The organism is Bradyrhizobium sp. SRL28 (genome assembly GCF_018596315.1).
Lineage (GTDB): Bacteria > Pseudomonadota > Alphaproteobacteria > Rhizobiales > Xanthobacteraceae > Bradyrhizobium.
The window spans coordinates 394,973-440,820 of record NZ_JAHEAG010000004.1; the positions used below are offsets into that span (position 1 = coordinate 394,973).

Here is a 45,848-nt window from a genome sequence, read left to right on the forward strand (position 1 = left end):
GCATTCCGAGCTGACGCCGCGCACGCGGCAGCGCAATTGGGCGGCGATATCAGCCGGCGAAGCTCCGGTCGTGGTCGGCGCGCGCTCGGCGCTGTTTCTGCCTTATGCGGATCTGGGCCTGATCATCGTCGATGAGGAGCACGATCAGGCCTACAAGCAGGACGATGGCGCGCATTACCACGCCCGCGACATGGCGGTGGTGCGCGCGCATATCGCCAAAATTCCGATCGTGCTGGCGTCCGCGACGCCGTCGGTCGAAACCGAAGTCAACGCGCGCAAGGGCCGTTATCAGCGCGTCGCGCTGCCGTCGCGGTTCGGCGGCCAGCACATGCCGCATATCGAGGCGATCGATCTGCGCCGCGCGCCGCCGCCGCGCGGCCGCTTCATCTCGCCGCCGCTTGCCGAACAGATTCAGTTCGCGATCGAGAAGCGTGAACAGGCGCTGTTGTTTCTCAACCGCCGTGGCTACGCGCCGCTGACTTTGTGCCGGGCCTGCGGCCATCGCTTCGCCTGCACCATCTGCGATGCTTGGCTGGTGGATCATCGTTTTCGTCAGCGTCTGGTCTGTCACCATTGCGGCTTCTCGATGCCGCGCCCGAACATATGCCCGCATTGCCAGGCCGAGGAATCCCTCGTTGCGATCGGTCCGGGCGTCGAGCGCCTGCAGGAAGAGGCGGCCGAGCTGTTCCCGAATGCCCGCACCATGGTGCTGTCGAGCGATCTCATCACCTCGATCGAGACCATGCGCAGCGAGCTGAACGAAATCGCCGAAGGCCGCGTCGATATCATCGTCGGCACGCAACTGGTGGCGAAGGGACATAATTTTCCGCGGCTCAATCTGGTCGGCGTCGTCGATGCGGATTTGGGCCTCGGCAATGGCGATCCGCGCGCCGCCGAGCGGACGTTCCAGTTGCTCAACCAGGTGATCGGCCGCGCCGGGCGCGAGCAGGGGCGCGGCGTCGGCTATCTGCAGACCCACCAGCCCGAACATCCCGTGATGAAGGCACTGGTCGCGAGCGACCGCGAGGCGTTCTATGCCAGCGAGATCGAGGCGCGCGAGCGCGCCGGCTATCCGCCGTTCGGCCGGCTCGCCAGCCTGATCATCTCCGCGGGCGATCGGCCGACCGCGGAAGGTTTTGCGCGCAGGCTCGCCGCCACAGCCCCGATAGACGAACGTATTCAGGTGCTGGGGCCTGCCGAAGCGCCGCTTGCGGTCATCAAGGGCCGCTATCGGTTTCGCTTGCTGGTGAAGTCGCTGCGCAATGTCGATCTGTCGGAATATTTGCGCGAATGGCTCGCTGCCGGGCCGAAGACCAAGGGCAATCTCAAGCTCGAGGTCGACGTCGACCCGCAGAGCTTTTTGTAAGCGCCGTATCCTTCAAACGAGAAGGCGCCCGTCAGCCATTCGACCACAAATTGCTCGTGTATCCCCGCTCGACAAAGGCGTCGATTTTCGCCGCCTGATCCTCGTCGCCACCAGTCTGGGCCGCAAAAATCTTTCCGAACGAGATACGCTTGGCTTCCGGCCAGTGCTCCGGTTCCCAGAGGTGCGATCGGATCACCGAACGCGCGCAGTGGAAATAGCACCGCTCGATGTGGATCCGGATCGCAAGCAGCGCCGGGCGGCCTGACTTGCCAAATGCAGCCAACAGTTCGGCATCGTCAAAGATCTCAGCCCGGCCGGACAGCCGCAACGTTTCGCCGGTTCGGGGTCGCAGGAAAATCATGCCGATCCGGCCGGTCTCGATGATGTTCTGCAGGCCGAACGCGAGGTGGTTGCCTGCCCGTTCGGGAAGCAGAACCGTTCGTTCGTTTTCGACGTGGACGAACCCGGGTTCGTCGCCCTTTGGCGACACCTCAATCGGCCCGTCGCGACCGGCCGTGGCCATCAGCCCAAACGGGCAGGTCTGGAGGAAGTCGATCGCCTGTTCGTCGAGGAAGGGAAGTATCTTGGCCTTGGTGGTCTCGCGGGGTTCGGGGAGAACTTGTCTCAGTTGCTCCACGGTTTTGACCTGGCTCATGATTGCGATCTCGCCGGTGAAGGGGCCTGCAGCTGCGGACGGCCGTACGCCCTGTTCCCGCAGAACCTAGCACGGTCCTCCTGACACCGTGGTGGCCAGAGCGGCACGGCAACAAGAATGCCTTTAACAAAAAAAGGCCTGCCGTCATTTGCGACGGCAGGCCTTTGTTGCCGCGGAAAGCTCCGCGACCGTTATGCAACGCAACGCTTACTCGATCTGATGGACCGGAAACGGCGCGTGTGACGCGCGCTTAGGAAATGACCTCGGCGGTGACGTGGCCGACGCCGGCGCCGGTCAGGCCGACGGCGCGGGCAGCCCCCTTGGAGAGGTCGATCACACGGCCCTTGATGAAGGGGCCACGGTCATTGATCGTGACGACGACGCTCTGGCCACGATAGGTCACCCGGACCTTGGTGCCGAACGGCAGCGAGCGGTGAGCTGCGGTCATGGCGTTCTGATTGAAGCGCTGACCGGAAGCAGTCTTGCTGCCGGATTCATTGCCGTAAAAGGAGGCCTTTCCCGAGAAGGAACCGGAAGAGCGGATCGAGGCATTGGCATCGAGCCAGTTGCTCTTGGCTTGATGCGAGTGGCTCGAGTGATGGCGATGATGCCTGGATTTTGCAGAAGCTTCGGTGATGCTGCCACCCACCAGGAGAGTTGCGGCGATCAAGGCGAAGGCCGTACGCGACCGGATTGCACGTTCCGGCGCTACATTATTGGCATTCAACATAAACTAGTCCCTCAGACAGTATTGTCACATGTGTGACAAGTGGAACCCCCGTCCCAGTTTCAGTGGTTGCCGTTTGGTGACGCAATAAGGCATGAATTGGGCAGTAAAGACGGATTTTGGCCGGCTGACATATCTTGTTACTGAGATCAACTAATCAAACGATATTCCGTAATCTTGGGCGTTAACAAAATTTTAACTACTTCATTACTCATTATTACTCACCAATACTGTAATCCTTGTTGGGGCGAAGATTTGTTCAAGTAATGTTCAAATGAAAAGGAGCCGGCGCGGTTCGTTCCGGCCTGCTCCGCTCATGCCCGCCATGCAAATACGGGCGGAACCAATCCGACCGCGGCCGAAGCGCGATGTCGCGGTGGGTGCGTCGAAGGCGGACCTGGGACAGTTTGATCGCCGTCAAAAACGACGTCTGGCCGGCCTGAAAATTGACGTGCGACAAGGCATCGCCCGAGCGCGCGGTCATGTTGCACCTGCGCGCTCGCTATGTTAGCAAAGCCGCGATTTTACCGATCCCGGCACCTCGCGTGCCGGTCGAAAATCGAAGTCCCGCTTGAATTCCAAGGGCTTGGATCGCTAGGCGCCGCTACCCGTGGCGACGGTTTTTCCCTTGCGAGTTTGACAGCTGAAAAGAGCGAGTTGTGGCTGCTGAAGATCCGTCCGTTTCGGGAGTGTCCGGCCGTTATGCTACGGCCTTGTTCGAGTTGGCGCGCGACGAGAAATCCATCGACGCGGTGAAGGCCGATCTCGATAGATTCGAGGCCATGCTGAACGAAAGCGCCGATCTGAGGCGCCTCGTTCGCAGCCCGGTTTTCTCGGCAGATGCGCAGGCCAAGGCGCTCAATGCCATACTCGACAAGGCCGGAATTTCCGGCACTTCCGCCAAATTCCTTAAAGTCCTGACCGCCAACCGCCGGCTGTTCGCAGTCGCCGATGTGATCCGCGCCTTCCGTGCGCTGGTGGCGAAGTACAAGGGCGAGGCGACCGCCGACGTCACCGTCGCCGAACAGCTCAATGAAAAGAATCTCGACGCGCTGAAGACCGCACTGAAATCAGTGACGGGCAAGGACGTCGCGCTCAACGTGAAAGTCGATCCCTCCATCATTGGCGGCCTTGTGGTCAAGCTCGGCAGCCGCATGGTGGATAGTTCGCTTCGCACCAAACTCAATTCGATCAAGCACGCGATGAAAGAGGCAGGCTGATGGACATCCGCGCCGCGGAAATTTCCGCGATCCTCAAGGACCAGATCAAGAATTTCGGCCAGGAGGCTGAGGTTACCGAAGTCGGACAGGTGCTGTCCGTCGGTGACGGTATCGCTCGCGTCTATGGTCTGGACAACGTCCAGGCCGGTGAAATGGTCGAGTTCGAGAACGGCACGCGCGGCATGGCGCTGAACCTCGAAACCGACAACGTCGGTATCGTGATCTTCGGCGCCGACCGCGAGATCAAGGAAGGTCAGACCGTCAAGCGTACCCGCGCCATCGTGGACACGCCGGTCGGCAAGGGTCTGCTCGGCCGCGTCGTCGACGCGCTCGGCAATCCCATCGACGGCAAGGGACCGATCCAGGCCGACAAGCGTATGCGCGTCGACGTCAAGGCGCCCGGCATCATTCCGCGCAAGTCGGTGAACGAGCCGATGGCGACCGGCCTCAAGGCGATCGATGCACTGATCCCGGTCGGCCGCGGCCAGCGCGAACTGATCATCGGCGACCGTCAGACCGGCAAGACCGCGATCGCGCTCGACACCATTCTGAACCAGAAGCCGCTCAACGCGCAGCCGGACGAGAACATCAAGCTGTATTGCGTCTATGTCGCGATCGGCCAGAAGCGTTCGACCGTTGCCCAGTTCGTCAAGGTGCTCGAAGAGCAGGGCGCGCTGGAATATTCGATCATCGTCGCTGCCACCGCGTCCGATCCGGCGCCGATGCAGTACATCGCGCCGTTCACCGGCTGCACCATGGGCGAGTATTTCCGTGACAACGGCATGCACGCCGTCATCATCTATGACGATCTGTCCAAGCAGGCCGTCGCCTACCGCCAGATGTCGCTGCTGCTGCGCCGCCCGCCGGGCCGCGAAGCCTATCCGGGCGACGTGTTCTATCTGCACTCCCGCCTGCTCGAGCGTGCGGCGAAGCTCAGCAAGGATCACGGCTCGGGTTCGCTCACCGCATTGCCTGTCATCGAAACCCAGGCCAACGACGTGTCGGCCTACATCCCGACCAACGTGATTTCGATTACCGACGGTCAGATCTTCCTGGAAACCGATCTGTTCTTCCAGGGCATCCGTCCGGCGGTGAACGTCGGTCTGTCGGTGTCGCGCGTCGGATCGTCGGCGCAGACCAAGGCGATGAAGAAGGTCGCCGGCAAGATCAAGGGTGAGCTGGCGCAGTACCGCGAAATGGCGGCGTTCGCGCAGTTCGGCTCCGACCTCGACGCCTCGACGCAGCGCCTGCTGAACCGCGGCTCGCGCCTGACCGAACTCCTGAAGCAGCCGCAGTTCTCGCCGCTGAAGATGGAAGAACAGGTCTGCGTGATCTGGGCCGGCACCAACGGCTATCTCGACGCGCTGCCGCTCAACAAGATCCGCGCCTTCGAAGACGGCCTGCTGTCGCTGCTGCGCGGCAAGAACGTCGAGATCCTCAACGGCATCCGTGACAGCCGCGATCTCTCCGACGATCTCGCCGGCAAGCTGAAGAGCGCGGTCGAAGGTTTCGCCAAGACGTTTGCTTGATGATTTGCCGTTGAGGCCCGGCGATTGGCCGGGCCTGACGAAAGAGTGGCTTGCGGTCGGGTCTAGACACCGGATCGCCGGGGTGAACTGAGAATGGCTTCACTAAAAGACATGCGGGTCCGCATCGCCTCGACCAAGGCGACGCAGAAGATCACCAAGGCGATGCAGATGGTCGCGGCTTCCAAGCTGCGCCGTGCGCAGACTGCTGCCGAAGCGGCGCGGCCCTACGCCGAGAAGATGGACGCGGTGATTTCCAATATCGCGTCGGCTGCGGCCGGTTCGCCCGGCGCCCCGGCGCTGCTGGCCGGCACCGGCAGGGATCAGGTGCACCTGCTGCTGGTCTGCACCGGCGAACGTGGCCTGTCGGGAGCCTTCAATTCCTCGATCGTGCGTCTGGCCCGTGAGCGGGCGTATTCGCTGCTCAACCAGGGCAAAGAGGTCAAGATTTTCTGCGTCGGCCGCAAGGGCTACGAGCAGCTCCGCCGAACCTTCGAGAAGAACATCGTCGAGCATCTCGACCTGCGCTCGGTTCGCCAGCTCGGCTTCGTCAACGCCGAAGACATTGCCAAAAAGGTTTTGGCGCGCTTCGAGGCCGGCGAGTTCGATGTCTGCACGCTGTTCTATTCGCGCTTCAAGTCGGTGATCTCGCAGATCCCGACCGCCCAGCAGATCATTCCGCTGGTGGTGGAAGCGCCGGCAGCGAATGCCGGGCCGGCCACGTCTTACGAATACGAGCCGGAAGAAGACGAGATCCTGACGCGCCTGCTGCCGCGCAATCTCGCGGTGCAGATCTTCCGTGCGCTCCTGGAAAACAACGCCTCGTTCTACGGCGCGCAGATGAGCGCGATGGACAACGCCACCCGCAACGCCGGCGACATGATCCGCAAGCAGACCCTGATTTACAACCGAACCCGTCAGGCCATGATCACCAAGGAGCTGATTGAAATCATCTCCGGCGCCGAGGCGATGTAACGGCGACAGGCACGATCAAACTGACGGTTTCCAGATACGAATTCGAAGGAGAGAGTTTATGGCCACACAAGCCACCCAGACCGGACGCATCACGCAGGTCATCGGCGCCGTCGTCGACGTGCAGTTCGAGGGACATCTGCCCGCCATTCTGAACGCGATCGAGACCAAGAACGGTGGCAACCGTCTGGTGCTCGAAGTGGCGCAGCATCTCGGCGAATCCACGGTGCGCACCATCGCGATGGACACCACCGAGGGTCTGGTGCGCGGCCAGGAAGTCACCGACACCGGCCAGCCGATCGCGATTCCGGTCGGCGACGGCACGCTCGGTCGCATCATGAACGTCATCGGCGAGCCGATCGACGAAGCAGGTCCCATCAAGTTCGAAGGCAAGCGCGCCATTCATCAGGAAGCGCCGACCTATACCGACCAGTCCACCGAAGCTGAAATTCTCGTCACTGGCATCAAGGTCGTCGATCTGCTCGCACCCTACGCCAAGGGCGGCAAGATCGGCCTGTTCGGCGGCGCCGGCGTCGGCAAGACCGTGCTGATTCAGGAGCTGATCAACAACGTCGCCAAGGCCCACGGTGGTTACTCGGTGTTCGCCGGCGTCGGCGAGCGTACCCGCGAAGGCAACGACCTCTATCACGAGTTCATCGAATCCAAGGTCAACGCCGATCCAAAGAATCCCGATCCGAGCGTGAAGTCGAAATGCGCGCTGGTGTTCGGGCAGATGAACGAACCCCCGGGCGCCCGCGCCCGCGTCGGCCTCACGGGTCTGACCGTCGCCGAGCACTTCCGCGACCAGGGCCAGGACGTGCTGTTCTTCGTCGACAACATCTTCCGCTTCACCCAGGCCGGCTCGGAAGTGTCGGCGCTCCTGGGCCGTATTCCTTCGGCCGTGGGCTATCAGCCGACGCTTGCCACCGACATGGGCGCGCTGCAGGAGCGCATCACCACGACGCACAAGGGCTCGATCACCTCAGTGCAGGCGATCTACGTACCGGCCGACGACTTGACCGACCCGGCGCCCGCGACCTCGTTCGCCCATCTGGACGCGACCACGGTGCTGAACCGCGCGATCTCGGAAAAGGGCATCTATCCGGCGGTGGATCCGCTTGACTCGACATCGCGCATGCTCTCCCCGCTCGTCGTCGGCGAGGATCACTACAACACCGCGCGCATGGTTCAGCAGGTGCTGCAGAAGTACAAGTCGCTGCAGGACATCATCGCCATTCTCGGCATGGACGAACTGTCCGAAGAGGACAAGATCGCCGTGGCGCGCGCCCGCAAGATCGAGCGCTTCCTGTCGCAGCCGTTCCACGTCGCCGAAGTCTTCACCGGCTCGCCCGGCAAGTTCGTCGATCTCGCCGACACCATCAAGGGCTTCCGTGCGATCTGCGAAGGCAAGTACGATCACCTGCCGGAAGCTGCCTTCTACATGGTCGGCACCATCGAAGAAGCCGTCGAGAAGGGCAAGAAGCTGGCGGCTGAAGCAGCTTAAGCTTGATGTCGTCATTGCCGGGCTTGACCCGGCAATCCATCGACTCAAGAGAAGCTTTGCCTGATGGACCCGCGGGTCAAGCCCGCGGGTGACAGCGGAAAGAACGGAAAGACTATGGCTACCTTTCATTTCGATCTCGTCTCTCCCGAAAAGCTCGCCTTCTCCGGCGAAGTCGATCAGGTTGACGTTCCCGGCGTGGAGGGCGATTTCGGCGTGCTGGCCGGACATGCGCCCGTCGTGGCCGCGGTTCGCCCGGGCATCCTGACCATCACCTCGGGCGGTGCGCACCAGAAGGTCATCGTGCTCGGCGGCCTTGCCGAGATGTCGGAGAACGGCCTCACCGTGCTCGCTGATGTCGCTACCTCGTTGGAGGATGTCGATCGGGCGCAGTTCGCCGAGACGATTGCCGAGATGGAGGCGAAGCTCGCCGAGAAGGAAGGCTCCGAACTCGATCGCGCCATCGAGCGGCTGGACCACTACAAGAGCATCCAGCAGGAGCTCACTTCGACGGCTATGCACTAAGCCCCGGGGCACCGCTCCGGGGCTTCCTGAAGGCCCCCCTGATAAACGCCAGCGCTCGTCACACTGTGACGGGCGCTGAGCTTTTTACGGCAGTGTTTCTCTCGCAAAGCCCCCGCCATCGCCCGGAACCGCTATGGTTGCCCCGGGGAACTTCTGGCGGCATTCTCCCGCGCCAGATCGGGGTTCGGGGCTGCTTTTCATGAAGCGCAAGATTGCAGCGATTTTTGCGGCCGATATTGCCGGCTACTCTAGACTGGTTGCCGAGGACGAAGAGGAGACGCTGCGTCGCCTGGCGTCCTACCGTCAGGTGACCGACGATTTCATCGCCAAGGGTGGTGGGCGCATCTTCAATACCGCTGGCGACGCCGTGCTCGCCGAATTTCCGAGTGCCGTCGAAGCCGTACGCTGCGCGATCGACATCCAGGAAAGCCTGCGCACCCGCAACATGGCTTATCCGCCCAGCCGCCATATGTCCTTTCGCATCGGCATCACCATCGGCGATGTGGTCGAGCGCGACGGCGACCTCCTGGGTGATGGCGTCAACATCGCCGCGCGTCTGGAGGGCCTCGCCGAAGTCGGCGGCATCTGTATCTCGCGCGCGGTGCACGAGCAGGTCGCCAACAAACTGTCGGTGCAGTTTGCCGATATCGGCGCGCAGGAGGTGAAGAACATCCCGACACCGGTGCACGCCTACATGGTGGCGATGCGCCGCGAGGACGGCACCTACGCAACGCCGCAGGTCAAGAAGCCAGCGAAGGCGCAAGGCGCGCCGCAGCCGAACTGGATGTGGCCGGTCGCGGTCACGGTGGTCAGCCTGGCCGCGATCGGTGTCGGCGGCTTTCTCTATTTCACCAAGCTCGAGACGTCGGCGTCCCAGGTTGTGGCCTCCAGCAGCACCGCGAGTCCGGCGCCATCAGCCGTGGCGGCGCCTCCGTCAACGCCTGCTCCGGCGGCAACGGCTGCTTCGCCCGCTCCCGCCGCTTCACCGGCGCCCGCTGCAAAGGCTGCAGTGCCTGCGCCGTCTGCATCGCCACCGATGGTCGTATCGTCAGAAAAATTCGCCGCCGCCAACGTTCCCTTCATTAGCGACAAGGCCCGTGCCACGCTTGCTTCGGACTACGCGCCGGCTGCCGATTTCAAGGCGTTCTCGCTCAACATCGGCGGGTTCAACGCTTTCGTCACGGCGCAGCCGAGCGAGGAGGCTGCGAAATCGGCCGCGGTGGAGCAATGCCAGAAGCGCGCCGATGCCGCGCAGTCGCCGCGCAAATGCGAATTATACGCTGTCGGCGATACCGTCGTTTACGCGCACGGCAGGCCGCCAATGCCGCCACTGCCCTGGATCAGGCATGATCCCGTGATCGAGCAATCCTTCGTCGCCAAAAATGTCCCGCTCACCCGCGACGGCGGCAAGGCGCGGCTTGAAGCGGTCTATGCGCCGGCGCGAAAGCACAAGGCGCTCGCGCTTGGCCCTGGCGGCGCGCTTTTCTTTCCCTTTGCGCTGGACAGTGTCGAGGAGGCCGTGCGGCGTGCCCTGGAGTCGTGCGGCGGCATCGCCGGCGTCCCCTGCATGCTCGTCGCGCTCAACGACAATTTCGTGGTTCCGATTCCGGCCTCGCTCAAGATAACCGGGTTCTTCAAGACTGCCGGCAATACGATGATCTCAGCCGGCGCGCGCGACGACGTCGTGCGCCGGCTCGCGGATGCCTCGAGCGGCTGGAACGCCGTTGCGGTCGGTGCGGCCGGCCGGCCCGGGCTGGGATTGAAGGCGGCCGATGAGCAGGCCGCCGTCAATGCTGCGCTCGCCGAATGCGCCAGGCGCGACAGCAATTGTCAGGTCATCGCGATCGGCCCGTTTTCAGTCGGACCTAACTAGACCACGACCTGCTGGCGCCTGAATTCGATTGATCTGTTGTCGATAAAGTCTCGGAAGTTCCAGAGGCGGTGGACCTCCGGCCGATGGCCAACAGCATGAACAGGCCCCGGTAACCATGGTAGCGGGCAGCCGGACGGGTACGTTCGCGCCCGTGCATGATCAGGGCGCCATTCTGGTCGTGCACCCGCCACTCCCAACTCCGGCGGCGCTTGGCAACAGTCACGTCCATCATGAGAGGCAAGACACCGTACGGGGGGTGGTTATTTCAAGGCTGTGCCCGTTAGTCTGCGGTCGGCATAAAAAGGTTCGCTGATACCAAAACACCGACGGCAGGGGACGCCTTCTGCGAGTTCCGACGGCCGAAAAATATTGAGCAACAAAACGCTGTCAAGCGTCCGCGACGAGACCACGTAAATCTACCGGGCGAATTCCGCAAATACCCGCGCTACCATCCGGTACACGTCGCGCCGGAACGGAACCACGAGGTCGGCGACTTGGTCGAGCCGCTCCCAGCGCCACGAATCGAATTCGGCCGGCTGGCCGTTGCGCGGCGTCAGTGGGTCGATCTCGTCGTCGCTGCCGGTGAACCGCAGCGCGAACCATTTTTGCCGCTGGCCGCGGAAATGGGCGAGGCGATGGGTGGACGGACCGTCATAGGCCGGAAAGTCATATTTTATCCAATCGGTCTCGCCGAGATATTCGGCGCTGACCGCTCCGGTCTCTTCCCAGAGTTCCCGCATCATTGCGTCCCGCGGGTTCTCGTCGGCGTCGATGCCGCCCTGTGGCATCTGCCATTCGAGGCCGGGAAGAATGATTTCCGGTCCATCATCCCGGAAGCGGCGGCCGATCAGCACCTGGCCCGAGGTGTTGAACAGCGCGATTCCCACGTTGGGGCGATAGAGTTTGTCGGACATGGCGTTTAAGGGGGTACCGGACAGCGCAACTTGAAAAGAAAACTAGAGCAGGATGAGGCTAGGTTGGGGCGTGATGACGGACCATCTCGTGTCCCGGACGCAAGCGGCGTAAGCGCTGCGAGCTGGGGCCCATTCTACTTTGCATGGGGTTGTTTTCGCGATTTTCCGTCATTCGACCCCAACCGATCCGGCCTAGCCGCCCGCGAGGCTGGAGAATTCCTTGACCACGCGTTCGTAGACCGGCCGCTTGAACGGAACGATCAGGTTCGGGAGATTCTTCATCGGCTCCCAGCGCCAGTTCACGAACTCGGCCTTGTGTCCGCCGCCGCCGGGACTTGAGACGTTGATTTCGGCGTCCTTGCCGGTAAAGCGCACCGCGAACCATTTCTGCCGTTGCCCGCGGTATCGGCCCTTCCAGGCGCGGCCGGCCACCGTGCGTGGAATGTCGTAGATCAACCAATCCGGGACTTCGCCGAGTTTTTCCACCGAGCGGACGCTGGTTTCCTCGTAAAGCTCGCGCTTCGCGGCCTCCCAGGTGTCCTCGCCGGGATCGACGCCGCCCTGCGGCATCTGCCAGACGTGGGTTTCATCGACATGTTCGATGCCGCCGGCGCGGCGGCCAATGAAGACCAGCCCGGCCGCATTGATCAGCATCATGCCGACGCAGGTCCGGTAAGGCAGGTCCTCGTAGCGCGCCATGTCCCTCACGGTTCCTTTGCCTGCATCAAGTCCACTCGCAATCGGTCGGTCCGGCGCAATCCGGGAAAGTCCGGATCGCCGCCATCAGCTTGATCTCTAGCCTGATTTTGATTTCAGCATCGCCGTTGTCAATGGCACAAGCATGATGCCGCGGCTGTCGAGCGTCTTGATCCAGGCGGCAAGCCGCTCGATCGAAATCGGGAGCGCCGAGGCGATGCCGACGGCCAGCCCGCGCTCCTTGGCGAGCGTCTCCAGCTTGACCAGTGTTCGGTCGATCTCGGCCGAGGTCGGCACGGCATCGATGGTGAAATCGGCCTTGGCGAAGGGCATCGATTGGGCCGCGGTCAGGGACAGCGCGGCGCTGCGCGGCGAGGAGCCGTCATCGAGATAGCCGAGGCCGCGCTTGGCCGCCTCGCGGATGATCGGCTGCATCACGGTGTCGGTCGCGGTGAAACGTGCACCCATGAAATTGGCGATCCCCGCATAGCCCTGGAAACGGCTGAGGTGCCAGTACAGCCGGTCGATGTTCTGCTCGGGCGTCAGCGTCGTGAGCAGGGTCTGCGGGCCGGGGTCATTGTCGGGATAGTCGAACGGCTCCATCGGAACCTGAAGCAGGATCTCGTGGCGCTGCGCTCGCGCCCGGTCGGCGAGCTTGGCGGGGTCTGCTCCGTAAGGGGTGAATGCCAGCGTCACGGCCGGCGGCAGCTTCATGATGGCATCGGCCGTCTTGGCGGCACCGACACCGAGCCCGCCGACGACGATGGCAACGACAGGCATCTTGGCGGCCTTGGTGCGGTCGGCGTCGGCCGCATAGACCGTGAAGGGTTTTAGGCCGTCGGCAACCACCGGGATCATGCCGTAGCGCGACTTTTCCAAAAGGCGCGGATCGATGCCGGTCATCGCCGCCGCCGGCGCAGGCTCGGTGCCGGTCTTGTCGGCGGCATCGCTGCCGATCACGACGTCCTGGCGCTTGCCGCTGGAGCCGTCGATGATGGTGACGGTCTTGCTGTCGCCGCTTGGAGCCTGCTGCGCGGATTTCGCGGCCTGTTCGGGATGGCCGGAGGCGGCTGCCGGCTTTTCGTCCGCCGGCTTGCGCAGCGCGATACGGGCGACCGGCTCGCCGCCGAACGGGTTGTCGGTGAAAAGGGCTATGGTGAGGAAAGCGACCAGGAACAGGCCGAGCAGCACAGCCAGCGCCTGCATCGCAGTGAAGGGCAGCCGAAACCGGCGCTTCTGGCGCTCTGTCTTCTGTCCGAGCGGCGTGCTCAGATCGTCGGTCATTTCCGTCATGGACCTCCCCGAATCACCGGGGCCGACGATACCACGGCGGGGCAGGGCCACGGCAGTTCCGCCGCGGTCGTCCTCGTCTTGGTCGGAATCTTTGGCCCGAAGCGCAGGTGCGCCTGGCTATTCCGCCGCCCAGCAAAAAGGGCGACCCGAAGGCCGCCCTTTTTTCGAATACTGTGGCCGGTGGAGCCGATCAGTTCGCGGCCTTGGTGGCCGGCTTGTCGATCGCCGCCTTGTCGCCGGTGGCCGGTGCTGCGGTCGCGGTCGACTTGATGCCGTGCAGCAGGTCGGCCGCGGTCTTCAGCGCCTTGTCGTCCTTGGCGTCCGGCGGCACGTAGGATTGCGAGCCGGTCTTCTCGTCGCCGTCGTTCTTAAGATGACCGCGCAGCGAGGCCTCGCCCTTGGTGTCGGTACGCGACTTCAACTCGTCCGGCACGTCCTGCAGCACCTCGATGTCGGGCACGATGCCCTTGGCCTGGATCGACTTGCCCGACGGCGTGTAATAGCGCGCGGTGGTGAGCCGCAGCGCGCCGTTGCCGCTGCCGAGCGGGATGATGGTCTGCACCGAACCCTTGCCGAACGAGCGCGTCCCGACCAGCGTGGCCCGCTTGTGGTCCTGCAGCGCGCCGGCGACGATTTCGGAGGCCGAGGCCGAGCCGCCGTTGACCAGCACGATGATCGGCTTGCCCTTGGTAAGGTCGCCCGTATGCGCCGCGCGGCGCTGGGTTTCCTCGGCATTGCGGCCGCGGGTCGAGACGATCTCGCCGCGCTCCAGGAAGGTGTCGGAAACGGTGACCGCTTCCTCCAGCAAGCCGCCCGGATTGTTTCGGAGGTCGATGATGTAGCCCTTCAGCTTGTCGCCGATCTGGTTCGAGAGGTTGCCGATCTCGCGCTTCAAGCCCTCGGTGGTCTGCTCGTTGAAGGTGGTGACGCGGATATAGGCGATGTCGTCCTGTTCGACGCGGGCGCGCACCGAGCGGACGCGGATATTGTCGCGCACCAGGGTGACTTCGATCGGATTGTCCTGGCCCTTGCGGATGATCTTGAGTCGGATCTTGGTGTTGACAGGTCCGCGCATCTTCTCGACCGCCTGGTTGAGGGTGAGACCCTGCACGGCTTCGTCGTCGAGATTGGTGATGATGTCGTTGGCCATGATGCCGGCCTTCGACGCCGGGGTGTCGTCGATTGGCGAGACAACCTTGATCAGGCCGTCTTCCATCGTGACTTCGATGCCGAGCCCGCCGAATTCACCGCGGGTCTGCACCTGCATGTCGCGAAAACTCTTCGCGTCCATGTAGCTCGAATGCGGATCGAGCCCGGCCAGCATGCCCGAGATCGCGGACTCGACCAGCTTGGAATCGTCCGGCTTCTCGACATAGTCGCTGCGCACACGCTCGAACACGTCGCCGAACAGATTGAGCTGGCGGTAGGTGTCGGAGGTTGCCGCACGCGCACTCGATCCCATCAGCACGGAACGAGGCTGCGTAACGAAGAGCGTCAAAGCCGCACCGGTGGCGGCGCTGAGAAGAATTACAGAAGTCTTGCGCATCATCCGCGAACCTTTTCGCCTTCGTTAGCGGCCCACCATGGGCCTGAGTCGATTGGAGTGCCGTCCTTACGGAACTCGACGTACAGCACCGGCTGGCTCGCGGTCGTCGCGAGAATGGATGCAACCTGGGACGTCGTCCCCATGGTCGCGACCGGCTCTCCCGTAAGTACAAACTGGCCGATGTTTACCGAAATGCGCTCCATCCCGGCGATCAGGACATGATACCCGCCCCCGGCATTGAGGATCAAGAGTTGTCCGTAGCTGCGGAAGGGCCCGGCGTAAACAACCCAGCCGTCACACGGTGTTGTGACCTGAGCCCCGGCCTTACTTGCCAAGGAAATGCCTTTTTCTACGCCACCAGCACCGTCGGAACCGCCAAAATCGCGAATCTTGCGGCCATTGACCGGAAAAGCGAACAGCCCCTTGGCGGAGGCAAAGGCGACCGCAGGGCTTAATCGAGCGGGATCTTTCAGTGCCCCCAGGTTGGGCTTGCCGCCCGGGGCCGCCGGAGCGCCCTGCAGGCTGGCGGTTGCGGCCGCCTTGGCCGCACTCTTCAGGTCCTGCTCCATTTTCGTGATCAGACCTTGCAGGCCCTCGACCTGCCTGGACAGGTTGATGGCGCGCGCGCCCTCGGCCTCGACGTCCTTTTCGATCGCGCTCTGCTTGCGCTGCCGCTCTTCCACCAGCGCAGCCAGCCTGACAGAATCGTCCTTCAGCCTGTCGCGGTCCCGCGCCAGCACATCGCGCTCGGTGGCGATGGTCTTGCGCAAATTTACGAGCTCGCCGAGATCGGCGGCAAGTTTCTCCGCGCGTCCGCGCAGTTCGGGGACGACCGATCCGAGCAGCATGGCGGTGCGCAGCGATTGCAGCGCGTCTTCGGGCCGCACCAGCAGCGCCGGCGGCGTGCGCCGGCCGGCGCGTTGCAGCGCCGCCAGCACCTCGACGATTTCGGTGCGGCGTGAATCGAGCGAAGCCCTGACGGCCTGTTCACGGCTGTCGAGCGGGCGCAGCCGGCCCTCGGTCTCGCCGATGCGGGTCTCGACGCTGCGGACCTGGGTTGCGATTTCGATCAGTTGCTGGTTGAGCTTGGAGCGGTCCTGGCCGATCGCAGCGATATCGGCCTTTAGCTTTTGTTGCAGTTCGGCCGCCTTGCGCTGCTGCTCGCGCGTGGCCTCCAGTTCCTCCTCGCGCTGCTTGATGGCATCGGGGGAAACGGCCGTCGCCTGCTTTGCGGGTGCGGCGGATTGCGCTAGCGCCGGCGAAAGCGATGCCGTGGCGAAGCTCGCGGAAAGCAGCAGCAGGGAAAGCAAGACAGCCGACATCAGCGGCCTGCCGCGGCCGGCGGTGTCGAATGAGTGAATGTCCCGCGTTGAATGCATCCGGTTTATTCGGTGTTATCTGTATTCACGTCACCGTGCCTAGGCGCGATGGTAGGGGTGGCCGGCCAGAATGGTCGCGGCCCGGTAAATCTGTTCAAGGAGCATGACGCGAACCATTTGATGCGGCCAGGTCGCCGAGCCGAACGCAATGCGTAATTTAGCCTTGCGCTGCAAATCGGGCGAAAGTCCGTCCGCGCCCCCGATCGCGAAAATTGTGTTGGCGATCCCCTCATCCCGCCACTGGCCAAGCTGCCGGGCGAAGGTCGCGCTGTCGATGCTCTTGCCGTGCTCGTCCAGCGCCACCAGCACGGATTTCTCCGGTATTGCCGCGGCAATCGCCGCGGCTTCCTCCGAGATCCGGGTCGCGGTATCGCGCGCGCGGCTTTCCGGAATTTCATGAATCGCCAGGCCGCGAAAGCCGAGCTTGCGGCCGATGTCCTCGAAGCGCTCGCGATAGCGTTCGGCCAGTTCCTGCTCCGGGCCCTGCTTCAGCCGGCCGATTGAGACCACGACAAGGCGCATGAATGCTGTTTCTGGCGTGCACTTTCCGGCACGCGCGCTTTTAAGCGCGCGCAAGCAGACTACACGCGCCTCAGCCGATTCGCATCGGCCGAAAGTTCAGATCGCTGCCGCCGCCGGGTTTTGCGTCCACAACCTTTCCAGATTGTAGAATTCGCGCACCTCGGGTCTGAACACGTGCACGACCACATCGCCGGAATCGATCAGCACCCAGTCGCAATTGGGCAAGCCCTCGACATGGATGTTCCTGATGCCGTTTTCCTTCAGGGCTTTCGTGACGTTTTCCGCGATCGCGCCGACATGCCGGTTAGCCCGGCCTGACGTGACGATCATGTAATCGGAAAAGGCGGATTTGCCGCGAAGGTCGATGGTGACCGTTTCTTCCGCCTTCATATCGTCGAGGCGGGAGAGGATCATATTCAGCGTCTTGTCGGCGTCGGGTTGCGCCTTCAAGGCCGCAGCTTGTGTCGATGTTTTACGCGGGGTCTTGGCAGACTTGACAGGAGCCTTGCTGGGAACCTTGGGTAAAACAGACTTGGACTTGGACAATACAGATGTGGCCAGGGACCATTCCTTTCACTGTATCGCGAACGCCGAATCCCGGCGTACACGGACCATATTAGGCATGTGGGGTTAATGGTTTCAATATTCCAGTGAATCCCACCTGCCGGTTCGAACTAAACTGTCACTTCTTTGCCTTCCAGCTCCCGTCCGGGTTCCGCAAGCCGGTCGACGACATGTCCAGTTTCAGGCCGGTGAGGAAAGCCCAGGCGGGAGCATGCTGATCGGCTAGCCGGGCCGCCTGATTCTCAGGCAGCCGATAGCGCGCCAAGGCCTGCGCGGCCGGTGCGGCAAGCGCCCGAAAACTCTGCGGCGGACGGTCGATCACCGCAATCGGCACCTCCGCGGCGATGCGCCGCCAGTTTTGCCAACGATGAAATTGCGCGAGATTGTCAGCGCCCATGATCCAGACGAAGTGCACGCCGGAAACGCGGCGGCGCAAATGGATGATCGTGTCCACAGTGTATCTGGTGCCGATGACAGCTTCGAGACAACTGACGTCGATGCGCGGATCGTCGGCGATATCAAGCGCGGCGTCGGCGCGTTCGGCAAGGCCATGCAGCCGGCCGTTATCCTTGAGCGGATTGCCCGGCGTCAACAGCCACCAGACGCGATCGAGCTTCAGGCGCTTGATCGCAAACAGGCTGATGGCGCGATGCGCCGCGTGCGGCGGATTGAACGAGCCGCCGAGCAGGCCGATGCGCATGCCTTTGGTATGGAAGGGGATGGCTTGCGCGGCGGATTGCGATTGCATCAGCCGGGTCACCGCGTGCACGGGCTAGCGTTCACGGCCGCGTCTGCCCGGTGCCGTGAACGCGATATTTGAAACTCGTCAGTTGCTCGGCTCCGACCGGCCCGCGGGCGTGGAATTTGCCGGTGGCAATCCCGATCTCGGCGCCGAAACCGAACTCGCCGCCGTCGGCGAACTGCGTCGATGCGTTGTGCAGCACGATCGCGGAATCGACCTCGCTGAGGAATTTCTCCGCAGCCTTCGCATCCTCCGCCACGATCGCGTCGGTGTGGCGCGAGCCGTGATCATGGATATGCGCGATCGCAGCATCCACGCCGTCGACAACGCGCGCGGCGATGACGGCGTCGAGATACTCGGTGTCCCAGTCCTCGTCGGATGCAGGCTTCACGCGCGTATCGATCTTCTGGACGGTCGCGTCGCCACGCACCTCGCAGCCGGAGTCGATCAGCATCTCGACCAGCGGCTTCAGCGCGGTCGCCGCAGCCGCGCGATCGATCAGCAGGGTTTCGGCCGCACCGCAGACGCCGGTCCGGCGCATCTTGGCGTTCAGCACGATCGACATTGCCATATCCAGATTGGCGGATCGATCGACATAGACGTGGTTGACGCCCTCGAGATGCGCAAACACCGGTACGCGCGCTTCCGCCTCGACGCGTGCGACCAGGCTCTTGCCGCCGCGCGGGACGATCACGTCGATGCCGCCACCCAGTCCTCCGAGCATCAGCCCGACCGCCGCGCGGTCGCGCGTCGGCACCAGCGTGATCGCAGCTTCCGGCAGGCCGACTTCGCGCAGGCCTTGCGCGAGGGCTTCGTGGATGGCGCGGCACGAACGAAAACTGTCGGAGCCGCCACGCAGGATCACGGCGTTGCCGGACTTCAGGCACAGCACGCCGGCATCAGCGGCGACATTGGGACGGCTCTCGAAGATCACGCCGATGACGCCGAGCGGCACGCGCACGCGCTCGATAGTCATGCCGTTCGGCCGCTGCCAGCTCTCGGTGACGGTGCCGACCGGATCGGGAATGCTGCGCACGGTCGCAACGCCGTCAGCCATGGAATCGATCCGGGCCGGCGTCAGCGTCAGGCGGTCGATGAAGGCAGAGGTCGCGCCGCCGGCGCGGACTTCCGCCACGTCCTCGGCATTGGCCGCGAGGATCTTTGTCGCACTGGCGCGGATTGCCCGCTCGATCGCCTCCAGCGCCCGGTCCTTCTGCTCCGGCGGCGCCAGCGCCAGCACCCGCGCAGCGGCGCGGGCGTGGGTGGCGAGGTCGGTCATCAAAGCGGGCAGATCGGCGTTGCCGTCGATTGCCTTGAGAGGCGCGGTCATGGGAAGGCTCGTGGCTTGATTAAGGCCATGTCCTAGCACGGAAATCCTGCTTTTGCGAGGTCCGGAACCGGCATGGCTGGTTGGCGCTATCTGAAGCAGGCAGCTCGGCCAGTGGCCTACTTGGCTGGAATTGCCCCGGCCGGACCCACCACGAGGTCATCCCGGTGGATCATCTCGGCCCGCCCACTGATGCCGAGGATCGCCATCACGTCCGGCGACGAGCGGCCCTTGATCTTCTCGGCATCCTCGGCGTCGTAGGCGACGAGGCCGCGGCCGATCTCGTGGGTGTCGGGGCCGCGCACCACAACCGCATCGCCGCGGGCGAACTGGCCCTCGATCCGGATCACGCCGGCCGGCAGTAGGCTTTTGCCTGCGCGCAGAGCTGCGACCGCGCCGGCATCGATGGTCAGTGTGCCTTTCGGCTCCAGCGAGCCTGCGATCCAGCGCTTTCGCGCGGTGACGGGGTTGGCCGGCGTCAGGAACCAGGTGCAGCGGCCGCCATCGGCAATCGCCTGCAGCGGATGCTCGATCTTGCCCGAGGCGATCAGCATATGCGTGCCTGACGTCGTCGCGATCTTCGCAGCCTCGATCTTGGTGAACATGCCGCCGCGCGACAATTCGGATTCAGCGGCGCCCGCCATGCCTTCGATCTCCGAGGTGACGGATTCGACGATCGGAATCAGTTTTGCGTTGGGATTGGCGCCGGGCGGCGCGTCATAGAGGCCATCGATGTCGGACAACAGGATCAGCAGATCGGCGCTCGCCATGGTGGCGACGCGCGCGGCGAGGCGATCATTGTCGCCGTAACGGATTTCGTTGGTGGCCACCGTGTCGTTCTCGTTGATCACGGGCACCGCGCGCCATTCGAGCAGTTTGCCAATCGTCGAGCGGGCATTGAGATAGCGGCGGCGCTCCTCGGTGTCCTGCAGCGTCACCAGGATCTGTCCGGCGCCGATGCCGTGATGGCCCAACACTTCCGACCAGATCCGCGCCAGTGCGATCTGCCCCACGGCGGCGGCGCCCTGGCTTTCCTCGAGCTTCAGCGGACCGCGCGGCAATTTCAGGCGGCTGCGACCGAGCGCAATCGAGCCGGATGAGACCACCAGCACGTCGCGGCCTTCGCCGTGTAGCTTGGCGATATCAGCGGCCAGCGCCGACAGCCACGCCGAGCGGACCTCGCCCGCATGGGAGTCGATCAGAAGCGAGGAGCCGACCTTGACGACGATGCGGCGAAAGTTTTTGAGCGCGGGGCGTTTCATGGAGGCGGTCGAATGATGCGGATGATCGGGAAGCAATACGCGCCAGTTCCCGGTTTTGGAAGTGGCGCGGCCGCGGCAAGGCTTAAGTTTGCATCAGCCCTGCGGCGGCGTCGCCGGCGTCCACGGGTCCTGGCTGCCTTTGGCCTTGAGCGAAACCGGGGCCTCGCCGATCACCTCGACCAGCGCCTTGAGCGCTTCGGGCACGCCTTCGCCGGTCACGGCTGAAAGCAAAAGCGGGGTCTTCTTCGCGGCGCGCTTCAGGCGATCGCGCTGCTTCTTCAATTCATCCGGCGCAACCGCATCGATCTTGTTGAGCGCGACGATCTCGATCTTCTCGGCGAGATGTCCCTCATAGGCCTCGAGCTCGGTCCGCACCGTCTTGTAGGCCTTGCCGGCGTGTTCGCAGGTCGCATCGATCAGATGCAGCAGCACGCGGCAACGCTCGACATGACCGAGGAATCGGTCGCCGAGCCCCGCGCCTTCATGCGCGCCCTCGATCAGGCCGGGAATGTCGGCGAGCACGAATTCGCGGCCCTGCGCATTCACGACGCCGAGCTGCGGATGCAGGGTGGTGAAGGGATAGTCCGCGATCTTCGGTTTCGCTGCGCTGACGACGGAGAGGAAGGTCGATTTGCCGGCGTTGGGCAGGCCGACGAGGCCGGCATCGGCAATCAGTTTCAGCCGCAGCCAGATCCAGCGCTCTTCGCCTTCCTGGCCGGGATTGGCGTTGCGCGGCGCGCGGTTGGTGGAGGATTTGAAATGCGCGTTGCCGAAGCCGCCATTGCCGCCTTCGGCCAGCACGAATTTTTCGCCGAGCTCGGTGAAGTCATGGATCAGCGTTTCGCGATCCTCATCGAAAATCTGGGTGCCGACCGGCACCTTGAGCACGATCGATTTGCCGTTGGCGCCATGGCGGTCCTTGCCCATGCCATTGGTGCCCTTCGGCGCCTTGAAGTGCTGCTGGTAGCGATAGTCGATCAGCGTGTTCAGCCCGTCGACCACCTCGATGATGACGTCGCCGCCACGGCCGCCATTGCCGCCGGAGGGCCCGCCGAACTCGATGAATTTTTCGCGGCGGAACGCCACGCAGCCGTTACCGCCGTCGCCGGAGCGGATATAGACCTTTGCCTCGTCAAGGAATTTCATGATTTGTACTAGTTAGGGCAGGGGGCCCCGTGCGGCAACCCTCAAGGCCCGCAACATTGACGAAAAGCCTTAATTTTCGGGCGTTTTTGCGAGCCAGTGCGGTGTTCCGCGCCGCCTGGGCCAATACCGCCAGCCCCGTCTCACCTGGGTTGCTCCCATGCGGTGATTGCTTCGGCCGGCATAACCAGGCGGACTGTTTACGAACCCTGAGGCCTCCGACGAAGCAGGAATTTCTGCATTCCCTCCAGCACGAGCTCCTTGCGCTGATTGAACACCGTAGAACGCAGCGTCACCACGCCGGTGCTGCGGCCGGGGACCAGCTCGGTCACTTCGAGCGCGGGATAGATGGTGTCGCCGGCATAGACCGGCTTCAGGAAGTTGCTCGATTGTTCGAGGAATCCGACCAGCGATTCCTCGACGATATAGGGAAACAACCCGGCGCCCGGGGCGGTGTGGACCAGGGTCTGGAACCCATGCGCGAGCAGGTCCGGCATGCCGCGGGCGCGGCAATATTCGACGTCGTAGTGGATCGGATGGGTGTCGCCGCTCGTCGTCTGGAACGCGGCGAACACTGCCGAGGTCTGGGTCCGGCTCGGGATCACGAAGCGCTCGCCGAGCACGAAGTCTTCGAACCAGCGCTGTTCGCTCACCATGCGGTGTTGTGCGGGATCGAAGTCGGTCATGCCTGATTTCCCTGCGATGTCTTGCCATTAGTCCACGGCGTATCGGTATCTCACCGATATCGCTGCGACAATTGGTTCAATTCGTCGTGCCCGGACTTGTGCCGGGCAGCCACGTCTTTAAAACAGCCGCGCAAGAACAATAGGCGGTCGCCAATCTCCCCAATGAGCCTCTTCGCCAAAATCTCCACCTATGACGAGCGTTCCGCGCGGCTGGCCGGCATCGGCTTGATGCTGCTGTCGATCTTCATGTTTTCGTTCGGCGATGCGCTCGGGAAATACATGGTCGCGACCTATTCGGTCGGGCAGTTGCTGTGGCTGCGCGCCTGCGCGGCGCTGCTGGTGCTGCTGCCGGTGATCTGGAGGCAGCGCGCCGAATTCTCCCGCATCGAACGGCCATGGCTGCAGCTCTTGCGCGTGACGCTTTCGACGCTCGAAGTCGCGGCCTTCTTCCTCGCCACCGTCTATCTGCCGCTCGCCGACGTCATCACTTATTACCTGGCCTCGCCGATCTTCGTCACCGCGCTCTCGGGCATCGTGCTCGGCGAGCGGGTCGGCTGGCGGCGCTGGACCGCGATCCTGATCGGGTTCTGCGGCGTCCTGATCGCGCTGCGCCCGTCCACGCAAACCGTGAGTTGGCCGGCGATGATTGCCCTCGGCGGCAGCCTGTCGTTTGCGTTCCTGATGCTGATCACGCGGTCGCTGCGGTCGACGCCGGATATCGTGCTGACCACATCGCAATTCGGCGGGACGTTCCTGCTTGGCGCGCTGATGTCACCGATCGGCTGGGTGACGCCGACCCTCGGCAGTCTGGCTCTATTCGCCGCGGCTGGAATTGTTTCGGTCGCCGCGCTGTTATGCATCAACCGCTCGCTGAAGCTGGCGCCGGCCAGCGTCGTGGTGCCGTATCAATATTCGATGATCGTATGGGCGGTGATCTTCGGCTTTGTGGTGTGGGGCGACGTGCCGTCGCTGTCGACCCTGATCGGCGCCGCCATCATCATAGGTGCGGGCTTCTATATCTTCCTGCGCGAACAGAAGTTGGGCCGCGAGGAAACGGTGGTCAATCCGCCGGCGTGAGCGACTTGCACAGCCGTCGTCCCTGCGAACGCAGGGACCCATAACCACCGTCGTCAATTGTTGATGAGAGCTGGAGCAACAGCTTGGCGGAGCAACGCGATCCTGCGGTATGGGTCCCCGCTTTCGCGGGGACGACAACCGCTGTCTTGGTTAGCTACCGCTCTCGCCTCGTCGAACTCCCCCAGTTCTTCAGCGACGACCAGACACCGCGCGTCAGGCGGAAGCGGTCGACCGGGGTCGAGGATCCCAGTGCCTCGAAGCGGTGCAGCTCGACGCCGTTCCACTGGAAGCCGCATTTCTCCAGGATGTTGCGCGAGGCCGGGTTGGCGACGCGGGCGCCTGAAATCAGGTGCTCGGCATCGAATTCCTCGAAGAAAAAGTCGATCACCGCGCGCGCGGCCTCGGTGCCAAAGCCCTGGCCCCAATGAGCGACGCCGAGCCAGTAGCCGAGTTCCGGCGCGCCTCGTTCGCTGCGGTCGATACCGACCATGCCGATGGGCGAATAGTTCTGCTCGATCAGAAACACGGTCTCGCGGTTATCAGTGGATGTCGCGCGCACGAATTCGACCGCGTGGTCCTGCAGATAGGGATGCGGCAGGCGGCGGGTGTTTTCCGCAATGCGGCGATCATTGGCGAGATGCGCAATCGCTTTTACGTCCGCGAGCGTCGGCCGGCGCAACGTCAGCCGTTCGGTCTCGAGGACGCAGCTACTTGCTTCACGCAAGACCGGCGTTGGGATCGGGATGTCCTGCAACATGTCGGGCTCCTGATTGCAAAAATGCGCAAATAAAAAGGGGAGGCCGGTTTCCCGCCTCCCCTTGGAGCCCTTTTCGACTCCGCCGGTTCAACAGGACCCGGCGGACTCATATGTGTCCACCGTCTATTCGGCCGCCTCCGCCATCGGGACTACCGATACGAAAGTGCGGCCATTGGCTTTTGCACGGAATTCGACATGACCTTCGACCTTGGCAAAGAGAGTATGGTCGGTGCCCATGCCGACATTAAGGCCGGGATGCCAAGTGGTGCCGCGCTGACGCGCGATAATGTTGCCGGGAATCACGTGCTCGCCGCCATAGGCCTTGATGCCCAGGCGCTTGCCCGCTGAATCGCGACCATTTCGCGATGAACCGCCTGCTTTTTTGTGAGCCATGGCCCGTCTCCGACTTCGCTAAGATCTTTAGATCAATTCCGTGATGGAATCATTTCACTTTTTGTCGCGCTTCAACTTTTCGTTGAAGCGTATCACTTCTTGTCGCTCTTGCCCTTCGCGGCGGCCTTCTTGGCCGGGGCCTTCTTTGCTGCGGGCTTCGCCGCAGCCTTCTTCGCGGGCGCCTTCTTCTTGGCCGGCGCCTCGTCACCCTCGGCGGCGGGCGCCACGACCTTTTCCCTCTTCGGCCGCGGGCCGATCGAAGGTTTGGCGTTATCGGTCAGGATCTCGGTGATGCGAAGCACCGTGATCTCGTCGCGATAGCCGCGCTTGCGGCGCGAATTCTTGCGGCGACGCTTCTTGAACGCGATCACCTTGGGGCCGCGCTTGTGATCCAGCACTTCGGCCGCGACGGTAGCGCCTGCCACCGTCGGCGTGCCCAACACCGGCGTGTCACCGCCGACCACCAGAACTTCACCAAGCTGCACGATCGTACCGACATCGCCGGCGATCTTGCCTATCTCGAGCACATCATCCGGAACGACGCGGTATTGCCGGCCGCCGGTTTTGATGACTGCGAACATCGTTTTTTTCCTTCGTGTTCGATCCCGGCCTCGGACATATTCCCAACAGGGCTTGCCCGGGTCGGCTTTTTGGTCAGTCGTTATGGGTACGATTTTCGCGCGGCCCAGGGAGAGCCCCATAGAACGAGGGCGAGCCCCTTAAGAATTCGCGCAAAAACAAGCGGCGCGAGAAATCCCGCGCCGGATGCGGGGACTTATAGCCGCAGAACGCCGCGAGTCAAGGCAAAGAGACCCAAAAACCGGCCAAAAATGCAGGATTTGGGCCGGAAAGGGCGAATGGCGAGTGGCGAATAGCGAATGGGGAGGCCTCCCCAGCCACCTTTTATTCGGTATTCGCCATTCGCTACTCGCCCTCTTTTGAAACCAAAGGGTTCCCCGCCCGTTGTCGCCAGCGAAATCCGGCAGGGGCTCAGGACTCATGGCTGAAGACACCACAACGACCACGGGCATCGCCCGCCACGGCGCCACCCGCCTGCCGTCGGTCGAGGTCGACAGTTTCAACGTCGAACTGAAGGACGACGAAGGCTTTCTCGGCGACCGCGCCAGCAAGGGGGCTTTCCGCAAGATCCTGGACGGCTTGCGCAAGCCGCTGAAGAAAAACGGCGACGATCCCTTGGGCAAAAAGTCCGCCGGTGAGATCGCCAAGACCGAGCTCGATGAGGCGCTGGTCGGCAACGACGTTGGTGCCGCAGCCCTGGTGCACGGTGCGATCGAGGAATTCGCCCAGGAGCTGGCCTATGTGACCGGGCGGTTTCTCAAGACCAAGGCGTGGGCCGATACCGAGCGCATCGTGGTTGGCGGTGGCTTCAGGCAGAGCCGGGTCGGCGAGCTCGCGATCGCCCGCACTGACCTCATCCTCAAGGCCGAAGACTTCGATGTCGATCTGGTGCCGATCCGCTTTCATCCCGATGATGCTGGCCTGCTCGGCACGCTGCATCTGGCGCCGTCATGGATATTCGAGGGCCATGACAGCATCCTTGCAGTAGATATCGGCGGCACCAACATCCGCTGCGGCGTCGTGGATACGCGCTGGAAGAAGGCGCCCGATCTTTCCAAGGCCGAAGTGTGGAAATCCGAACTGTGGCGGCACGCCGACGATGAGCCGACGCGCGAGGGCGCGGTAAAGCGGCTGGTCAAGATGCTGAAGGAGCTGATCACCGCGGCCGAGACCGACGGCCTCAAGCTCGCGCCCTTCATCGGCATCGCCTGTCCCGGCGTGATCGACGCGGACGGCTCGATCGAAAAGGGCGCACAGAACCTGCCGGGCAATTGGGAGAGCAGCAAGTTCAACCTGCCGGCTAGCCTAGTGGAGGCTATCCCGCAGATCGGCGATCACGACACAGCCGTGCTGATGCACAATGACGGCGTCGTGCAGGGCCTTTCCGAAGTTCCCTTCATGCAGGACGTCGAGCGCTGGGGCGTGCTGACCATCGGCACCGGTCTCGGCAATGCGCGCTTCACCAATCGGCGCAAGGAGAGCGGCAAGGACAACGGCAAGGACGAGAAGAAGGCCAAGAAGGGGCGGGATTAACGTTTTTCGCGGGTAGTAAGGTTGACTGGTTAGGTTAAGACCGGGTTCGCGTTGCCGTTTCCATAGCGGTTGCTACCGTCATTTCGTCGCTCCGCCTGGCCGGCGAAGCCGCACTTCCCGGCCGGAATTTCAAAGCAGCGGCACGGGACCGCCGGTATTTTGTCGCGTCTGGCGGTCCCACCATTTTTTTCTCAGCTCCAGCCGATGCGCGTGAAGAACGCCGCGATCTCCGATGCGGCGCGATCGGGATCCTCGCGATGGGGGAAGTGACCGACATCCCCAAACATCGCGAGATCGAGATTTGTAAAGGTCTCACCAAGCCGGTCGGTCCATTCATAGGGAAACAGCGGATCATGTTCGGCCCAGCGAACACAGGTCGGCACGCCGATCGGCGGTGACGCCGGCGCTTCGCCCTTCATCATCCTGACCCGGCCGGCATGGGCTGCGCGGTAATGCGCGAAGCCACCGGCAAGGTTTCCGTCCTTGAGGAAATTGTCGGTGAAGGCCTCGAGTTGATCGTCAAAGACGTGCTTACGATGCGACCACGCTCTTAGGAAATGCCCGATATAGAGCCGGCAGCTTTCGCGGCTCGCGCCGACGAGGGCAGGCGCCATCTCCATCTGGTGAAAGGATTGATACCAGATGTTGTTGAGGCGCTCCGGCTCCGCCATCCGGGGCCCTATTCCGGGATAGACGAAATCGAAGAAGAACAGCCCGGCGATGCGCTCGGGCGCCAGCCGCGCCAGCGGCTGCATCAATGCACCGCCGACATCGTGACCGACGATGCCGACCTGCGCGAGGCCAAGCGCATCGATCAATGCCAGCATGTCGGCGGCCTGCTGGTCGGGTCCGAACAGCCCCTCCGGCTTGTCGCTGTCGCCGAAGCCGCGCAGGTCGGGTGCATATAGCGTGAAGCGATCGGCGAGCCGCGTCATCACCGGCTCCCAGGTCAGCCAGAATTCGGGCCAGCCATGCAGCAACAGCAGCGGTCGCCCGGCCCCCATGCGGGCCACGTGAAGCGTCGCGCCATTGGCCTGAACCGTCAAATGCTCCATTTTGGGCTCCTTTTTTGCTCCCCGGGGCCGGCACGGATTTCTTGGCCCTGCGCCTTGTCTGGCCCGCCATCCTCGCCTAGAACTCGCCCCGACCGCGGGCCGAATCTGCCCGTCATGGCGCCTGGAGAGGTGGCAGAGTGGTCGAATGCACCGCACTCGAAATGCGGCATAGGTGCAAGCCTATCGGGGGTTCGAATCCCTCCCTCTCCGCCATTTGCCGAAACTAATACCCACCTAAATCCGCACACCTTGAGTTTGAGGCTGTGCAACCCCCTCGTTAGTAAAAAGATTGGCGGACGGCTTCATCCCCATTCATAAAATAGTTATGCCTGCCAAGGGCCGGTCACGGTGCAAGGCGGACCTCCGCTACAAGCATCTTGCATCCAGCGTCATCCGGAGCATTCCCCTGACAGACGATGTGCTCCCTTCCCGCGTTCCTACTGATGGGCCACGTGCGCCAACCACTCGGAAGGGGAGCGCTTCAAGCGTTTTCGGTATTTGGTGATCGATGCGCAGACGTGTCAGGGCGTTTCATAGGCCGCCGCCGATCGGCCGAACGTAAAGCGATCAGCGCTCGGGTCTGGTATCGAACGCCCCCAACAACGCTCTCGCATCCAGCGCACCGTAGCCGAGCGATGGCGTACGTCGGTCGCTGAAGTTCTGCGTCGTGCCCCGCAGCGCCGCGGCGATTTGAATGGCGTTGGGAATCGCCAACCCGTTTCGCGCAATACTACAACGCCGGTGCGACCGCGCCCGTGACATGAGGTGCAGCCATACTGGTTCCGGACATCGTTGTCGTTTCACATGACCTTTCGCGAGATCGCTCCTTTGATCGCCGATGTTGGCGACGAACGCGAGACGTCGTTCGTCGTCTCACCTTCTCGCCTGCCGTACCGAGGTCCAATTCGTTCCGACGAAACAAACTAAACTTCGGCTCAAGGGTTGCTTGGCCTGGAGATCCGGATCGAACATGGCCTGCAGCGGAGCGGGCATGAATCGAGATCGGTAATCTCCGTCAGGGAGACCAATCCAAGCCCGACACGATTCATCCTTCAAGAAACTCCTCCAACGTCATGCGGCGAAAGCCTTGTGGGACCGCGCTTTCGGGATCGGCGATGCGCGGCGCTTCGGTGATTGCCGATTCCGGAATGACCGGCCGCGATGCACGATCCCAGTCGAGCTCGAAGGCCTGGCGGTAATACTGGGCGACGTCGCTGTCGTCGAACAGGAGACTCGCATCGCGATTCAGGGTAACCCCGTTGCCGCTCCAGTTGTGGCTACCGACCAGGCAGCGCTTGCCGTCGACGATCATGCCCTTGGTATGCGTGCTTGGCAGGTGCCGCAGGCACTTGTTCAGGTTGAGCCCGCGCTTCTTGAGATCCTCAGCGCACGGGATCCAGGTGCCGTGGTCCGAGCGCAGTATGACCCGCACGGTTTCGATCTCTTTCGACTTTTTGATGAGCGCCTTCACCAGTTTTTCGAGGTTGCCTGCGGCGCTGTCCTTGAAGGAGTTGATGTAGGGAATCTGGAACAACAGCTCGTCGTCCGCTGATTCGATGAGATCCAGCACGGCGTCGGTATAGACCTTGCCTTTCTTGTCGGGCGTCAGCAGCGGCTTGACCTTGACGCGACGGTTGATCGTGATCGGATCGAAAATGCGCGATGCCGCGCGCGCTTCCAGTTCGAATGCGACGGACTCCTCAATCGCAACGGGAACGTCGACCAGGACGTCCTCGATCACCGCCTCTTCGGTTCCCCCGTTCTCCTTGGAGAACTCCAGATCGGCGAGGATGTGGCTGCGGTACCGGGTGGCAAGTGTCTTGTTCTTGATCACCACGTGCCATTCACGGTTTCCCTTCTTCGCCCTGATGGCCTGGAGATCGTTGAGGTCAGCGGGGTCGATATTGGGCTGGCTCGAATTTTTCCAGTTGCCGCTCGACAGCCAGAACCGATCACTGTCATCCACCGTCACCTTGATGTGGTAGGAGTCGGCGATCAGGCCGTTCGCCCCCTCCGGCGCGTATATTCGATCAAAGTTGAAATCGTTCGCCCACTTCCGGAACACCGTCTTGCGGTTGAAGTCGCCGTCCTTGACGCCTGCCCTGGTGACGCGCGTAGCGTTGTCGATCACCAAGTCCATCTCGACACCGTCTTCAAGCCGCTCCTGAATGGCGTCAGCGATGTGCTCGGCATGGAATTCGTACATCGAGGACACCATGCGGCCCTGGGCGTTGGCGATGTAGTCCGACAGCACCGACCAGCTACGTTCAGGCCCGACACAGCAGGTCAACTCCATCTCTTCATTGACCTGACCAAAGCTGAATTTGGCCCCAGTCCGATCATCGTCGTTGTAAGCGATCGAGGTGACCGCGGCCTCGCTGACGAGGTCCGGGCCGCCAAGCATGTCGACGATGCCGGCCGTACGGACGTCGACGGGATGGCCGAGATACGCCGCGGGAGCGCGCGCGCGCACCGCCGCGATCTTGTCGGGATGGGTGACAACATTGACGCAAGCCGTATCGGTGAACTCGCCGTTGCTGACGACGAGGCCGGAGCGGACGGCTAGGATGCCGTCGCCCCGAAAGGCAGCCGCGAAGCGACGCACCGCGTCCTCAATCGGAGCAGTCTCCGTTGTTGTTGCCAGCGCGATTCCGCCCCCGGCGATCGGGGAGCCGATCGAGACCGTGATCGTGAGAGGAAGTGTGATCGAGACGGAGGCGGCTTGCCCGGTGGCTGCCAACGCCGCCGGGGGTGGTGCCTGTGTTACGCCGGCAGTTGCCTGACCGCTGCCGCCGCGGTTGGTTACGACTGTTTCCGGGGTCTCCCACGGTCGGCGTTTCAAATAGTTGCGGATGGTGGAGGCCGGCACGGCATAATTCTCGAGGACATAGGCGCCGGCGAAATGCAGCGCGACCGCTTTGCCAGTCGCGAGATCGATGACCGCCGAGCCCGAATTGCCCCCAAGCGTGGTGCAATCATGGGTCGCCCAGCCGCGTGAATTCGGCATCATGACGCCAGGCGCGGCGCGCTTGACGTCGTAGCGACCACCGAACACACGTTCCATCCAGGCCTGATCGGGGATGACATCCTCCCCCGCCCGCGCCGGATAGCCAATGACGGCCACCGATGTGCCTGCGGCGGCATCGGTGTCGGCAAGCAGGACACGGTCCTGCTGTCCGCCGTCGCTGCTGCGGCCGATCTTCAGGAAAGCGATATCGGCGACCTGTCGCGACTCGATGAAGATGATGCTTTCGACCGGACTGGCGACGCTCAAGTCGCTGTCCATCTCGTGCTTCCAGTTCACGGTGGTGACGATCGGATCGCCGAACCGACCAGGCAAGAAGGTGAAGCGGCGGCCGTCGCGGCGGCCGATCAGCTCGGCCACATGGCTATTGGTCACGACGATGTCAGGCGCGATAAGCCAACCGGTGCCGATGAAGCTCGCATTTCGTGGGAAATTAGCGACATCGATGCGACCGACTAGTGGAATGACGGGCTTGATGTTGTCGGCCGCAGCCAAGAGCCGCTGCACCATCATCTCCCCATCCGGGGGCTCAATGAACGCCGGCGTGCCCACAACCGTGTCTCCCTTGATCGGCACTACCGGCCGACCAGGGCGGACCATCGTTTCGATCGTTATCGGTACATCCAGCGGCGGCGCCGCCTCGGCGACGGCCGCCTCCAATCCCATCACTTGGCGCGCGGCCGGCTGCATGGCAGCGGTGCGGGCATTGATCGATTTGGCGAGATCCGGATCGAAGCGCTCGAGGTTTTGAAGCCAGTTGCTGATCTTTTCCGGCGTCAAGCCGAATTGAATTGGATGAGCCATGTTCTTCTCCCCTTGAACCCTTGTTGATCGTCCAGAGCAAAGGTGTCAGTTGTCGACGACACTTTTGCGAAGTTGCTCGCCTAGGGCTGCCACCGACGCTTCGATCGCTTCGCGGTTGACGGAGCCCGCTTGCTCCCCGACTCGATGGTGGTTTCCGTTACTGGGCCGGACCTGCGGAGCGTTGCGCCGGCTAACTTGCGGAGCTGACGAGCCGAACCTTGGGTTACTCGTGTCCCCTTTATCTATGATCTCGTGACCGCTGCAGCCCCCGCGGGAGCCTAGCTCCGCCTGACGCTGGAGCGGTGACGATCAGACCTCAAACCCCATTTAGGCGCAACCTAAAATCGAATAAAGAATATTATTCTATCGGGCAATTTGCCGGTTCACCGTTCGAGGCGACGATTGCTCGGACGCCTTATGAGTCAGCCGCCAAAGCCCCGGGCGAGAAGCGAGGGAACGTCTCTTAATGGATAAGCTGAGTCTCGAAAGTGTGCGTCACTTCATAACTAGTCGATTTCCGATCGTGACGACCGAGTACCGCATCGCCGGTAGCAAGCTCACGCCGCTGGACTTCTTTTGCTACTCCATGCTGGCCGCATTGGCGTGCGAAGAGCCTCGGGGCGAGAGACTTTAGGCAGAAAAAATGAAGCTCGGTGTGTCGCCGTGTGGTACACGGGGGTGGTACACTGACAACGAGCCGGGTTGTCGGCGAGCCTTATTTTTTAGGGTTTTCGGCGTTTTGATTCTGGCCGGTGGGGAATCCCTTCCTCTCCGCTAACCGCTCAGACCCAGCCACTCAGACAACGAAAAACGCCTGGCGTGCCTCGTACCGTGCCAGCAGGCGACTGCCTTCCGAGCCGGCCATCACGATCGACCTCTCCGCTGCATCTCAACCTACTGTCGCGCTAACGCCGGGAGGATGTGATAGCGGCCGATCTCATGAGAAAATTCGCCGCGGTTCGCCAGGAGAAGCAACCCGATCTTTCTCGCCGGCACCAGTCCCACATAGGCCGACGCATTATTGAGACCGCCCGGTTTGTCGATGATGTCGAGGTCGCCAAGATCTACGTTTTCCCAAGCCATCGCTTGTCCGAACTCCTGGTCAACATGGAATACCTCGCGCTGGGTTATTCGCAAGGCCTCGCGCAATTGCGGATCGGCCAGGTTGCCGTCGATGCAGGCGGCCATCAAGGTGACGAGGTCGCGCGCGGAGGAAAACATCTGTCCGGTGCTCGGAAAGTCGAAATAGCCCTGCTGGTTTCCGGGAGGACCAATCGGCGTGCCCCGGTCGGAATAACCCTGGACGGTCTTCTGTATTAGCTCCGGCGGCATGATCGCACGGTTATCCCGCCCGCGTTCCGGGATCAGCGTCGAATGCATGCCGAGGGGCGTCAGAATACGGCTTTCGATGAGTTGTCCGATCGGAATGCCGTAGCGGCGCTCAAGTGCGAGCTGGAGCAGGACGTAGCCTGCGTGACTATAGACGCGCTGCTTGCCGGGCTCTTCGCCGTCGCGCGGCGTCCAGGCGTTCAGCATGTCGACGAATTCGGCCAGGGAGTACGAGGCGTTTGGCCACGGCGGATGATCGGTCGGCAGCAAGAGACCGGATGTTGGGTCGCGAGCTGGCCGATGGTTATCCGACTTATATAATCGCCGTGCAATTCGGCGACGTATTTGTTGACGGGGTCGTCCAGCTTCAATTCGCTGCGGAGCACGCCGAGCGCGACCAGCGTTGCCTCGAACAGCTTTCGCACCGAAGCGACATTGAACAGCGTATCCGACGTGACAGGCCGCCTCTCGGCCTCATCAGCGAACCCGAAATTGAAGAACTGTATATGACCGGCGACGTAAACGGCGGCTGCGACGCCGCCGGAATGGCCGGTCGTCGTCTCCGGAGCAATGCTCTCCGTCACGATCTCTCGTACGTGCGCGTCCATCTCAGGATCCGCAAGAATGGCTCGCGTCCAGCCGAGCAGAAACAAGAGCGAGAGCCATAGACCTGCGCTTGAGCGGCGAAGCCACAATCTCGTTGAACCCGCCGCCATACGGACCTGCATACGAGATCGCCGAATGCAGACAAATGAGCCGGCGATCTGAAGGTTGCCTATCGGAAGCCTGCGCACGGCAAGCTAGAAAGCCGCAGTGCGAGAGCCAAATCACTTCAACCGGAGACCTGAGCACGATTGTTTGATGAATCCGGGCTTCACACCCTTCCTCTGCCAAACGTGATCCAAGGACTAACCTTCCGCCGCACAAACGAGCTTGCCTGCATCCCGTTCGGTGATCTCGGCGATCTTGCCGTCGACGATGTGGATGCGGCGGTCGGCGCGGGCGGCCAGCGCTGGATCGTGGGTCACCACGACCACCGTCTGGCCCTGGTCCGCGATGTCGCGGAGGATCGAAAACACCTGTTCGGTCGATGCCGTATCGAGGGCGCCGGTCGGCTCGTCGGCCACGATGATCTCGGGGCGGTTGGCGAGCGCGCGGGCGATGGCGACGCGCTGGCGCTGGCCGCCGGAGAGCGCGTTGGGGCGTTTGTTGGCGTGCTCGGCAAGTCCAAGCGAGCCGAGCAGAGCAAGGCCGCGCTCGCGCATCTCGCTTTCAGCCATCCTGCCCGCGGCACGCATCGGCAGCAGCACATTGTCGAGCGAGGTGAACTCCGGAAGCAGGAAATGAAACTGGAACACGAAGCCGCATTTGGTCAGGCGGACATCGGCCCGGTCCGATTCCGACAGTTTCGAGGTCGGCTGACCGCAGATAATGACCTCGCCTTCGCTGGGCGCATCGAGCAGGCCCAGGAGATAGAGCAGCGACGATTTGCCCGATCCCGACGGCCCGGTAATGGCGACGAATTCGCCCTTGTTCACCGCAAGATCGATACCGTTGACGAGGGTGTGCGAAACAGCGCCCTCGATGCGGCGAACCAGCTCCACCGCCTGCAAAGCGACCTCGGTCATGATGCTCCCCGGATGATGTCAACTGGATGCACGCACGTTGCCTTGCGCGCAGGGAAATAGGCGGCCCCGGCGCAGCAGACAAGGGATATGCCGCCGACGACCACATAGTGCATCAGCGAGTAATAAATCTGCAGCGGAACGGTCGTGCCTGTCAGCGGATTGAAGATCGTGATCTTCGACCAGCCGTAGCAGAGCAGGTAACCGAGAATCCACCCGAACAGGATGCCGACCAGGCCGATGATGGCGGCTTCGATGATGAAAATCCGTCGCACCGCATACTCGCGCATGCCCAGCGATTTCATGATCGCGATGTCCTGGCGCTTCTCGTGCGTGATCGTCGAGATGATGTTGTAGGTGGCAAAGGAGGATGTCAGCAGCATCGCACCCATCACGGTGAGCACGATGAAATCGCGCACGGTAAAGGATGACAGCAGGTCGGCATTGGCTTCCTGCCAGGACACAGATTTGTAGCCGGTCTGCGCTTCGACCTGGGCGGCGACCTTTTGCGCCAACATGGGATCGTTCAACCGCAGTCGGAGTTGGTTGACGACCCCGCTTTGCCCCATCATGACCTGCGCCGGCCCCATCAGCGAATAGATCTGGCTCTCATCGACGCGCTTCAGGCCGGAGCGAAACAGCCCGGCCACCGTCGAATTCAGCTGGATGCCCTGGCCGCCGATCAAGAGGACGGTGTTGCCGGTTTTTACGCCGAGTTTCTCGGCCAGGGCCTCACCCATGATAATGCCGTTCGGCGCACGTGAAAGGTCGTCGAGCTTTCCTTCACGCATTTGCGAGGCGAGTTTGGAGACCTGAACCTCACGGCGGGTGTCGATGCCGCTCAAGGTGATGCCGATGCGCGCGCCGCCGTGATTGATGATAGCGGTGGTCTTCGCCGAGGGAGCCACGTCTCCAGGTATCCACGAGCGCAGTGAGCTCATCACCGACTCCGGATATTTAATGCCAGGACGTTTGCCGACATTGGCGATGTCGGACATCTGGACCGCGCCATATTCCTGGTCTGCCGGTTGCGTCGGCACGGAGCGCCGCTCGTCCTCGATCGTGATATGCGGCATGGTGTCAACGAGCTGCCGCAGGAAGTCGAGCTGCGAACCCTGCATTAGGCCCGCCATCATGATGGTGAAGCCTACCCCCATGGCGACGCCAGCCATACCCACGAGGGTCTGCCGCACCCGGGAGCTGACATGGGTCCATGCGATGTTGAACAGAAGTTTCACGGCGGCTACCGGCTGTTGCTGATGATGTTGCGACGCGCGTCATTGACGACGGAATCGATGTGGGCGGTCATTGCTGCCGAAATCACTGCATCGTCGGGATCTGAAGGCGCTGTGGTGACCGAGGCGACCACGGCAGCCTCGGGTGTTACGCCCGGCTGATCGGTCGGCTCACTCACGGCCGCAGGCTCCACGGCTCTGGTCAGGCTGTTGTCGATGCGAATCCTGGCTCCGTCAGCGAGATCCGTGCGTGCGGGCGAAAGCACAGGGTCGCCCTTGGATACGTCGCCGATGATCTCGGTGTTGCGGCTGCCGCGGATGCCGACTTTGATGGGCACACGTCTGATCCGGCCGTCATCGATGATCTGAACAGAATCGCCTGTGACGGCTTCTGCCGGCACGACGATCGCCGCCTGCTTCTCGCGGAAGATGATATTGACCTCGACCGACATGCCAATCCGCAGCGGCGTATCCTGTGGCAGCCGCAAGTAGACGCGGAAGGTCTTGCGGGTCGGGTCACCCTTGGGCGTGATCTGGGAGACGTTGGCGCGCAGGGCCCGTCCGGGGAAAGCCTCGCTTCGCAGAAAAGCCTTCTGGCCAGACGCGATGCGGTTGATCTCCTCCTCATTGACTTCGGCAACGACCTGCATCGGGGCAGGCGGTCCCACCCAGAACAGGACATCGGTGGGACCGGCGATCTCGCCGACCTCGCCGTCGCGCCGCAGCACCATGCCGTCGAGCGGAGCTCGCAGCAGCAGCGAGTCGAGGTGCACCTTCTGCGCGGCGATCCGCGATTTTGCTTCCTCGAGCTTGGTCCAGCGCTGCTCGTACTCGGTACGCGCGGCGTCGTTCTTGTCGCGATCCTTCTCGGCGCGCGCCAGGTCGCGTTCGAGCTGGCCGCGATTGATTTCCATCTGATCGAGCGCGCTGCGCTCCTCGGCGTCGTCCTGGCGGCCGAGGACCTGGCCGGCCCTGACCACCTGTCCCTCGCATCTGCAAAGCTCGACCAGCCGGCGGCGCTGCAGCGGCACCACTTTGGCCCAGCGCTCAGGCTCGACGGTGCCTGTTCCGTAAACGGCTTCGGAAACCGGCGCGACGCTCGCAATCCCGGTGGTCACCAACGGCGGATGAAGGAAACGGGAATAGCCGTAATAGCCCGCCCCTGCTGCTGCGATCGCCAGAATTCCGGTTGCGACGAGATGATGCAATTTCATGGTGCGTCCCCTTAAATCAGAAGCCAAATCGCTTGCGCAGGTTCGGCGGAACCTGGTCGAGCAGATCGCGAGCATCATCTCGCTTTGCATTCTTCACTGGCGGTACCGACGTGACCTTGGGGGATGCCGGCAATACCGTGACGTTGGATGACGCGGGCTGCGAGACCACAGACGACGGCTGGGCTGCGGGCGCTGCCTGCACGATCGCCGGCGGGGGCGGGGGTGGGGGCGCAGCCACCGCGGGCTGGTCCACGTCTCCAGCTCTTTCGATATGCGGAGACTTGCCTGCACCAGCAGTCCGAACGGCGCGCCAGGCTCTTGCGGCGACCACGGCACGGCCGATCTCGTCGCTCGTCATCCGCTTCATGAGCAGCGACATCAGTTGCCGCGCACCGTTGCGGTCCTCATCGACTTTGCCCGCCGAAGCGACGATATAGGCCCAGCTATAGGCCTTCACATTATCCTTTGTTATGCCGCGCCCGCTCGCATAGAGGCCGGCAACGATCAGCATGGCGTGGGAGTGCCCCTGGTCGGTAGCGCGCGAGAACCAGCGAAATGCCTCCTGGTCGCTACGCGGACGACCGACACCTGCTGAATGGAGCGCTCCAAGATAGAACTGGGCATCATCATCGCCCGCTTGCGCCGCCTGCTCGTAGCGAGTGGCCATTGCCCGATCGGACGCGGCGTCGGCAAGAGCAGGGCGGAGGTTGATCGGCGCGACGAGACAGCAAGCAACAACCACAACTGCTCGCGCCATGGCCGATGAAATCGCGTAACGAAATCCTGACCGCAATGATCGGTGCGCGACAGGATTGATCGATCGGAAATTTGAGATGCGCCACATTGCTTGTACACGCTTTCGGTTTTGTTCGTTCGTGCCAGAGAAGGCGTCTGAGCCGCGCTAACGCGGGCGAAGTCTCCCCACAGCACCTCTCGCGAACAAAAGCCTAGCTCACTTGCGTCCCGACAAATGTGCGACCCATCACACATCCAGCTTACCGCCACCGGAACCCGGCTTTCTTTGCCGGTTCCGTTCGACGCGCATTGAACGCGAAGCCGAGGCAAATGCGTTCAAGGACGTGTTCGTTCAAGGACGTGGCGCTTACAGAGCAAACATGAGACTCAAGCTCTCATCGAGCCTGTGGCTTCGAGGGCGGCTGGGTTCTGACCAGGTCTCGTCAGGATCGGACAGCTGCCTCTGAACTGGCATAGCGCAGAGCCAGCAGATCACCCCGGCTGTCGCGAATGCATTGGCGCAGCGGGGGAAGCCAGGATGGTCGGCTTCAGGATAAGGTAACTTCAGGACGCGCTATTGGCACACACGCACCGATCGGGCAGGCCGATGAGCTTGCAACGAGATTCGTTGCCGTGCCCAGGCAGACGATCACGGTGGTCATGATGGAATCGAAAAACTCGCCCGAGCCGCTCGGCCCGGACGAGTTTCTTTCCTTCGTCTCGAATCAATAGCGGTAGCAGACGTTGACCGGGCCGTAGGGGCTCCATTTCCAGCAGCTGTTATAAACGTGGAAATGATGGCGATGGCCGTGATGATGATGACCATGACCATGGTGATGATGGCCATGCCCGTGGTGCCCGTGGTGCCCGTGATGGCCGTGGCCTCCACCGTGCCCGCCGTGGCCGCCATGCCCACCGTGACCGTGACCGCCAGCGAAAGCCTGACTGGGGATGGCCAAAGAAGCCGTGGTCAACGCCAGAGCAGCAATCGCGGCGGTAATGATCTTGTTGATCTTTGTCATGGACGTCTCCTGGGTTGGGCAGAGCGAGGATCGCCCTGCGATGATCCATCCCTAGAGGCGCTGGCTGCGATGCGATGTGATCAAGGTCACTCCACTGGCAGGATCACCCAGTTGGTGTGACGCGGGGGTGTCAGGTATCTTCCCCATGCGTGGCGCGGTTACTTGCCGAACTTGGCCTGGCCGGCCTCAAAGCGCTATTCTTAAGGCTCACATGCTCATCGGCGAACTCTTCATCCTCGGCTTCTTCGGCAAGACCGTCCCGGTGTGGCTGAAGCAATTCGCCGCCCGCTACGGTCTCGGCGGCGTGATCCTGTTCGACTATTCCTGCCGGACGCAACAATACGACAACAACATCGAATCCCCCGAACAGGTGCAGCGCCTTTGTGAGGAGATTGCCGCGCTGCCGTCAGGCCCAATGGTGTTCGTCGACCAGGAGGGCGGCCTGGTGCGGCGGCTGAAGGAAAGCCGCGGCTTTGCGCCGTTGCCGAGCGCAAAGGAATTCAACCATCTCGCGCCGGATCACCAGCGCGCGATCCTCACTGCGAGCTTTGCGGAGATGCGGCGGCTTGGCATTCACTATGATTTCGCGCCCGTGATCGACGTCGATTACAACCCGGAAAATCCCAATATCGGCAGCATCAAGCGTTCCTACTCCGCCGACATCGCCGAGGTGGAAGCCAATGCGCTGCTGGCAAGCGAGGTGGCGCGGGCGCAGCGTATCGGCCTGTGCCTGAAGCATTTCCCCGGCATCGGCGGCGCCGTGGTGGATTCGCATCAGGAATTCATGGATATCTCCGATGCCCTCCGGGATGAACAGGAAGAGCTGTTCTATTCGCTCGCGCCAAAGATGTTCGGCGATGCCGTGCTGGTCAGCCATGCCATCGTGAGGCAATGGGACAAGGATCATCCGATGACCTTGTCCGCGGCAGGGCTTGGCCGCTTGCGCACGCGCCTTCCGGACACGCTGCTGATCACCGACGATATGCAGATGCAGGGATTGCAGAAGGCCCTGGGCACCAGGGAGGCCAGCCTGCAATCGCTGAAAGCGGGCATGGACATGCTCTGCATCGGCAACAACCTGTTCGATCAGGAACAGGAAATGGCCGCCGTCGCCGAACACGTCGAACAGGGCCTGCGCGACAAGACCTTGTCCGGTCCGGCAATAGAAAACTCGATCGCGCGGGTGGCCAAGCGAAAGGCGCTCTGGATGGCCTGACGGGTGGAACCCGAGGTCTTCAAGGTTAAATCCGCCGAACGATCTGTTGCCTTGCGAGGCCGTTGAGTCTACAAGCCTTTTTTCAACGGAAAGACCGGCGATGGCCCATAATTTCGCGATCAACGACGACGTTCATCACCAGCAGCAGGGCCCGCAGGGCCGCGCTACGGCGAAGGAACGCAGCATCTACACCATCGTTACCTGCCTGCCGATCGAGGCCGACGGCCGCCCGCGCTATCGTATCAAGAGCAAGACCGAGAACATCGAGCGCGTCGTGACCGAGGAACAGATCTCCAGGCTCGGCTGATCCCTCGGGGGCATCCCATCGGAACTGTTCAGCGCCGCCCTACTGCGCCTTCTCGTGCGCCGCGATGCCGGTCGCCTTGTAGTCATAGGTCGGATAGAACTCGGTGCCGCAGCGTCGCCACCTGGGCTACTCCCATCATCACATGCCAGCTCACGACCTCGACACCTTCAGGCGGGAAAGCCTTGTAATAGCCCCGGCGCTGGAGTTGCGCGTTGAGCTCGCTCAGCGGCCGCGACTGGTCGTGCTTTAAGAACACGGTCAGCATCACGGCGTTGTCGGCCGTCGGCGCCGCGTTCTCAGCCGGTGGCGATGTGGTTTGTGCCGCCGCACCCGAACTGAACGCCAAGGCGCCGGCCAGCACGGCCATTCTCATCCATGATCCCTTTGCTTGCGACATCGCCGTCTCCTTTTTGGATTCGTTGCGGGATGATTTTGGGCCTCGATCATTGCGAGGCTGCCGCAGCCTGAAACCGGAAGCGGCGAAAATGGCGGCTTCGCCCCCCTCGCGTTTTCGCGGCCAGTTGCCAGTTGTGAGGCAAATCATACGCCCGTGTCGGAGCTTGCGCTAAGCCGCGGCGGAGCGCGGCCGCCCCAGCCAGCAAGGATCGAACCGATGAAAGCGCGGCGGATGGCCTATTGGTGGTTCAGGCTTGTCGTCTCGGGACGATTTCTCGAAAAGTTCCTCAAGCTGCGTCGCCCCTGATTCTTCGCCACGATAGCCGGATCCTGGTCTCACCTCTCAGTCCGACGATCTCTCACTCCGGGCGATGCCAGGCACGCGGAATGTCGCGCCGGACGGTGGCGTGGACGTGGGGTGCCGAACGGTTCGGAAGGGTAAGCGAATCCGGTTGAAGTCTATTAACAAAGCAAATGTAGTTACCGTAAAAATGCGGGGGTAACGGGCTACGGCATTTACCTTTTGACGATCCAGTTCGATCCAGAACCGCCGATTCGGAGTGAATTTTGGCCGGTTTTAGCCCGCGGGCGGGGTGCGCCGATCGGTTTTTCCGTAGTCTTACTGGTTCGGAAATTAACCATGAAAGAGGGATGGAGCCGATAAAATAGTTATATGTCAGCACAAGACCATCGCGCGGTTGATTCGCACTTCACGAAGTGGATGGAAAGCATCACACCTCACGAAGAGAATCCTGAGATCGTCCAACTGTCCGCAGCGCGCGCGCGTGCCGCGGAAGAGGCGAGCGCTGCGATTGCCCGGCAGTTGAACGGGCCCCTGACGGCGTTGCTGCTCTACATGAATGAGATCAAGCAGCACAGCCACCAGTTTTCACAAGCGCCCGGCAACCGGCTCTACCTCCAACAGGTGGTGGAGAACGCGCTTCAGCAAACCGAGCGCGTCTGCGCGCTGGTGAAGCAGATGTCGGACAATCATCCGGCGCCGGCCTCCGATGCCGCTGGCAGGAATGCAAGCGAGGCCCGGGCCCGCCACCCCGCGGATGGCGCCCGCAGGCCGGGCCTGATGTTCGCCGCGGAGACCGGCCAGAAGCCGCTGACCAAGCGCGAGCGCGAGGTGCTGAACCTGATCAGCGAAGGCTGTTCCAACAAGCAAGGCGCCTTGCGGATGAGTATCAGTCCAAGGACATTCGAGAGCCATCGCGCCGAGGCCATGCGCAAGCTTGGCGCCCGCAACACCGCGGATCTGGTTCGCAAGGCGCTGCTGCAGCCCGCCTGATTTTTGCCGAAAATGGTGCCTGCGATGCGCCACTGAGCGCGCGGCTTCAGGCTGTCAATATGTCCTGAGGGGGCAGGCCGGCCGAGCGGGATTGCCACAGCGTTTTCGAGCGAAGCATGCCCTCGGACTTGATCCGAGGGTGGAAACCGGTTCGCGTCGAGAAAACGCGTCAAATCAGGAATCTGGAGCTGCGTTTCGATTTCGTTGAAACGGAGAAGGCTCCAGATCGCGCATTCTGCCGTTCAGCAGTGGTCTTCCATGAAGGACCGGGCGCGCGGCGCGGGCCGCAACGAGAGCGTCGGCTTGGGCGCTTCCGGGATGATCGTGATGGTCCACGCCGCCGGAACGCTCGACTTGTTTTCCACGATCGATCGAACGTGGCCGGTGACCGGCGATTGGGCCGAACGCACAGTTGCGGTCCTGCCATTGAACTGGGCGATACGGAAACGCCGCACTTCCTTCTGATCGCTGGTTTCAAACGTGAACATGAGGGGACTCCGTTGGTCCCCGCAACTATCCTCAGTCAACGTTATCCGGAAGTGAAAATCTCTAACCGTAGTAGTACGGCTAACCCGCATCGGCGGCGCGGTGCGAACCGGTCCGGCTCTCGAAAAGACATCTTGTGAGAAGCGCCGCGCGCAGGTCGTTTTATCGGCAGCGGCGGATGTAACGGATATGCCGCGTCGCCCTGGAGACAGCGATGCGCTCCCGGCGGATGTCAGCCGGCTGCGTCGGGAAACACCGCTTCCATCTTGGTCTTCAGCGTCGCGGCGTTGAACGGCTTGACGATGTAATTGTTGACGCCGGCCTTCTTCGCGGCGATGACGTTTTCGGTCTTGGATTCAGCCGTGATCATGATGAAAGGCGTCTTGGAAAATTCCGGACTGGCGCGGACTTCCTTGAGCAGCTCGTAGCCGGTCATCGGCTCCATGTTCCAGTCGGAGATCACGAGGCCGTAGCGCTTGGTCTGCAGCTTGGCGAGCGCGGCCGATCCGTCGCTGGCGTCGTCGACATTCTCGAATCCGAGCTGCTTGAGAAGGTTGCGGATGATACGGATCATGGTGCTGTAGTCATCGACCACCAGGATCGGCATCGACAAATCAAAAGCCATGTCCTTAACTCCGCGCAAACAGCAGGCCGCCGAACACAGGTGAATGCGCGTTGCACGCGAAGGAGTCTCGATTGCCTTTTCTCGAACCCGCACCCGTCAGCACCGTGACAAGTATCAGGGCTCATTGAACAGCGCGTTAACTCGGCGCCGGTCGAAACGCCGAAGAGGCGGCGATTGGTCGTAATAATACGGTAAGGGGTTAGGGGATTGCGCAATCCTCGCGCGCAACGACGGCGCGATGCATATCACAGATCGGGCCGCGCCGCCGTCGGTCGTGGCAAGCGGTCATGCGGCCGCGCAGTGGATGCGCGATTGCAGCAGCCTCGTGTACTGCGACTTGACCGTCGCGTAGCACTCGCAGGAGGTCTTGATCAGGCCGTCCACGTTGGTGATTTCGATATGTCCGCGGCTGTAGTGGATGAAGTTCGCGTGCTGCAGCGTGTTGGCCACCAGCGAAACGCTGTTGCGGCGCGCGCCGATCATCTGGGCCATCGCTTCCTGGGTCAGGACGAGCTTGTCGCTGCCGGAAAGGTCGCGCGTATGCAACAGGCATCGCGCCAGCCGGGACTCCACCGTGTGCGAGGCGTTGCAGCCGGCAGTTTGCTGGATTTGCGCATAGACGGCGAGGCCGTGCCGCGCCAGCGCGGCACGCAGCGTTGCGCTCTGGTCTGCGGCAAAACGAAGCTGGTCGAGATCGATCGTCGAGGCGGCGCCGGGCACCAGCACCACGGCGCTGTTCAGCGCAACCGGGTCGCCGAGCGCGGAGAATGCGCCGAAAATGCTGTCGCGGCCGATCATCGCGATCTGAACGTGCTCGCCGCGCGCGAGCTTGACGACCAGCGAGATGACGCCTTTGTGCGGGAGGTAAGCGCGCTTGAGCGTTTCGTCGACTTCAACCAGCACCATATCCTGGCTGAGATCGGAGGCACGCAGATGCGGACGAATCAGTTCGAAGTCGTCCGCGGTCAGCGAGGACAGAAAACCATTCTGAGAACGAGGGGCTGAATCCAAAGCAGTCTCCTGCCTTACGGGCCAAGCCGGTCTCTGGCGTCCAATGCGCAATCCGAAATGCAGGGCGATCCTTGCACATTTTCCCTGCAAGCAGAACAGGCAAAATAGACGCACGCAGCCAGCGCCCGCACCGGGCCGCATAATAGAGAGGTGAGCGCCCGCCGCAAAAGTCCCGCGCGGGCAATATAGCCGCGACAAGCGCGGCTCGACCGGGTGAGACGCATTTGCTGCGTGCAGCACATCGCCGGGCGCTCGATCAACCCGGGCTGCTCATGCCGTGCCAGGTGTTCTTGAAACGCGCGGCCCTGCTCGGCGGCGGCTCGAAAATCCGCGTTGACGACGACGGAGGCCGCGCCGGCTCTACGACGAGCGCATCGGTCAGCGCCGGTCCGTCGCAGAGCACCGCCGAGGCCGTTTCGAGATGCGGGCAGAACGACGCGAATGCCAGACCCGCAACTACTGAGAGGGCGCAATGCCGCTTGCATCGAACGCGGCCGATCGAAGGTCTCGCGTCAACGATGGCGCGGGCGTCGCGTGCCGGGACCGAGCATAAATTCCCGCTCTGACGGCGCCAGGTTGGGGAACCGGCCTTATACACTGTAGAGGGCAGACAGCCCGGCGATTAGCCGCAGAAATGCGGTAGCGCACTGATTCGCAAGGCAAAACCGCCTGCGCGATCGTGTGGAAGGTCGTCCCTTTTCAGGAAGGGTCGTCCCTTCTCAGGAGGGGTTGGCGCATTGAGCGCCCGCCGCCACGAGAGAGGTGGTCATGCGTCGTATCCTGGTGGTCGATGACGATCCGATGGTCTGCGCGGCCATCGAGATCTATCTCGATCGTCACGGCTTTGACGTGACGATCGCCGATGGCGGCGAAGCCGGGCTTCGTGCGCTGGAAGATTCCGGCTTCGACCTGATGCTCGTCGACATCTTCATGCCGCACATGCGCGGCTTCGAATCGATCAGGATATTCCACGAGCGCGCGCCGACGGTTCCCCTGGTTGCGATGTCGGGATACGCCTTTGCCAATCTCGATTCGCCGGCGCCGGACTTCCTGCGCATGGCGCTCGAGCTCGGTGCCGCGCGCTGCTTGCGCAAGCCGTTCACGCCGGGGGCGCTGCTGGCGGTCGTTAGCGAATGTCTTGCCGAAGCCCGGTCGCGTTTCAGCGGCGTCGTCCAGTCGAACTAGCGGCCAGATCTTCCTCGACGATCGATCGTTCGGCGGCTCGATGCGCAGCTATCAGAGACCTTGCGCGATCGATCGGCGATGCCGCATCCGCTGGCGTCGAGGTCGCGGGCCTGCATCGGTAAGACTCTGTTTACCATAAATGAGATTGGGCAAGATTTTTTCGGCCTTTCGTATTCGTACGGATCGTCGCGTTAACCTGCGGGTAGCGGTGGAGGACCAGTGTGGCACGGACGCCCAACGAAGTTGCGGCGTTGCGTCAATTGTGTTCATCCAGAAGGATATGAGTTATGTCAGGTATTGTTCTCTCCGCTTCGGTTCGCCAGAACCTTCTCTCGCTGCAGTCGACCGCCGATCTGCTCGCGACCACGCAGAACCGCCTTGCCACCGGCAAGAAGGTCAACACGGCCCTCGATAATCCCACCAACTTCTTCACCGCGCAGTCGCTGGATTCGCGCGCCGGTGACATTAACAACCTCCTGGACGGCATCGGCAACGGCGTGCAGGTA

At 62.5% G+C, this 45,848-nt stretch carries 43 protein-coding genes, 1 tRNA gene and 2 pseudogenes (1 of these 46 cut by a window edge); 15 read left to right on the plus strand and 31 right to left on the minus strand.

The window, feature by feature from the left end; all coding sequences use genetic code 11:
- A protein-coding gene (locus KIP88_RS13385; protein ID WP_214488373.1) for a primosomal protein N' crosses the window boundary here: on the plus strand, positions 1-1,366 show its 3' portion. The gene continues 845 nt to the left of window position 1, outside the view; the window shows 1,366 of its 2,211 coding nt (coding positions 846-2,211); its start codon lies beyond the left edge, outside the window; it ends in the stop codon at positions 1,364-1,366.
- A 31-nt stretch (positions 1,367-1,397) separates the two neighbouring features.
- Here KIP88_RS13385 and KIP88_RS13390 read toward each other — a convergent pair whose 3' ends face one another.
- Both KIP88_RS13390 and KIP88_RS13395 read right to left on the minus strand, forming a co-directional pair.
- Positions 1,398-2,021, minus strand: a complete 624-nt coding sequence (locus tag KIP88_RS13390; protein WP_214488374.1) for an MSMEG_1061 family FMN-dependent PPOX-type flavoprotein — start codon at positions 2,019-2,021, stop codon at positions 1,398-1,400.
- A gap of 250 nt (positions 2,022-2,271) precedes the next feature.
- Positions 2,272-2,751: a septal ring lytic transglycosylase RlpA family protein gene (locus KIP88_RS13395; protein ID WP_214488376.1), complete on the minus strand. Its 480-nt coding sequence runs from the start codon at positions 2,749-2,751 to the stop codon at positions 2,272-2,274.
- Between the two features lie 656 nt (positions 2,752-3,407).
- On the opposite strand from KIP88_RS13395, the gene KIP88_RS13400 reads away from it, so the two are divergent.
- The 6 genes from KIP88_RS13400 (at position 3,408) to KIP88_RS13425 (ending at position 10,365) form a co-directional block, all read left to right on the plus strand.
- The gene (locus KIP88_RS13400) at positions 3,408-3,968 is read left to right on the plus strand and encodes a F0F1 ATP synthase subunit delta (protein WP_214488377.1); all 561 of its coding nucleotides are present in this window, start codon (positions 3,408-3,410) and stop codon (positions 3,966-3,968) included.
- Positions 3,968-5,497: a F0F1 ATP synthase subunit alpha gene (gene atpA / locus KIP88_RS13405; protein WP_214488378.1), complete on the plus strand. Its 1,530-nt coding sequence runs from the start codon at positions 3,968-3,970 to the stop codon at positions 5,495-5,497. The genes KIP88_RS13400 and atpA overlap by 1 nt, the downstream gene beginning before the upstream one ends.
- A gap of 93 nt (positions 5,498-5,590) precedes the next feature.
- Positions 5,591-6,469 (plus strand): F0F1 ATP synthase subunit gamma, encoded by an 879-nt coding sequence (locus tag KIP88_RS13410; RefSeq protein WP_214488379.1) that lies wholly within the window; start codon positions 5,591-5,593, stop codon positions 6,467-6,469.
- 58 nt (positions 6,470-6,527) lie between these two features.
- Complete coding sequence (atpD, locus tag KIP88_RS13415; RefSeq protein ID WP_214488380.1) at positions 6,528-7,970, plus strand: F0F1 ATP synthase subunit beta; 1,443 nt, start codon at positions 6,528-6,530, stop codon at positions 7,968-7,970.
- Between the two features lie 114 nt (positions 7,971-8,084).
- The gene (locus tag KIP88_RS13420) at positions 8,085-8,492 is read left to right on the plus strand and encodes a F0F1 ATP synthase subunit epsilon (protein ID WP_214488381.1); all 408 of its coding nucleotides are present in this window, start codon (positions 8,085-8,087) and stop codon (positions 8,490-8,492) included.
- Positions 8,493-8,691: 199 nt separating this feature from the next.
- Entirely contained in the window at positions 8,692-10,365 is a 1,674-nt protein-coding gene (locus KIP88_RS13425; protein WP_214488382.1) for an adenylate/guanylate cyclase domain-containing protein, read from the plus strand.
- Positions 10,366-10,781: 416 nt separating this feature from the next.
- On the opposite strand, the gene KIP88_RS13430 is transcribed toward KIP88_RS13425, so the two are convergent.
- From KIP88_RS13430 to KIP88_RS13485, 12 genes are all read right to left on the minus strand, one after another.
- Positions 10,782-11,279, minus strand: a complete 498-nt coding sequence (locus KIP88_RS13430) for an RNA pyrophosphohydrolase (protein WP_214488383.1) — start codon at positions 11,277-11,279, stop codon at positions 10,782-10,784.
- A gap of 192 nt (positions 11,280-11,471) precedes the next feature.
- Positions 11,472-11,978 carry an RNA pyrophosphohydrolase gene (locus KIP88_RS13435; protein WP_214488384.1) on the minus strand — a complete coding sequence of 169 codons (507 nt, stop codon included), beginning with the start codon at positions 11,976-11,978 and terminating at the stop codon, positions 11,472-11,474.
- Between the two features lie 96 nt (positions 11,979-12,074).
- Positions 12,075-13,268: a divergent polysaccharide deacetylase family protein gene (locus KIP88_RS13440; RefSeq protein WP_214488385.1), complete on the minus strand. Its 1,194-nt coding sequence runs from the start codon at positions 13,266-13,268 to the stop codon at positions 12,075-12,077.
- A gap of 190 nt (positions 13,269-13,458) precedes the next feature.
- Positions 13,459-14,817 (minus strand): S41 family peptidase, encoded by a 1,359-nt coding sequence (locus KIP88_RS13445; protein ID WP_214488386.1) that lies wholly within the window; start codon positions 14,815-14,817, stop codon positions 13,459-13,461.
- A complete protein-coding gene (locus KIP88_RS13450; protein ID WP_214488387.1) occupies positions 14,814-16,136 on the minus strand; it encodes a murein hydrolase activator EnvC in 1,323 nt (440 codons plus the stop codon). The genes KIP88_RS13445 and KIP88_RS13450 overlap by 4 nt, the downstream gene beginning before the upstream one ends.
- A gap of 96 nt (positions 16,137-16,232) precedes the next feature.
- Positions 16,233-16,715, minus strand: coding sequence for a 23S rRNA (pseudouridine(1915)-N(3))-methyltransferase RlmH (gene rlmH, locus KIP88_RS13455; protein ID WP_214488388.1), 483 nt, complete (start codon positions 16,713-16,715; stop codon positions 16,233-16,235).
- A gap of 96 nt (positions 16,716-16,811) precedes the next feature.
- The gene (gene rsfS / locus KIP88_RS13460) at positions 16,812-17,165 is read right to left on the minus strand and encodes a ribosome silencing factor (RefSeq protein ID WP_214488389.1); all 354 of its coding nucleotides are present in this window, start codon (positions 17,163-17,165) and stop codon (positions 16,812-16,814) included.
- Positions 17,166-17,397: 232 nt separating this feature from the next.
- Positions 17,398-18,027, minus strand: coding sequence for a nicotinate-nucleotide adenylyltransferase (locus KIP88_RS13465; protein WP_214488390.1), 630 nt, complete (start codon positions 18,025-18,027; stop codon positions 17,398-17,400).
- A 31-nt stretch (positions 18,028-18,058) separates the two neighbouring features.
- On the minus strand, positions 18,059-19,351 hold the full coding sequence (locus KIP88_RS13470; RefSeq protein WP_214488391.1) for a glutamate-5-semialdehyde dehydrogenase: 1,293 nt from the start codon (positions 19,349-19,351) through the stop codon (positions 18,059-18,061).
- 116 nt (positions 19,352-19,467) lie between these two features.
- Complete coding sequence (gene proB / locus KIP88_RS13475) at positions 19,468-20,610, minus strand: glutamate 5-kinase (RefSeq protein WP_214488392.1); 1,143 nt, start codon at positions 20,608-20,610, stop codon at positions 19,468-19,470.
- 93 nt (positions 20,611-20,703) lie between these two features.
- On the minus strand, positions 20,704-21,756 hold the full coding sequence (obgE, locus tag KIP88_RS13480; protein WP_214488393.1) for a GTPase ObgE: 1,053 nt from the start codon (positions 21,754-21,756) through the stop codon (positions 20,704-20,706).
- 197 nt (positions 21,757-21,953) lie between these two features.
- Complete coding sequence (locus tag KIP88_RS13485) at positions 21,954-22,439, minus strand: MaoC family dehydratase (protein ID WP_214488394.1); 486 nt, start codon at positions 22,437-22,439, stop codon at positions 21,954-21,956.
- A 162-nt stretch (positions 22,440-22,601) separates the two neighbouring features.
- Here KIP88_RS13485 and KIP88_RS13490 point away from each other — a divergent pair, with 162 nt between their 5' ends.
- Positions 22,602-23,516: a DMT family transporter gene (locus KIP88_RS13490; RefSeq protein ID WP_214488395.1), complete on the plus strand. Its 915-nt coding sequence runs from the start codon at positions 22,602-22,604 to the stop codon at positions 23,514-23,516.
- A gap of 154 nt (positions 23,517-23,670) precedes the next feature.
- Here the strand turns inward: KIP88_RS13490 and KIP88_RS13495 are convergent, their stop codons facing one another.
- The 3 genes from KIP88_RS13495 to rplU all read right to left on the minus strand — a co-directional run bounded on the left by KIP88_RS13495 (position 23,671) and on the right by rplU (position 25,247).
- Positions 23,671-24,273, minus strand: coding sequence for a GNAT family N-acetyltransferase (locus KIP88_RS13495; RefSeq protein WP_214488396.1), 603 nt, complete (start codon positions 24,271-24,273; stop codon positions 23,671-23,673).
- A 123-nt stretch (positions 24,274-24,396) separates the two neighbouring features.
- A complete protein-coding gene (gene rpmA, locus KIP88_RS13500) occupies positions 24,397-24,666 on the minus strand; it encodes a 50S ribosomal protein L27 (RefSeq protein WP_065744718.1) in 270 nt (89 codons plus the stop codon).
- A 92-nt stretch (positions 24,667-24,758) separates the two neighbouring features.
- Positions 24,759-25,247, minus strand: coding sequence for a 50S ribosomal protein L21 (rplU, locus tag KIP88_RS13505; protein ID WP_214488397.1), 489 nt, complete (start codon positions 25,245-25,247; stop codon positions 24,759-24,761).
- A gap of 418 nt (positions 25,248-25,665) precedes the next feature.
- On the opposite strand from rplU, the gene KIP88_RS13510 reads away from it, so the two are divergent.
- A complete protein-coding gene (locus KIP88_RS13510; protein ID WP_214488398.1) occupies positions 25,666-26,778 on the plus strand; it encodes an ROK family protein in 1,113 nt (370 codons plus the stop codon).
- 191 nt (positions 26,779-26,969) lie between these two features.
- Here KIP88_RS13510 and KIP88_RS13515 read toward each other — a convergent pair whose 3' ends face one another.
- Complete coding sequence (locus KIP88_RS13515) at positions 26,970-27,833, minus strand: alpha/beta fold hydrolase (RefSeq protein ID WP_214488399.1); 864 nt, start codon at positions 27,831-27,833, stop codon at positions 26,970-26,972.
- A 123-nt stretch (positions 27,834-27,956) separates the two neighbouring features.
- Between KIP88_RS13515 and KIP88_RS13520 the strand changes: the two genes are divergently transcribed.
- Positions 27,957-28,046 (plus strand) — tRNA-Ser (locus tag KIP88_RS13520).
- A gap of 517 nt (positions 28,047-28,563) precedes the next feature.
- On the opposite strand, the gene KIP88_RS48490 is transcribed toward KIP88_RS13520, so the two are convergent.
- The 9 genes from KIP88_RS48490 to KIP88_RS13560 form a co-directional block, all read right to left on the minus strand.
- Positions 28,564-28,755 carry a S8 family serine peptidase gene (locus KIP88_RS48490; RefSeq protein ID WP_374226460.1) on the minus strand — a complete coding sequence of 64 codons (192 nt, stop codon included), beginning with the start codon at positions 28,753-28,755 and terminating at the stop codon, positions 28,564-28,566.
- Between the two features lie 123 nt (positions 28,756-28,878).
- A complete protein-coding gene (locus KIP88_RS13530) occupies positions 28,879-31,662 on the minus strand; it encodes a phospholipase D-like domain-containing protein (protein WP_214488401.1) in 2,784 nt (927 codons plus the stop codon).
- An 894-nt stretch (positions 31,663-32,556) separates the two neighbouring features.
- On the minus strand, positions 32,557-33,261 hold the full coding sequence (locus KIP88_RS13535) for a serine hydrolase (protein WP_283848510.1): 705 nt from the start codon (positions 33,259-33,261) through the stop codon (positions 32,557-32,559).
- Positions 33,192-33,599 carry a serine hydrolase gene (locus tag KIP88_RS47860; RefSeq protein ID WP_283848511.1) on the minus strand — a complete coding sequence of 136 codons (408 nt, stop codon included), beginning with the start codon at positions 33,597-33,599 and terminating at the stop codon, positions 33,192-33,194. The genes KIP88_RS13535 and KIP88_RS47860 overlap by 70 nt, the downstream gene beginning before the upstream one ends.
- Before the next feature lie 300 nt (positions 33,600-33,899).
- On the minus strand, positions 33,900-34,619 hold the full coding sequence (locus KIP88_RS13540; protein WP_214488402.1) for an ABC transporter ATP-binding protein: 720 nt from the start codon (positions 34,617-34,619) through the stop codon (positions 33,900-33,902).
- Entirely contained in the window at positions 34,616-35,854 is a 1,239-nt protein-coding gene (locus tag KIP88_RS13545; RefSeq protein WP_214488403.1) for an ABC transporter permease, read from the minus strand. Before KIP88_RS13545 ends, KIP88_RS13540 begins: the two co-directional genes overlap by 4 nt.
- 5 nt (positions 35,855-35,859) lie before the next feature.
- Positions 35,860-37,065 carry an efflux RND transporter periplasmic adaptor subunit gene (locus KIP88_RS13550; protein ID WP_214488404.1) on the minus strand — a complete coding sequence of 402 codons (1,206 nt, stop codon included), beginning with the start codon at positions 37,063-37,065 and terminating at the stop codon, positions 35,860-35,862.
- A 16-nt stretch (positions 37,066-37,081) separates the two neighbouring features.
- Positions 37,082-37,732, minus strand: coding sequence for a tetratricopeptide repeat protein (locus tag KIP88_RS13555; protein WP_214488405.1), 651 nt, complete (start codon positions 37,730-37,732; stop codon positions 37,082-37,084).
- 793 nt (positions 37,733-38,525) lie between these two features.
- On the minus strand, positions 38,526-38,822 hold the full coding sequence (locus KIP88_RS13560) for a hypothetical protein (protein WP_214488406.1): 297 nt from the start codon (positions 38,820-38,822) through the stop codon (positions 38,526-38,528).
- Positions 38,823-39,033: 211 nt separating this feature from the next.
- Here KIP88_RS13560 and KIP88_RS13565 point away from each other — a divergent pair, with 211 nt between their 5' ends.
- Positions 39,034-40,038 (plus strand): glycoside hydrolase family 3 N-terminal domain-containing protein, encoded by a 1,005-nt coding sequence (locus tag KIP88_RS13565; RefSeq protein WP_214488407.1) that lies wholly within the window; start codon positions 39,034-39,036, stop codon positions 40,036-40,038.
- 100 nt (positions 40,039-40,138) lie between these two features.
- Positions 40,139-40,345: a hypothetical protein gene (locus tag KIP88_RS13570; RefSeq protein ID WP_214488408.1), complete on the plus strand. Its 207-nt coding sequence runs from the start codon at positions 40,139-40,141 to the stop codon at positions 40,343-40,345.
- A 39-nt stretch (positions 40,346-40,384) separates the two neighbouring features.
- Here KIP88_RS13570 and KIP88_RS13575 read toward each other — a convergent pair.
- Positions 40,385-40,742 (minus strand): annotated as a pseudogene (locus tag KIP88_RS13575) (hypothetical protein).
- Between the two features lie 720 nt (positions 40,743-41,462).
- Here KIP88_RS13575 and KIP88_RS13580 point away from each other — a divergent pair.
- The gene (locus KIP88_RS13580; RefSeq protein WP_374226462.1) at positions 41,463-42,035 is read left to right on the plus strand and encodes a LuxR C-terminal-related transcriptional regulator; all 573 of its coding nucleotides are present in this window, start codon (positions 41,463-41,465) and stop codon (positions 42,033-42,035) included.
- Between the two features lie 242 nt (positions 42,036-42,277).
- On the opposite strand, the gene KIP88_RS13585 is transcribed toward KIP88_RS13580, so the two are convergent.
- The 3 genes from KIP88_RS13585 to KIP88_RS13595 form a co-directional block, all read right to left on the minus strand.
- Entirely contained in the window at positions 42,278-42,523 is a 246-nt protein-coding gene (locus KIP88_RS13585; protein WP_214488410.1) for a hypothetical protein, read from the minus strand.
- Between the two features lie 230 nt (positions 42,524-42,753).
- Positions 42,754-43,146: a response regulator gene (locus KIP88_RS13590; protein ID WP_214488411.1), complete on the minus strand. Its 393-nt coding sequence runs from the start codon at positions 43,144-43,146 to the stop codon at positions 42,754-42,756.
- 285 nt (positions 43,147-43,431) lie between these two features.
- Complete coding sequence (locus tag KIP88_RS13595; protein ID WP_249790741.1) at positions 43,432-44,157, minus strand: Crp/Fnr family transcriptional regulator; 726 nt, start codon at positions 44,155-44,157, stop codon at positions 43,432-43,434.
- Between the two features lie 768 nt (positions 44,158-44,925).
- Here KIP88_RS13595 and KIP88_RS13600 point away from each other — a divergent pair.
- Both KIP88_RS13600 and KIP88_RS13605 read left to right on the plus strand, forming a co-directional pair.
- Positions 44,926-45,342: a response regulator gene (locus KIP88_RS13600; RefSeq protein ID WP_214488412.1), complete on the plus strand. Its 417-nt coding sequence runs from the start codon at positions 44,926-44,928 to the stop codon at positions 45,340-45,342.
- 287 nt (positions 45,343-45,629) lie between these two features.
- Positions 45,630-45,848 (plus strand): annotated as a pseudogene (locus tag KIP88_RS13605) (flagellar protein); the annotation flags it as partial.

Coding starts and splice junctions, on each gene's coding strand:
- KIP88_RS13435 (WP_214488384.1), bottom strand. CDS start 11,978: ATGGCGCGCTACGAGGACCTGCCTTACCGGACCTGCGTCGGCATGATG.
- KIP88_RS13495 (WP_214488396.1), bottom strand. CDS start 24,273: ATGTTGCAGGACATCCCGATCCCAACGCCGGTCTTGCGTGAAGCAAGT.
- proB (WP_214488392.1), bottom strand. CDS start 20,610: ATGAAACGCCCCGCGCTCAAAAACTTTCGCCGCATCGTCGTCAAGGTC.
- rlmH (WP_214488388.1), bottom strand. CDS start 16,715: ATGCGCCTTGTCGTGGTCTCAATCGGCCGGCTGAAGCAGGGCCCGGAG.
- KIP88_RS13395 (WP_214488376.1), bottom strand. CDS start 2,751: ATGTTGAATGCCAATAATGTAGCGCCGGAACGTGCAATCCGGTCGCGT.
- KIP88_RS13590 (WP_214488411.1), bottom strand. CDS start 43,146: ATGGCTTTTGATTTGTCGATGCCGATCCTGGTGGTCGATGACTACAGC.
- KIP88_RS13530 (WP_214488401.1), bottom strand. CDS start 31,662: ATGGCTCATCCAATTCAATTCGGCTTGACGCCGGAAAAGATCAGCAAC.
- KIP88_RS13450 (WP_214488387.1), bottom strand. CDS start 16,136: ATGTCGGCTGTCTTGCTTTCCCTGCTGCTGCTTTCCGCGAGCTTCGCC.
- KIP88_RS13585 (WP_214488410.1), bottom strand. CDS start 42,523: ATGTTCACGTTTGAAACCAGCGATCAGAAGGAAGTGCGGCGTTTCCGT.
- KIP88_RS13510 (WP_214488398.1), top strand. CDS start 25,666: ATGGCTGAAGACACCACAACGACCACGGGCATCGCCCGCCACGGCGCC.
- KIP88_RS47860 (WP_283848511.1), bottom strand. CDS start 33,599: ATGGACGCGCACGTACGAGAGATCGTGACGGAGAGCATTGCTCCGGAG.
- KIP88_RS13600 (WP_214488412.1), top strand. CDS start 44,926: ATGCGTCGTATCCTGGTGGTCGATGACGATCCGATGGTCTGCGCGGCC.
- KIP88_RS13560 (WP_214488406.1), bottom strand. CDS start 38,822: ATGACAAAGATCAACAAGATCATTACCGCCGCGATTGCTGCTCTGGCG.
- KIP88_RS13420 (WP_214488381.1), top strand. CDS start 8,085: ATGGCTACCTTTCATTTCGATCTCGTCTCTCCCGAAAAGCTCGCCTTC.
- KIP88_RS13555 (WP_214488405.1), bottom strand. CDS start 37,732: ATGGCCACTCGCTACGAGCAGGCGGCGCAAGCGGGCGATGATGATGCC.
- KIP88_RS13515 (WP_214488399.1), bottom strand. CDS start 27,833: ATGGAGCATTTGACGGTTCAGGCCAATGGCGCGACGCTTCACGTGGCC.
- atpA (WP_214488378.1), top strand. CDS start 3,968: ATGGACATCCGCGCCGCGGAAATTTCCGCGATCCTCAAGGACCAGATC.
- KIP88_RS13445 (WP_214488386.1), bottom strand. CDS start 14,817: ATGATGCGCAAGACTTCTGTAATTCTTCTCAGCGCCGCCACCGGTGCG.
- atpD (WP_214488380.1), top strand. CDS start 6,528: ATGGCCACACAAGCCACCCAGACCGGACGCATCACGCAGGTCATCGGC.
- KIP88_RS13490 (WP_214488395.1), top strand. CDS start 22,602: ATGAGCCTCTTCGCCAAAATCTCCACCTATGACGAGCGTTCCGCGCGG.
- KIP88_RS13430 (WP_214488383.1), bottom strand. CDS start 11,279: ATGTCCGACAAACTCTATCGCCCCAACGTGGGAATCGCGCTGTTCAAC.
- KIP88_RS13550 (WP_214488404.1), bottom strand. CDS start 37,065: ATGAAATTGCATCATCTCGTCGCAACCGGAATTCTGGCGATCGCAGCA.
- KIP88_RS13570 (WP_214488408.1), top strand. CDS start 40,139: ATGGCCCATAATTTCGCGATCAACGACGACGTTCATCACCAGCAGCAG.
- KIP88_RS13390 (WP_214488374.1), bottom strand. CDS start 2,021: ATGAGCCAGGTCAAAACCGTGGAGCAACTGAGACAAGTTCTCCCCGAA.
- KIP88_RS13440 (WP_214488385.1), bottom strand. CDS start 13,268: ATGACGGAAATGACCGACGATCTGAGCACGCCGCTCGGACAGAAGACA.
- rplU (WP_214488397.1), bottom strand. CDS start 25,247: ATGTTCGCAGTCATCAAAACCGGCGGCCGGCAATACCGCGTCGTTCCG.
- KIP88_RS13470 (WP_214488391.1), bottom strand. CDS start 19,351: ATGACCGCGCCTCTCAAGGCAATCGACGGCAACGCCGATCTGCCCGCT.
- rpmA (WP_065744718.1), bottom strand. CDS start 24,666: ATGGCTCACAAAAAAGCAGGCGGTTCATCGCGAAATGGTCGCGATTCA.
- KIP88_RS13540 (WP_214488402.1), bottom strand. CDS start 34,619: ATGACCGAGGTCGCTTTGCAGGCGGTGGAGCTGGTTCGCCGCATCGAG.
- KIP88_RS13580 (WP_374226462.1), top strand. CDS start 41,463: ATGGAAAGCATCACACCTCACGAAGAGAATCCTGAGATCGTCCAACTG.
- KIP88_RS13410 (WP_214488379.1), top strand. CDS start 5,591: ATGGCTTCACTAAAAGACATGCGGGTCCGCATCGCCTCGACCAAGGCG.
- KIP88_RS13565 (WP_214488407.1), top strand. CDS start 39,034: ATGCTCATCGGCGAACTCTTCATCCTCGGCTTCTTCGGCAAGACCGTC.
- KIP88_RS13425 (WP_214488382.1), top strand. CDS start 8,692: ATGAAGCGCAAGATTGCAGCGATTTTTGCGGCCGATATTGCCGGCTAC.
- KIP88_RS13465 (WP_214488390.1), bottom strand. CDS start 18,027: ATGCAATCGCAATCCGCCGCGCAAGCCATCCCCTTCCATACCAAAGGC.
- obgE (WP_214488393.1), bottom strand. CDS start 21,756: ATGAAATTCCTTGACGAGGCAAAGGTCTATATCCGCTCCGGCGACGGC.
- KIP88_RS13485 (WP_214488394.1), bottom strand. CDS start 22,439: ATGACCGACTTCGATCCCGCACAACACCGCATGGTGAGCGAACAGCGC.